The sequence below is a fragment of the Streptomyces sp. NPDC031340 genome (assembly GCF_055569945.1).
This window is the reverse complement of sequence record NZ_JBVIIE010000010.1, coordinates 57,672-114,430: the sequence shown is the minus strand read 5'-3', so window position 1 is coordinate 114,430 and position 56,759 is coordinate 57,672. Positions and strand designations below refer to the sequence as shown.

Sequence of the window (56,759 nt, the reverse complement as noted above, 5' to 3'; positions counted from 1 at the left end):
AGTTCACGGTCGAGAACTACACGACGGTGCTGCCGGCCACCGTTCAGGGCATCCGCCGCTACCTGGGCTCCGGCCTGGTCAAGGGCATCGGGCCGGTCTTCGCCGACCGCATCACCCAGCACTTCGGCACCGACACCCTGAGGATCATCGAGGAGGAGCCGAAGCGCCTGATCGAGGTGCCCGGACTCGGTCCCAAGCGCACCAAGAAGATCGCCGACGCCTGGGAGGAGCAGAAGGCCATCAAGGAGGTCATGCTGTTCCTCCAGACGGTCGAGGTCTCGACGTCCATCGCGGTGCGCATCTACAAGAAGTACGGCGACGCCTCCATCTCCGTCGTGAAGAACCAGCCCTACCGGCTGGCGGCCGACGTCTGGGGCATCGGCTTCCTGACCGCCGACAGGATCGCCCAGTCCGTCGGCATCCCGCACGACAGCCCGGAGCGCGTCAAGGCCGGTCTGCAGTACGCGCTGTCGCAGGCCACCGACCAGGGCAACTGCTACCTGCCCGAGGAGCGGCTGATCGCGGACGCGGTGAAGCTGCTGCAGGTCGACACCGGCCTGGTCATCGAGTGCCTCGCCGAGCTGGCGGCGCCCCCGGAGGAGGGGGAGGACCCCGGTGTCGTACGGGAGAAGGTGCCCGGACCGGACGGCGGGGAGCCCGTCACCGCGATCTATCTCGTCCCGTTCCACCGTGCCGAACTCTCCCTCTCCGCACAGCTGTTGCGTCTGCTGCGCACCGACGAGGACCGGATGCCGGGCTTCCGCGAGGTGGCCTGGGACAAGGCGCTGGACTGGCTGCGGGGCCGCACCGGGGCCGACCTCGCCCCCGAGCAGGAGGCCGCCGTCAGGCTGGCGCTGACCGAGAAGGTCGCCGTGCTCACCGGCGGTCCCGGCTGCGGCAAGTCCTTCACGGTCCGCTCGATCGTGGAGCTGGCCCGCGCCAAGAAGGCCCGGGTCGTGCTCGCCGCGCCCACCGGCCGGGCCGCCAAGCGCCTGGCCGAGCTCACCGGCGCCGAGGCCTCCACCGTCCACCGCCTGCTGGAGCTGAAGCCCGGCGGCGACGCGGCCTACGACCGGGACCGTCCGCTCCAGGCCGACCTGGTGGTGGTCGACGAGGCCTCCATGCTGGACCTGCTGCTGGCGAACAAGCTGGTCAAGGCGGTCCCGCCCGGCGCCCACCTGCTGTTCGTCGGGGACGTCGACCAGCTGCCCAGCGTCGGCGCCGGCGAGGTACTGCGCGATCTGCTCGCCGAGGGCAGTCCGGTCCCGGCCGTCCGGCTCACGCGCGTGTTCCGCCAGGCCCAGCAGTCCGGCGTGGTCACCAACGCGCACCGGATCAACGCCGGGCAGCACCCGGTCACCGACGGCATGAAGGACTTCTTCCTCTTCGTCGAGGACGACACCGAGGCGGCCGGACGGCTCACGGTGGACGTGGCGGCCCGGCGGATCCCGGCCAGATTCGGCCTCGACCCGCGCCGGGACGTGCAGGTGCTCGCGCCGATGCACCGCGGGCCGGCGGGCGCCGGCACGCTCAACGGGCTGCTCCAGCAGGCCGTCACCCCCGGCCGTCCCGATCTGCCCGAGAAGCGCTTCGGCGGCCGGGTCTTCCGGGTCGGAGACAAGGTGACCCAGATTCGCAACAATTACGAGAAGGGTGAGAACGGTGTCTTCAACGGCACCGTGGGCGTGGTCACCTCGCTGGACCCGGTCGACCAGCGCCTGACGGTGCTGACGGACGAGGACGAGGAGGTCCCGTACGAATTCGACGAGCTGGACGAACTGGCCCACGCGTACGCGGTGACCATCCACCGCTCCCAGGGCAGCGAGTATCCGGCCGTGGTGATCCCGGTGACCACCGGCGCCTGGATGATGCTCCAGCGGAACCTGTTGTATACGGCGGTCACCCGGGCGAAGAAGCTGGTCGTCCTCGTCGGTTCACGCAAGGCGATCGGCCAGGCGGTGCGCACGGTGTCCGCGGGACGCCGCTGCACGGCGCTCGACTTCCGGCTCGCCCCCGGGCCCCTGTAGGCCCCCGCGGGCGGCTCCCGGGGCAGGCATCGTAAAAAATGATCGATCAAATGAGTCGCCTAGGTCACACAGCACTTCCGGATGAGCAACAGAGGGGGCAGGATGAGCAAGTTGACGGCACTGAGTGCCGTCCATAGGCCCGATGGTCGACCCCGAGTGCACTCTCCTGAGCCAATTGGGGGATGGTAGAGACAGTCAGGGCAACCTCGAAGATGAGGCACTACGTCGGTGAGGGAAGACGTGAGCGACAACTCTGTAGTACTGCGGTACGGCGACGGCGAGTACACCTACCCGGTGATCGACAGCACCGTCGGCGACAAGGGCTTCGACATCGGGAAGCTCCGCGCCCAGACCGGTCTGGTGACCCTGGACAGCGGCTACGGCAACACGGCCGCCTATAAATCCGCGATCACCTACCTCGACGGCGAGGGGGGCATTCTCCGGTACCGCGGCTACCCGATCGAGCAGCTGGCCGAGCGCTCCACCTTCCTGGAGGTCGCCTACCTGCTGATCAACGGCGAGCTCCCGACCGTCGACGAGCTGTCGTCCTTCAAGAACGAGATCACGCAGCACACCCTGCTGCACGAGGACGTCAAGAACTTCTACCGGGGCTTCCCGCGTGACGCCCACCCGATGGCCATGCTGTCGTCGGTGGTCTCCGCGCTGTCCACGTTCTACCAGGACAGCCACAACCCGTTCGACGAGAAGCAGCGCAACCTCTCCACGATCCGTCTGCTCGCCAAGCTTCCGACGATCGCGGCGTACGCGTACAAGAAGTCGATCGGCCACCCGTTCGTCTACCCGCGCAACGACCTCGGCTACGTCGAGAACTTCCTGCGCATGACCTTCTCCGTGCCCGCGCAGGAGTACGACCTCGACCCGACCGTGGTCTCCGCGCTCGACAAGCTGCTGATCCTGCACGCGGACCACGAGCAGAACTGTTCGACCTCCACGGTCCGCCTGGTGGGCTCGTCGCAGGCCAACATGTTCGCGTCCATCTCGGCCGGCATCAACGCGCTGTGGGGCCCGCTGCACGGCGGCGCCAACCAGTCCGTCCTGGAGATGCTGGAAGGCATCCGGAACGCCGGCGGCGACGTCGACTCCTTCATCCGCAAGGTGAAGAACAAGGAGGACGGCGTCCGGCTGATGGGCTTCGGCCACCGGGTCTACAAGAACTTCGACCCGCGCGCCAAGATCATCAAGGCCGCCGCGCACGACGTGCTGTCCGCCCTCGGCAAGTCCGACGAGCTGCTGGACATCGCGCTGAAGCTGGAGGAGCACGCGCTCTCCGACGACTACTTCGTCTCGCGCAGCCTCTACCCGAACGTGGACTTCTACACCGGCCTGATCTACCGCGCGATGGGCTTCCCGACCGAGATGTTCACGGTCCTGTTCGCGCTGGGCCGGCTGCCGGGCTGGATCGCCCAGTGGCACGAGATGATCAAGGAGCCGGGCTCCCGCATCGGCCGCCCCCGCCAGATCTACACGGGCGTCGTCGAGCGCGACTTCGTGCCGGTCGAGGAGCGCTGACCCGGAGCCGAGGGTTCGGGCGCGCGGAGGCGTGAATCGCTGAGCGCGGTCGGGTCCTCGGCGTCGGCCCGGCGCCCCGGAGGCGGACCGGGCCACGAGAAGCAAAGCAGAAGGCGCCCTGGCGCCGGTCCCCCCACGGGCCGACGACCAGGGCGCCTTCCCATGTCCCGGTGCGGATTCCCCCCACGGGATCCGGCCGGGCGTCTGTGAGGACAGCGCCTGAATCGCTGTGTACAACAAGCGGTCGAACAGTTGAAGCGGTTGAGCACTTGAAGCGGTCGAACAGTCGAAGCGGTTGAGCAGAACGAGCAGAAGTCGCCGTACCGCTCGGTGTGCGATCTGCCGGGACAGCGCACGCACGGGAGGGCCGCTCAAAGCTTCCCGCTGTACGTGTCCCGGCAACGCATCTCCGGGGAAAGTCCCCCAAGACATTCCCCAGATGTCAGCCGACGCCCCCCAAGACGCCTTCTGACATCGCCAACTTAGACCTTCGAGCCCCCTCGATGGTTACGTTCACATCACTGTGATCTGCGTCTCTTGCATCTGTCCGTTAGATGCGCAAGAGCCCCGATACGGCGACCGGGACTCAAGCGTAAGGATGATGCGCGAGCCTTGTGAAGAGCTTATGTGGTGCCGAGGCAGGACTCTAGAGGGACTTTTACTTCCGCCCGCACCAACCCGCCGGTAATAAAATCGCCGGCCGTCGGCGGAACGTTCCCTCGGCGGAACATCAGCGGAACGTCCGCAGCCGCAGACTGTTCGTCACCACGAACACCGACGAGAAGGCCATCGCGGCCCCCGCGATCATCGGGTTGAGCAGCCCCGCGGCGGCCAGCGGCAGCGCGGCCACGTTGTATCCGAAGGCCCACACCAGGTTGCCCTTGATGGTCGACAGCGTGCGGCGGGAGAGCCGGATCGCGTCCGCGGCCACCCGCAGGTCCCCGCGCACCAGCGTCAGGTCGCCCGCCTCGATCGCCGCGTCCGTCCCGGTCCCCATCGCCAGGCCCAGGTCGGCGGTGGCCAGCGCGGCCGCGTCGTTGACGCCGTCGCCCACCATGGCCACGCTGCGCCCCTCGGCCTGGAGGCGCCTGACGGCGTCGACCTTGTCCTCCGGAAGCACCTCGGCGATCACGTCGTCGGGGTCGATCCCGACGGCCCGCGCCACCGCCTGGGCCACCGCCCGGTTGTCCCCGGTCAGCAGCATCGGCGTGAGCCCCAGCGCCCGCAGCTCGCGCACGGCCTCGGCGCTGGTCTCCTTGACCGCGTCCGCGACGGCCACGACACCGCGTGCCACTCCGTCCCAGCCGACCACGACGGCCGTACGGCCGTCCCGCTCGGCCTCGTCCTTGGCGCGGGCCAGGTCCGCGGGCAGGTCCCCGAAGAGTCGTCCCACGGCCACCTCCAGGCCCTCCACGCGCCCGCGTACGCCCCGTCCGGGCACGTTCTCGAACGCCTCGACCTCCGGGAGCCGCCCGACGCGCTCCTCGGCGCCCGCGGCCACCGCCCGGGCGACCGGGTGCTCGGAGGCGTGCTCCACGGCGCCCGCGAGCCGCAGCACCTGCTTCTCGTCGGCGCCGTCGGCGGCGTACACCTCCTGGAGGGTCATGCGGCCGGTGGTGACGGTGCCGGTCTTGTCGAGGACGACCGTGTCGACGCGCCGGGTGGACTCCAGCACCTCGGGGCCCTTGATGAGGATGCCGAGCTGCGCGCCGCGCCCGGTGCCGACCATCAGCGCGGTCGGCGTGGCCAGCCCCAGCGCGCACGGGCAGGCGATGATCAGCACCGCGACGGCCGCGGTGAACGCGGCGACGGTGTCACCGGTGGCGCCGAGCCATCCCCCGAAGGTGGCGAGCGCGATCCCGATCACGACGGGCACGAACACCGCGGAGATGCGGTCGGCGAGCCGCTGCACCTCGGCCTTGCCGTTCTGAGCGTCCTCCACCAGCCTCGCCATCCGGGCGAGCTGGGTGTCGGCGCCGACCCGGGTGGCCTCGACGACCAGCCGGCCCCCGGCGTTCACCGTCGCGCCGGTGACGGCGTCGCCGACGGTCACGTCGACCGGCACCGACTCGCCGGTCAGCATGGCGGCGTCCACCGCGGACGTGCCCTCGACCACGGTGCCGTCGGTGGCGATCTTCTCCCCGGGCCGTACGACGAAACGGTCGCCGACGGCCAGCTGGGACACCGGCACCCGGACCTCGCGGCCGGCCCGCAGTACGGCCACGTCCTTGGCGCCGAGTTCCATCAGCGCCCGCAGGGCCGCTCCGGCGCGGCGCTTGGAGCGGGCCTCCAGGAAGCGGCCGAGCAGGATGAAGGCGACGACGCCGGAGGCGACCTCCAGATAGATCGTGGACGTGCCCTGGGCGCGGGAGACGGTGAAGCTGAACTCGTCCCGCATGCCGGTCATGCCCGCGTCACCGAAGAACAGCGCCCACAGCGACCAGGTGAACGCGGCCAGCGTGCCGACCGAGACGAGGGTGTCCATGGTGGCGGCGCCGTGCCGGGCATTGGTCCAGGCGGCCCGGTGGAAGGGCAGGGCGCCCCAGACGACCACGGGGGAGGCGAGGGTGAGCGCCAGCCACTGCCAGTTGTCGAACTGCAGGGCCGGGATCATGGACATCAGCACGACCGGGGCGGCCAGCAGGGCGGAGACGGTGAAGCGCTGCCGGTAGGCGGCGAGTTCGGGGTCCTCCGGCGTCGTCTCCCCGGTGGACTCCGGCTCCGGCTGCGGCGGCGCGGGTTCCTCGGCGGTGTAGCCGGTCTTCACCACGGTGGCGATCAGGTCGGCGACCTGCACCCCGGCCGGGTAGCTGACCTTGGCCTTCTCCGTCGCGAAGTTCACGGTCGCCGTGACGCCGTCCATGCGGTTGAGCTTCTTCTCGACGCGGGCCGCGCAGGAGGCGCAGGTCATTCCGCCGATCAGCAGCTCGACCTCGGAGTGGCCGTCCTGGTCCGCCGGTGTGCGGGCGGTGGTGCTGGTCATGTCCGGACTCCAGACATCGGACCGGACCGCGCGGACGCAGTATCAGCTGGTCGGCACGGCCGGTCGGAGAACAGGTGCTGTCGGTCAGACAGTACCGACGAGCTCGTAGCCGGCCTCGTCCACCGCGGCGCGCACCGCGGCCTCGTCGAGGGGGGCCGCGGAGACCACGGTGACCTCGCCGGTCGAGGCGACGGCCTTCACCGAGCTGACGCCGGGGATCTCGGAGATCTCGCCGGACACGGAGCCCTCGCAGTGTCCGCAGCTCATGCCGCTCACCTTGTAGACGGTGGTGACGGAACCCGGGGTGTCGGACTGGGCGGTCATGTCTCTCTCCTCGTCGAGGCGGGTGGGACTGTGGGGGCCCGCGGGGACCTCCACCATGTCCACTGTACCCCTAGGGGGTATTTCTCCAAGGATGCCCGCCGCCGCGGGCCCGCCGGGCCCTCCCTCTAGAGTTCCGCGAGAACGCGGTGATCTCCAGGAGCCGAGGCCAGGGCGTATCCGGACAGGCCCCTGCGCGGACGAACCGGACAGGCCCCTGGGGCGGACGAAGGCGAGGCGGCGGATGCGCGCAGTGGTGTTCGAGCGGTACGGGGAGCCGGCCGAGGTGCGGGACGTGCCGGATCCGCGGCCCGCCCGGCACGGCGTGGTCGTGCGGGTCGAGGCCACCGGCCTGTGCCGCAGCGACTGGCACGGCTGGCAGGGCCACGACCCGGACATCACGCTGCCGCACGTGCCCGGCCACGAGCTCGCCGGTGTCGTCGAGGCGGTGGGCGACCGGGTCACCGGCTGGCGCCCCGGCGACCGGGTCACCGTGCCGTTCGTGTGCGCCTGCGGCACCTGCGGCGCGTGCGCGGCGGGGGAGCAGCAGGTGTGCGAGCGGCAGACCCAGCCCGGCTTCACCCACTGGGGTTCCTTCGCGCAGTACGTGGCGCTGGACCACGCCGACGTGAACCTGGTCGCCGTACCGCCGGAGCTGTCGTCCGCGACGGCGGCCTCGCTCGGCTGCCGGTTCGCGACGGCGTTCCGTGCGGTGGTGCAGCGGGGCCGGGTGGCCGCGGGGGAGTGGGTCGCCGTGCACGGCTGCGGGGGAGTGGGCCTGTCCGCGGTGATGATCGCGGCGGCGTCGGGCGCGCGGGTCGTCGCCGTCGACGTGTCGCCCGGGGCGCTGGAGCTGGCGCGGCGGTTCGGCGCGGCGCACTGCGTGGACGCGTCGCGCACGCCGGACACGGCGGACGCCGTGCGCGAGCTGACCGGTGGCGGCGCCCACCTCTCCCTCGACGCCCTCGGCTCGCCCGCCACCTGCGCCGCGTCCGTGAACGGCCTGCGCCGTCGCGGCCGGCACGTGCAGGTGGGCCTGCTGCCGTCCCCGGACGGCACGACGGCCGTCCCGATGGCCCGCGCGATCGCCCTGGAGCTCGACGTCCTGGGCAGCCACGGGATGGCCGCCCACACCTACCCCCCGATGCTGGAGCTGGTGCGGGCGGGCGTGCTGCGCCCCGATCTGCTGGTGACGTCGACGATCCCGCTGGACGCGGTGCCGGAGGCGCTCGCGGCGCTCGGCACGGCACCCGGAGCGGGGGTGACCGTCATCGCGCCGTGGGACTGATGGCGGCCGGGGGACGGCGCCGGGGAGGTCAGTCCTCCCGGCGCCCGCGGTTACGGGGCCGGGAGGCGACCCAGGCGCGGACGGTGTCGGCGTACCAGTAGGGCTTGCCGCCCTCGACGTGGTCGGGCGGCGGCAGCAGCCCGTGCTTGCGGTAGGACCGCACGGTGTCCGGCTGCACCCGGATGTGCGCCGCGATCTCCTTGTACGACCAGAGCCTTCGGTCGGTCATGAACTGCACCTCCCCGCGCGCACCGCGGTGGCGGCCGGGGGCGGCCGTCGGGGGGACCGGGCGCTGCGCTGGCGATCAGGAACCCTGTGCCCAACGAGACACCGTGACCGGGGGCAGTGGCTGTGCGCCGGGTGTGACGACCCGCCCGCGAATATGCGACATGTGTGACACACGGGTGGCGTTTGTGACACGAGTGCAGCAAAGGCGTACGCGGGCTCACCGGCGCGGCGCGTTGACGCGGGCGTACGTGGGCGATCAGCGATGTGGGCGATCAGCGATGCGGTCCCGGGCCGTGTCCGGGCTGCGGGCCTGTGCGGTGGGTCCGAGCGGCGGGCCGGTCGGCCGGTGAGCCGGCGCGGCGGACGGGCCAGGGATTCCCCGAACATGGCAAGCGCTGTCAAAGGACTCGTCCGAATGTCTGGACAAACCATTGACACGACTGACCGTGCGGAGCTACAAACGCCGGAGAGCCGATGCGAAGGGAAGCCGATGGCGTACGACCTGATCACCATGGGGCGGATCGGGGTGGACCTGTACCCCCTGCAGACCGGTGTCCCGCTGCCGCAGGTGACGAGCTTCGGCAAGTTCCTCGGCGGCTCGGCGGCCAACGTGGCGGTCGCCGCGGCCCGCCTGGGCCGCCGCAGCGCGGTGATCACCCGGACCGGCGACGACCCCTTCGGCGTCTACCTCCACGAGGCCCTGAAGGGCTTCGGCGTGGACGACCGCTGGGTCACCCCGGTCCCCGGTCTGCCCACGCCCGTCACGTTCTGCGAGATCTTCCCGCCGGACGACTTCCCGCTCTACTTCTACCGGCAGCCGAAGGCCCCCGACCTGGAGATCGACGCCCACGAACTCGACCTCGACGCCGTCCGCGAGGCCCGCGTCTTCTGGGTCACCGGCACCGGTCTGAGCGAGGAGCCGAGCCGCACGGCGACGCTGGCCGCCCTCGCCCACCGGGCCAAGGCCGGCACCACCGTCTTCGACCTCGACTGGCGCCCCATGTTCTGGCGCGATCCCGACGCGGCCCGCCCCTTCTACCGGGAGGCCCTCCGTCACACCACCGTCGCCGTCGGCAACCTGGACGAGGTGGAGGTCGCCACCGGCGTGCGCGAGCCGCACGCCGCCGCCCGCGCCCTGCTGGACGCCGGCGTCGAACTCGCGGTCGTCAAGCAGGGGCCCAAGGGCGTCCTCGCCGTCGACAGCAGGGGCGGGACCGCCGAGGTGCCCCCGCTGCCGGTCGACGTGCTCAACGGCCTCGGCGCCGGCGACGCCTTCGGCGGCTCCCTGTGCCACGGCCTGCTGGAGGGCTGGGACCTGGAGACGGTCATGCGGCACGCCAACGCGGCCGGCGCGATCGTCGCCTCCCGTCTGGAGTGCTCCTCCGCCATGCCGACCACGGACGAGATCGAGGCCGCCCTGAAGGCCGGAGCGGTCCGGTGAGGGCCGGCCGCGTCACGGGCACCCACCCCGAGGACACGCGCACCGCAGGCCCCGCGCCCGCCCGGGTGGACGTGGCCGAACTGGTACGCATCCGCGCCCGCCACCCCGAGGCGATCGCGGAGGCCGCCGCCCGCCGCACCCGGCGCCCGCTGCTCGGCGACACCGGCCGGCTGATGATCGTCGCCGCCGACCACCCGGCCCGCGGCGCCCTCGGCGTCGGCGACCGCCGGTTCGCCATGGCCGACCGCGCCGACCTGCTCCGGCGCCTGTGCCTGGCCCTGTCCCGCCCCGGCGTGGACGGCGTCCTCGCCACCGCCGACATCCTGGACGACCTGCTGCTGCTCGGCGCCCTCGACGGCAAGGTCGTGATGGGCTCCATGAACCGCGGCGGCCTGCAGGGCGCCCGCTTCGAACTCGACGACCGCTTCACCGGCCACCGCCCGGAGGACATCGACCGCCTCGGATTCGACGCCGGCAAGCTGCTGCTGCGCATCGACTACGACGACCCGGGCTCCCTCGCCACCCTGGAGTCCGCCGCCCGCGCCGTGGACGCCATGGCCGCGCGCCGGCTCCCCGTCTTCGTCGAGCCGTTCATCAGCCGCCGCACCGACGGCGGCGGACTGCGCAACGACCTGTCCGCCGAGGCGGTGACCAGGTCCATCGCCATCGCCTCCGGCCTGGGCGGCACCTCGGCCTACACCTGGCTGAAGGTGCCGGTCACCGACGACCCCGACGAGATGGCGGAGGTCATGGCGGCCTCCACGCTGCCCGCGGTCCTGCTCGGCGGCGACATCGGCGACGGAGCCGAGGACCGGGCGGCGGCGTACGAGAAGTGGCGCCGGGCCCTGCGGCTGCCGACCGTGCGGGGCATGGTGGCCGGCCGTTCGCTGCTGTACCCGGCGGACGGCGACGTGGCCGCCGCGGTGGACGCCGCCGTGGACCTGCTGTGAGGCCGCCGTATGAGCGACATGGGCGACATGAACGACATGAGCGACGAGCCGCGGGTGCTCCCGCGACACGTCGGATGTACCGTGCAAACAGGTTCTGAGGAACCACAACTCCCGGACGGGGCAAGCGTGTTCGCGTCGGACACCGGCGCGGCGCACGCCCCCCGAGACCTCCGGGTCCAGATCGCCTCCGGCGCGGGAGACCGCTTCGCCCTGGCAGGAGCGAAGTGCGAGCGACGACTCCCCGCCCGCTACGGCCCCGCGCCGGAGGTCCCGAACGGCTTCGGCCGCACACGCGTGTCTCCCCGGCGTGAAAGCGCACCCGACGGCTTTCACCCGGACCGTACGGAGGGATGACGATGACGGTGCAGACCTCGACGACGAGGCTCACGGTCGCCCAGGCGCTCGTGCGCTTCCTGTCCGCCCAGTACACCGAGCGGGACGGCGTACGGCGCCGGCTCATCGGCGCGACCTGGGGCATCTTCGGCCACGGCAACGTGGCGGGGATCGGCCAGGCACTGGTGGAGTACGCCGCCGACATGCCGTACCACCAGGGCCGCAACGAACAGGCCATGGTGCACGCGGCGGTCGGCTACGCCCGCCAGTCCGACCGGCTGTCCACGCACGCGGTGACGACCTCCATCGGTCCGGGCGCGACCAACCTCGTCACCGGCGCCGCGCTCGCCACGATCAACCACCTCCCGGTCCTGCTGCTGCCCGGCGACGTCTTCGCCGGCCGCCCCGCCGACCCGGTGCTGCAGCAGCTCGAGGTCCCCCACGCCGGCGACGTGTCGGTCAACGACTGCCTGCGCCCGGTGTCGAAGTACTTCGACCGGATCACCCGCCCGCAGGCGCTGATCCCCGCGGCTCTGAACGCGATGCGCGTGCTCACCGACCCGGTGGACACCGGCGCGGTCACGCTCGCGCTGCCGCAGGACGTGCAGGCCGAGGCGTACGACTGGCCCGCGGAGTTCTTCGCGGAGCGCACCTGGGCCGTCCGCCGGCCCGGCCCCGACCCGGCCGAGCTGGCCGACGCGGTCCGGGCGATCCGGGCGGCCCGCCGGCCCCTGGTCGTCGCGGGCGGCGGGGTGCACCACAGCCGTGCCGAGGAGGCCCTCGCGGAGTTCGCGGAGGCCACCCGCATCCCGGTCGCCTCCACCCAGGCAGGCAAGGGCTCGCTGCGCCACGACCACCCGCAGGACGTCGGCGGCGTCGGTCACACCGGCACCGCGACCGCGGACGAACTCGCCCGCACCGCCGACCTGGTGATCGGCGTCGGCACCCGCTACACCGACTTCACCACCGCCTCCGGCACCCTGTTCACCGGCGACGGCGTCCGCTTCCTCAACGTCAACATCGCGCCCTTCGACGGCCACAAGCTGGCCGGCCTGCCGCTGATCGCGGACGCCCGCAGCGGGCTGCAGGAGCTGACCGAGGCGCTGGAGATGCACGACCACCGGGCCGCCGACTCCTACGTCGCGGAGTACACCGAGGACAAGGAGCGCTGGGAGCAGCGCGTCGACGCCTGCTTCGAGGCCGAAGAGCCGGACGTGCGGCCGACCCAGCCGCAGCTCCTCGGCGCCCTGGACGCCGTGGTGGACGAGACGGACGTGATCGTCAACGCGGCCGGTTCGCTCCCCGGCGACCTGCACAAGCTCTGGCGGACCCGCTCCCGCGACCAGTACCACGTCGAATACGGCTACTCCTGCATGGGCTACGAGATCCCGGCCGCGATCGGCGTGAAACTGGCCGCCCCCGACCGCCCCGTCTGGGCGCTGGTCGGCGACGGCACGTACCTGATGATGCCGACGGAGATCGTGACGGCCGTGCAGGAGGGCGTCGCGATCAAGGTCGTCATCGTGCAGAACCACGGATACGCCTCCATCGGCGGCCTGTCGGAGTCGGTGGGCGGCGAACGGTTCGGCACCGCCTACCGCTACCCGGCCGGCGACGGCACCTACACCGGCGCCCCGCTGCCGGTGGACCTCGCCGCCAACGCGGCCAGCCTCGGCATGCGCGTGCTGCGCGCGAAGACCGTCGGGGAGCTGCGCGAAGCGCTCGCCGAGGCCCGGGCCGCCGACACACCCACATGTGTCTACGTCGAGACCGAAACGGCAGACACAGTGTCGGGCGCGCCTCCCGCGCAGGCCTGGTGGGATGTACCCGTGGCCGAGACCGCGACCCGCTCGTCGGCGGTCGAGGCACGAGAGCTGTACGAACGGCACGTCTCTACCCGACGCCGCCATCTGTGAAGGAGATACCTGGCATGACGAAGATCGTCAACCACTGGATCGGCGGCAAGACCGTCGAAGGCGCCTCGGGTACGTTCGGGCCGGTCACCGACCCGGCGACCGGCGCCGTCACCACGAAGGTCGCCTTCGCGACGGTCGACGAGGTCGACGCGGCGGTCGCCGCCGCCAAGGACGCCTACGCGACCTGGGGCCAGTCCTCGCTGGCCAAGCGCACGGAGATCCTCTTCCGCTTCCGCGCCCTGCTGGACGCCAACCGGGACGCGATCGCGGAGCTGATCACCGCCGAGCACGGCAAGGTGCACTCCGACGCCCTCGGCGAGGTGGCGCGCGGCCTGGAGATCGTCGACCTGGCGTGCGGGATCACCGTGCAGCTCAAGGGCGAGCTGTCCACGCAGGTCGCCAGCCGCGTCGACGTGTCCTCGATCCGGCAGCCGCTCGGCGTCGTCGCGGGCATCACGCCGTTCAACTTCCCGGCGATGGTCCCGATGTGGATGTTCCCGATCGCCATCGCCTGCGGCAACACCTTCGTGCTGAAGCCGAGCGAGAAGGACCCGTCGGCGTCGCTGAAGATCGCCGAACTGCTCGCCGAGGCGGGCCTGCCCGACGGCGTCTTCAACGTCGTGCACGGTGACAAGGTGGCCGTCGACCGTCTCCTGGAGCACCCGGACGTCAAGGCCGTCTCCTTCGTCGGCTCGACCCCGATCGCCCGCTACATCCACACCACCGCCTCCGCCAACGGCAAGCGCGTACAGGCCCTGGGCGGCGCGAAGAACCACATGCTGGTGCTGCCGGACGCCGACCTGGACGCGGCCGCGGACGCCGCCGTCTCGGCCGCCTACGGCTCCGCCGGAGAGCGCTGCATGGCCATCTCCGCGGTCGTCGCGGTCGGCTCGGTCGGCGACGAACTGGTGGAGAAGATCCGCGAGCGCGCCGAGAAGATCAAGATCGGCCCCGGCAACGACCCCGCCTCCGAGATGGGCCCGCTGATCACCGCCGTCCACCGGGACAAGGTGGCGTCCTACGTCACGAACGCGGCCGCCGAGGGCGCCGAGGTCGTACTGGACGGCACCGGCTACACGGTCGAGGGCTTCGAGGACGGCCACTGGATCGGCATCTCGCTGCTCGACAAGGTGCCGACCACGGCGAAGGCCTACCAGGACGAGATCTTCGGCCCGGTGCTGTGCGTGCTGCGCGTCGACACCTACGAGGAGGGCCTGGCCCTCATCAACGCCTCGCCCTTCGGCAACGGCACCGCGATCTTCACCCGGGACGGCGGCGCGGCCCGCCGCTTCCAGCTGGAGGTCGAGGCCGGCATGGTCGGCGTGAACGTCCCGATCCCGGTCCCCGTCGGCTACCACAGCTTCGGCGGCTGGAAGGACTCCCTCTTCGGCGACCACCACATCTACGGCAACGACGGCACGCACTTCTACACCCGCGGCAAGGTCGTCACCACCCGCTGGCCCGACCCGGCGGACGCCCCGACGGGCGTCGACCTGGGCTTCCCGCGCAACCACTGAGAGTCACCCGCAGCCCTTGGTGGGGCCGTCCGATACCCGGACGGCCCCACTTTTTTTCCGGCCGCGCTACGGTTACCGTACGGCTGAAAGTGGCCCGTTTTGCGGTCTTGACGCAACGTTAACGCTCGATGAACCGCTCGGCGGCAACGGAATCCGTAGGTAAACGGCCATTGACGTGATGGTTTTCGTCGGGGTTCCATGCTGGCACCGGGAGCGGACGTAGAGACCAGGACGCGATCCGCCGGAGGCGATAGCGCGCTCCCGACCCACACCCTCAGTCGTACAAGTCGATCGGACCTGTTGCATGACCGACACGCTCCGCCCCGCCGAGACCGCCGCCGCAGCGGCGGCGGACAGCCCCCAGAAGCTCAAGCGCTCCATCGGTGTGGTCGGCGGGACCCTGCTGACGCTCTCGTGCGTGACACCGGCCTCCACGCTGTTCGTGGTCGTCCCCGACCTGTTCGGCTCGCTCGGCACCGCCACCGCCCTGACGGTCGCCATCGGCTCCCTGCTCTGTATCGCCGTGGCGTTCTGCTACTCCGAGCTGGGCACCCTCATCCCCAGCGCGGGCGGCGAGTACGCCATGGTGTCGACGATGGCCGGGCGGCTCGCCGGCTGGCTGGTCTTCGTCCTGTCCCTGCTGGTGGTCATGATCGTCCCGCCGGTGATCGCGATGGGCACGGCCGACTACCTCGCCCCGATCGTGCACCTCGACCCGGCGATGACCGGCGCCGGCGTGATGCTGCTGGCCACCCTCGCCGGTCTGCTCGACCTGCGCGCCAACGCCTGGATCACCGGCATCTTCCTGGTCCTCGAGGTCATCGCGGCGGCCGTGGTGGCCTTCCTCGGCTTCGCCCACGGCGAGCGCGGCGCCGGCAGCCTGGTGTCGATGCAGGTGGCCGGCACCGACGGCCACGCGGACACCGTGACGGCCATGATGGTGGTCTCCGGCCTCGCCATCGCCCTCTTCATCACCCAGGGCTTCTCGACCGCCGTCTACCTCTCCGAGGAGCTGGAGCACCCGCGCCGCAACGTCGCCCGCACGGTGCTGGCCACCCTCGCCATCTCCACCGTGATCATCCTGGTCCCGGTCGCCGCGATCACCATGGGCGCCCCCGACATCGCCGCGCTGACCGGCGGCGACATCAGCTCCATGGTCACCGCCTGGTCCAACTCGGCCGTCGGCACCTTCGTCAGCCTCTGCGTGGCCCTCGCGATCATCAACGCCGGCATCGTCATGGTCATCCAGAACTCCCGCGTTCTGTTCGCCTCCGCCCGCGACAAGGCCTGGCCCGAGCCGGTCAACAACGTCTTCTCGCGGCTCGGCCGCTTCGGCTCCCCCTGGGTCGCCACGCTCGCGGTCGGCGTCCCCGGCGCGCTGCTCTGCTTCGTCAACCTCGACACCCTGTACGGCGTGACGGGCGTCTCCGTCACCGGCATGTACCTGCTCGTCGCGGTCGCCGCGCTGCTGTCCCGCCGCGGCCACCACAAGCACACGCCCGCCTGGCGCATGCCGCTGTGGCCCGCGGTGCCGGCGCTGCTGATCGTGGTCCTGGCCTACGTCCTCAGCCAGCAGGAGACCGGCTACCTGCTGTGGACCGGCGGCATCACCGCCGTCGCCACCCTGTACTGGGTCCTGTACCTGCGTCCGCGCAAGGACACCCGCTGGCTGGTGTCCCTCCCCGAGGACGCGCAGGCCTGAGCCCGGCAGCCCGGCAGCCCGGCAGTCCGGCGTACCGCGACCGTGGTACGCCGGCCCCGGCCCGTACTCCCGGGGGAGGGCCGGCGGCTCACCCCGGGGTCTGCCCCGGTCGCCGGCGCCGGCCCGTACCGTTGACGCATGGATCTTCGACTGCCCCGCGTGCGAGGGCTGCTGCGGAGGCCCCGGAGGCTGCTGGCCGCCGGGGCCGCCGTCGTCGTGCTCGCCGGTGCCGGCACCTGGACGGCCGTCGCCTCCGACGACGCCCCCCGGGTGCGTCGCAGCGACCGGGTGATGGCCGTGGACGGGGTGCGCCTGGACACCTCGTACTTCACCGCGGGCCCGGCCGGCCGCCGCCCGGCCGTCCTGCTGGCGCACGGCTTCGGCGGCAGCAAGGCCGACGTCCGGCAGCAGGCCGAGGACCTGGCCAGGGACGGCTACGCGGTGCTGACCTGGTCGGCGCGCGGCTTCGGCGCTTCCACCGGGAAGATCGGGCTGAACGCCCCCGACGCCGAGGTCGCCGACGTCTCCCGGCTCATCGACTGGCTGGCCACCCGGCCCGAGGTGCGGCTCGACAAGGCGGGCGACCCGCGCGTCGGCGTCGCCGGCGCCTCCTACGGCGGCGCGGTCTCCCTGCTGGCCGCGGGCTACGACGACCGGGTGGACGCCATCGCCCCCGCGATCACCTACTGGAACCTGGCGGACGCCCTCTTCCCGAACGGCGTCTTCAAGAAGCTGTGGGCGGGCGTCTTCGTCAACACCGGCGGCGGCTGCGCCAGGTTCGAGACCCGGCTGTGCCGGATGTACGAGCGGGTCGCGCAGTCCGGCACCCCGGACGCAGCCGCGCGCTCCCTGCTCCAGGCCCGCTCGCCGTCCGCCGTCGCCGACCGCATCAAGGTGCCCACGCTGCTGGTGCAGGGCCAGACCGACTCCCTCTTCCCGCTCGGCCAGGCCGACGCGGCCGCCAAGGCGATCCGGGCGAACGGCGCCCCCGTCGACGTCGACTGGATCGCGGGCGGGCACGACGGCGGCGACCTGGAGACCGGCCGCGTGCAGGCGCGCGTGCGCGCCTGGTTCGACCGCTACCTGAAGGACGACCGGCGCGCCGACACCGGCCCGGCCTTCCGCGTCACCCGCACCGGAGGCGTCGACTCCACCGACGGCGCGGCCCGGCTGCGGGGCGCGAGCGGCGACGCGTACCCCGGGCTGGCGAGCGGGCGCCGGACGGTCGCCCTGACCGGACCTGGGCAGAGCTTCGCCAACCCGGCCGGCGCCGGCCCGCCCGCCGTCTCCGCCCTGCCCGGCCTCGGCGGCCTGGGCGGCCTGGCCCAGCTGTCGTCGCTCGGCATCGGGGTGTCGGCCGACTTCCCCGGCCAGTACGCCCGGTTCGAGTCGGCGCCGGTCCGCACCGACCTACGGATCACCGGCTCGCCGACGGTCACCGTCCACGTGCGCTCCACGAGCGACACCGCCGTGCTGTTCGCCAAGGTGTACGACGTCGGTCCCGGCTCGGGGCAGCCGGTGCTGCCCGCCCAGTTGGTCACGCCCGTCCGCGTCGAGGGCGCCAAGGCCGGCAAGGACGTCACGATCACCCTCCCGGCGATCGACCATGAGGTCCAGCGCGGGCACCGGCTGCGCCTGGTCCTGGCCTCCACCGACCTCGGCTACGCCTCCCCTGCGGCCCCGGCGACGTACACCGTCTCCGTGCGCGGCGGACTGCGGGTCCCGACGGCGCCCGGCGTGCGGACGGCCGCCGCGCCGCTGCCCGCGTGGGTGTGGTGGCTGCCGCTCGCCGGCGCGGCGGTCGCCCTGGCCCTGCTGCTGACCGGCCGCCGCCGCACCGCCGCCGCGGCCCCGGACCCGGCGCTCGACGGCGTCCCGCTGCAGATCACCGGCCTGAGCAAGCGGTACGCCGGCGCGGCGGACCGGTACGCGGTCCGCGACCTGTCCTTCCGCGTCGAGAAGGGCCAGGTGCTCGGCCTGCTGGGCCCGAACGGCGCGGGCAAGACCACCACCCTGCGCATGCTGATGGGCCTGATCAGGCCCGACGCCGGCGAGATCCGCGTCTTCGGGCAGGCCGTCCGCCCCGGCTCCCCGGTGCTCTCCCGGGTCGGCGCGTTCGTCGAGGGCGCGGGCTTCCTGCCGCACCTGTCCGGCCGGGAGAACCTGGAGCTGTACTGGCGGGCGACGGGCCGCCCGCCCGAGGACGCGCACCTGGACGAGGCGCTGGAGATCGCCGGCCTCGGCGACGCGCTGGCCCGCGCGGTGCGCACCTACTCGCAGGGCATGCGCCAGCGCCTCGCCATCGCCCAGGCCATGCTGGGCCTGCCCGACCTGCTGATCCTCGACGAGCCGACCAACGGCCTCGACCCGCCGCAGATCCGCGAGATGCGCGAGGTGATGATCCGGTACGCCGCCGCCGGCCGCACCGTGATCGTCTCCAGCCATCTGCTGGCCGAGGTGGAGCAGTCCTGCACCCACCTGGTCGTCATGGACCGCGGCAGGCTCGTCCAGGCCGGCCCGGTGCACGAGATCGTCGGCTCCGGCGACACCCTGCTGGCCGGCCTCGCGGCCCCCGTTTCCGACCCGCTGATCGAGAAGGTGGCGGCACTCCCGGGCGTGCGCTCGGCGGTCCGCACCCCGGAGGGCCTCCTGATCCGCCTGACCCCGGATCCCGCTCCCGCGCCCGCGCCCGCCCCTGCCGGGGCGCCGGTCGGGGCGCCGGACGTGGCACCCGAGTCCGTCGGGGCGACGGAGGCCGGGAGGCCGGTCGCGTCCGTGCCCGTCGGGACGGCGGACGCGCCCGCGTCCGGCCGGACGCCCGAGGCGCCCGGTGCTGTGGCTGCCGCGCGGCTGCTGGCCGAGCTGGTGCGGCTCGACGTTCCGGTCGCCTCGCTCGGCCCCCACCGGCGTCTGGAAGACGCCTTCCTCACCCTGATCGGAGGCTCCGCATGAGCACGCTCGCCGGGCACGGCCCGTCCGCGCAGTCCGCCTCCGGTTACCGGGCCGGCCGCACCCTGCCCGTCCGCGTCGAGCTGGTCCGGCAGTTCAAGCGGCGCCGTACCCTGATCATGGGCGGCATCCTCGCCGCGCTGCCGTTCGTGCTGCTGGTCGCCTTCGCGATCGGCGGCGACCCGGGCGGCCGCAACGCCCAGGTGACGCTGATGGACACGGCCACCGCGTCCGGCGCCAACTTCGCCGCCGTCAACCTGTTCGTGTCGGCGGGCTTCCTGCTGGTGATCCCGGTGGCCCTGTTCTGCGGGGACACGGTCGCCTCCGAGGCGAGCTGGTCCTCCCTGCGCTACCTGCTGGCCGCGCCCGTGCCCCGGGCCCGCCTGCTGTGGTCGAAGCTGGTCGTCGGGCTCGGACTCAGCCTGGCGGCCATGGTGCTGCTGCCCGTGGTGGCGCTCGCCGTCGGCACGGCCGCCTACGGCTGGGGCCCGCTGGAGATCCCGACCGGCGGCGCGCTGGAGCCGGGAACCGCCGCCCAGCGGCTGGCCGTGGTCGTGGCGTACCTCTTCGTGTCCCAACTGGTCACCGCCGGGCTGGCGTTCTGGCTGTCCACGAAGACCGACGCCCCGCTCGGCGCGGTCGGCGGAGCGGTCGGCCTGACCATCGTCGGCAACGTCCTGGACGCCGTGACGGCCCTCGGCGACTGGCGCGACTTCCTGCCCGCGCACTGGCAGTTCGCCTGGGCGGATGCCGTCCAGCCGAACCCCGAGTGGTCCGGCATGATCCAGGGGACGGCGGTCTCGATCACGTACGCGCTGGTGCTGTTCGCCCTGGCCTTCCGCGGTTTCGCCCGCAAGGACGTGGTCTCCTAAGGGCGATGCCGTTCGGTCAGCCGGCTGGTGGGCTTGGCGAGGGGATGTGCTCGACCCGGATGGTGGTCTTGTGGGTTCGGTGGTCGAGTCGCGGTCGACGGCGCGGTACCCATCGAACCGAACATCCGGTCCTGACGTTGCACGGACTGTACGGATGCAGCACCCACTGCACAATGAATCGGAGAGTCAATGCTCAAGGCGCGTATTGCCGCCGGGCTCGGAGCAGCGTCGATGCTGCTGCTGGCCAGTGCACCTGCGCAGGCTGCCAGCTGGGACCCGGCGCATCACTCTGTCCGCAACTGGGCCACAGGGAAGTGTCTGAGCGGCAGTGGCCGCGCGGTCGCCCAGGCCGACTGTGGCACCCCGGTCTCAGGAGGCACTCGATCCACGGACTGGACGTATATGGATCTGGGCACTACGTCGAGTTCCCTCATGCATCGCTACCTGCTCAAGAATGAAGCCACAGGCCTCTGTCTTGACACCAACGGGAGCGATGTCTACCTTTCCGGATGCGTCTCCGCCGATCCGGGCCAGCGCTGGCGGTTCAGCGTCCCCGACGCGGGCTACCAGGGGTTCAGCTCCGACATCACCGACGGCAGCACCCTCCGCTTCCTGACAGGCTGGAACACGGGCGGTGTCTCATTGTCCGAGTCCGCGGACCAAGCTTATAAGCAGTATTGGGCCATCAGCTGATGGGCCTTGATGCCGGATCCTGAATACGGTGTACGCAGCTCGGGTCAGCGTGGTCGACGACTCCTCGAGCGCAGCCTCGAAGGTGATCGGGCTGCGCAGCACCTTCCTCGCCCCCACAGTGATTCGGGTCCCTCCTCGAAGGTCCCGAACAGGTCGCCGCGTCGGGAAGGTCACCGCCGCAGGTGGCGGTAGCCGTAGCTCTCGCTCGCTCCAGCCGCCGTCGCGACGGGTGCGCTCGCTGTTCTGACGCTGACGCCCCTGCTGCAAGGGCAGCGCTGCTGCCGCGGGTTCTGCGGCAGCAGTGCCATTCACATGCATGCGCTGCTTCAGGCGAAGATCTTCGCGGACATGCACCCGTCGGCGAACGGACGGCCGACCATGCCACCACGGACTCCGGACGCACGCTCAGGCAACTCCAGCGGGTACTTCCTCGGGGCAGGCATCGTCAGAGCTCCTCTCGTAGGCCCTGTCTGACCTGCTGTCACCTCTCCCCGCATCTCGGGACACACTCCCGGCCGGAATCAACTCCCGGCAGGTCTCCCACACATCCGGCCCGGCCGTATTTCCGGCCCGTTCCCCATCACCACGGAACGAGTCTGGCCCCGCCGCTCACGCGGCGGGGCCAGAACCCCAAGATCTTCATGAGCCTTCTGGCCAGGCGGGTCGTGGCCCGGCCCCAGGTCGACGGAAGGTCACCCACCGGTCTCGGCGGGCCATGATCGTGGCCGTGTCGAGACCCATCCGCAACTCCCCGTCCCGCACGCTTCCGCCCCCTGCGGCGTCACAGTCAACGACAAGGGACACAGACGTCAACTCACCCAGGGGGCAAGGAAGATGGAGCAGCACCGCACAGCACCGCCGGGCGTCCCGCGTCCGCGCACCCGGCGGCTGCGCCGCACCCTGCTCGCGCTCACGGCCGCGGGCGGCCTGCTGCTGACGGCGGCCTGCAGCGCGGGTGAATCCGGTGGCAGCGCCACGGACGGCCGTGAGCACGGCGCCCTCCCGCCCGCGCCCGCCCCCGGCGAGAGCGGCGGCGAGCAACGGCAGGACGGCACGGCCCGCGAGGACGGCCCTTCCCGGGACCTCGTCTCCACCTTCGCCCTCGACGTCGACACCGCCTCCTACGGCTATGCGCGCCGCACCCTCGCCGAGGGACGCCGGCCCGACCCGTCGACCGTCCGCCCCGAGGAGTTCGTCAACAGCTTCCGCCAGGACTACCGGCGGCCCGACGGCAACGGCTTCACGGTCACCGTCGACGGCGCCCGCACCGACCAGCGCGACTGGTCGCTCGTCCGCGTCGGCCTCGCCACCCGCCCCGCCGGAACGGGCGGCGAACGCCCGCCGGCCGCCCTCACCTTCGTCATCGACGTCTCCGGCTCCATGAGCGAACCGGGCCGCCTCGACCTCGCGCGGAAGTCCCTCGGCACGATGACGGACCGGCTGCGCGACGACGACTCGGTCGCGATCGTCACCTTCAGCGACAAGGCCGAGACCGTCCTGCCGATGACCCGCCTCGGCGGCCACCGCGGCAGGGTCCACGACGCGATCGACGGCCTGGAGCCGAGCTACTCCACCAACCTGGGCGCCGGCGTCAAGACCGGATACGCCACCGCCGTCGAGGGGCGCCGCGCGGGCGCCGTCAACCGGGTCGTCCTCATCTCCGACGCCCTCGCCAACGACGGCGACACCGACCCCGACTCGATCCTCGACCGCATCGCCGCCGCCCGCCGCGAGTACGGCATCACCCTCTTCGGCGTCGGCGTCGGCAGCGACTACGGCGACGCCCTGATGGAGCGCCTCGCCGACAAGGGCGACGGCCACACGGTGTACGTGTCCGACGAGGCCGGGGCCCGCACGGTCTTCAGCGAGCAGCTCCCGCGCAACATCGACCTCACCGCCCGCGACGCCAAGGCCCAGGTCTCCTTCGACCCGGCCACGGTCGCCGAGTTCCGCCTCGTCGGCTACGACGACCGCCGGGTCGCCGACGACGACTTCCGCGACGACCGCGTCGACGGCGGTGAGGTCGGCCCCGGCCACACGGTCACCGCCCTCTACGCCGTACGCACCAGGCCCGGCGCCGACGGCCACCTCGCCACCGCGACCGTCCGCTGGCTCGACCCCGCCACCCGCGCCCCGCACGAGCGCTCCGGCGACCTGGAGACCGGCGCGCTCCACGACACGCTGAGCTCGGCGAGCCCCCGCTTCCAGGTCACGGCCGTCGCCGCCTACTTCGCCGACGCCCTGCGCGCCGGAGCCGACCGCGGCCGCACCCTGCCCGGCGCCCCCGGCCTCGCCGAACTCCAGGACACCGCGTCGGCGCTGGCAGACCGGACCGAGGACGAGGACGTCCGCCACCTGGCCGAAGCGATCCAACAGGCCCACCACACCGACGGCTGACGCCGCCCCCAGGCCCAACCGCCGACGCCCGTCCCGGCCCTCGGACCTCCGACCCCCGGCCTCCGGCTGCCGGCCCCCGGCCCCGACCCCGGTCCGGGCTTCCGGCCCCCAGGCCCTGACCGCGGGCCATGGCCCCCAAGCCTCGGACCGCCGACCCCGCCCCCGACTCCGACCCCGACCGCAATCCCGGCCCCGGCGTCGGGCTCCGGGGCCCCAGCCTCGGGCCTCCGGCCCCAGCCTCTGGGCGATCGGCCGGGCTTCCGGCCCCAGCCGCAGCTCCAGCCCCGGCCTCCGGGCTTCCGGGCCCGGGCCTCGGACCTCCGGGCCCAGCCCGGCCTCCGGGCGTCCGGCAGGGTCTCAGGCTTGCCCCAGGCCACCGGTCTCGGGTCGCTGGCCTCCGGTCCCAGGCCCCGGCTTCGGTCTTCAGGACTCCCGGTCTCCCGACCACCGGCCAGCGGCCCCAGCCCCCGCTTCGGGCCTCCGGCCCCACCGAGCCCTTGGGCTCCCGGGCCACAGGCCCCGGCCACCGGCCCCGGACCCTGCGCTCGGGCCCCCTCCCATGGGCCCCTGGGCGTCCGGCCCCACCGAGCCCTTGGGCTCCGGGCCACCGGCCCGGGCACCCTGCCTCCGGGCCCCCGGTCTCAGCCCCGCCTGCAGGCGTCGGGCCCGACCCCGGTCTTGGGCCACCGGGCGTCCGGCCCCGACTCCGTGCTCCGGCCGGCGGGTCTCCGACCCCGGCCTCGGCGCACCGGCCAGCGGCCCCCGCACCGGCCGGCCCCCCAGCCCCCGCCGCGGATGCGGCCCGACCCATTGACCTTTGTTTACGCGTGGGTAAGTTGACTCCGGAGTAAGTAAGTTCGAGCTGTCCGTCGACGCCGCGACCTGGAGCCGTCATGGGTGTACGCAAGGATCTGAAACGGGCGAAACGGCGCACGGACCTGGCCGCGCGCGCCGAGGTCGAGCTTGTGCGGGACGGCACCGGCACGGTGCGCGAGGTCCGCACCGCCCCCATGGCCGCGCCGGTCACCACCGGCAGCACCGCCGACCTGCCCTTCACCAACGCCGCCGAGGCCCCCGACGCGGTCGTCCTGCGCCGCAGGCGCGAGGCCGGCTGGCAGCCGGTGACCGCCGCCGCGTTCGCCCGCGAGGTCACCGCCGTGGCCAAGGGACTGATCGCCGCGGGCCTCGAACCGGGCGGCCGGGTGGCCGTGATGTCCCGCACCCGCTACGAGTGGACCGTCCTGGACTTCGCGATCTGGGCGGCGGCCGGCCAGACCGTGCCCGTCTACGCCACCTCCTCCGCCGAGCAGGTGGAGTGGATCGTCCGCGACTCCGGCGCCCGGTTCGTCGTCGCCGAGACCGCGGCCAACGCCGACACGGTGACCGTCGCCACGGCCGCCCACCCGACGCCGCCCCGGGTGTGGCAGCTGGACGCGGACGCGCTCGCCGACCTCACCGCCCTCGGCCACGACGTGCCGGACGCCGAGGTCACCAAGCGCCGTACGTCCCTCACCCCCGGCACGATCGCCACCGTCTGCTACACCTCCGGCACCACCGGACGGCCGAAGGGCTGCGTGCTCACCCACGCCAACCTGCACGCCGAGGCCGCCAACACGGTCGAGCTGCTGCACCCCATCTTCAAGGAGGTCACCCACCAGACCGCCTCCACGCTGCTCTTCCTCCCGCTCGCCCACATCCTCGGCCGCACCCTGCAGATCGCCTGCCTGATGGCCCGCATCGAGGTCGGCCACTGCCCCAGCATCAAGCCCGACGAACTGCGCCCCGCACTCAAGGAGTTCCGCCCGACCTTCCTCGTCGGCGTCCCCTACCTCTTCGAGAAGATCCACGACACCGGCCGCGCGACCGCCGAGAAGCTCGGCCGCGGCGCCTCCTTCGACCGCGCGCACCGCATCGGCGTCCGCTTCGGCGAGGCCCACATGAACAGGTTCCTGGGCCGGGGCAAGGGGCCGGGCCCCGGTCTCTACGCCGCCTGGGCCCTGTACGACCTGCTGGTCTACCGCCGCATCCGCAAGGAGATCGGCGGCCGCACCCGCTACGCCATCAGCGGCGGCTCCCCCCTCGACCACGACCTCAACCTGTTCTTCTACGCGGCCGGGATCATCGTCTACGAGGGCTACGGCCTGACCGAGACCAGCGCCGCCGCCACCGTCGTCCCGCCCCTCGCGCCCCGCCCGGGCACCGTCGGCCTGCCCGTGCCCGGCACCGCCGTACGCATCGCCGACGACGGAGAGGTGCTCATCAAGGGAGGCGTCGTCTTCGGCGCGTACTGGAACAACCCCGCCGCCACCGACGCCGTCCTGGACGACGGCTGGTTCGCCACCGGCGACCTCGGCTCCCTCGACGAGGACGGCTACCTCACCATCACCGGCCGCAAGAAGGACATCCTCGTCACCTCCGGCGGCAAGAACGTCTCCCCGGCCGTCCTGGAGGACCGGCTGCGCAGCCGCCCGCCCGTCGGCCAGTGCATCGTCGTCGGCGACAACCGCCCCTTCGTCGCCGCCCTGATCACCCTCGACCCCGAGGCCCTCGCCCACTGGCTGGCGGTCCGCAAGCTGCCCGCGGACACCCCGATGTCCGAGCTGGTGCGCGACCCGCGGATGCGCGCCGACGTGCAGCGGGCCGTGGACTTCGCCAACCAGGCGGTCTCCCGCGCGGAGTCCATCCGCGCCTTCGCCCTCGTCGAGGGCGAATTCACCGAGGAGAACGGGATGCTGACGCCTTCTCTGAAGGTCAAGCGACACGCCGTGCTCGACGTCTACGCCGACGACATCGAGGCGCTGTACGGGGGCGGCGGCCGCTGACCGCCGCCGGGACACACCGAGGGCGGGGCCGCCGGCCGGCGACCCCGCCCTTCGTGGACCGCGTCAGCGCTCGCTGGCGGCGGAGAACAGCGACACGTCCTCCAGCAGGTGCGACAGCGCGCCGTCGCGCTTGGCCTGCGTGGAGTTCTCGGTGCACTGCTGGTTCAGGTCGTCCGACAGGAGCGGCACGTCCTGCAGGACCGTGGCAGGGCCCGGGCCGGCGGCCGCCACGGGGATGTCGTTCACGGCGATGCAAGGCTTGTTGAAGGAGCCCTGGATGAGGGCCATCTGGGGGCTCATGTTGCCGTACGTGGCGGAGTTGCCGTAGTTCTGCATCGCGCCGTTGCCGTTGGCCACGGTCGGGCCGCTGTCGTCGCCCAGGGCCATGGCCTGGGGGGCGGCCGCGGCACAGGCTCCCATGACGGAAGCGGCGACAGCCGCCGACGCGAAGACCTTCTTGATCATTGCTCAGTCCTTTCCGAAGAAACCCCGTTCACCGGAGCCCTCTGGACAACTCCGTGCGGACGGTGCGGTTTCTCCGGTTCACCCGGTCGGCGGACACGGCGAAGCGCGGCGGAACCATTGCGCCACGGCTGTCGCCGGATATTCGAGGCGGTGCGGCCAACCGGGTGAACGCCCGCAACCAATTCCGCCGGGCCCGGTTGTTGTGGCCGTAGGACAGTGCGTCGCTACGAGGAAAGGAATGCGAAGTGCTCAAGAAGGCAATGGCCGCTGCGGCGACCGCCGCTTCTGTCATCGGCATGTCGGTCGCGGCCGCTCCCATGGCTCTTGCCGCGGGTGACGACTCGGGGCCGACCGTGGCCAACGGCAACGGCGCGTCGTCGGCGTTCGGCAACTCGGCGACCAAGGGCGACATGAGCCCGCAGCTGTCGTTCATCGAGGGTTCGTTCAACAAGCCGTGCGCGGCGCTGAACGACATCGACGTCGCGGCCGCCGGCCCGGGCCCTGCCTCGGTCCTGCAGGACGTGCCGCTCCTCTCGGACAAGCTGAACCAGCAGTGCGCCGACAACTCCACGCAGGCCAAGCGCGACGGCGCGCTGTCGCACGTCCTGGAGGACATCGCCGTCCAGTCGCTGATCCGCGACTGAGGCAGTCCGTCCCGTGAACGGTGCGGCGGCCCGCGGACTTCCCCGCGCGGGCCGCTCTCCGTAACGCACTGCTCCTTACGAAGGAGCGACGTCCCACGGCGCGATGCGTTCGGATGAACCGATCGTGTTCCGCGATTCCCTTCCACCTCTGCCGTCAATTCCTGGTGTGCAGATGCGGGTCATGGTGCGAGCCGTTCCTGTTGTGCTCGCTCGGTCTAGGCCGTCATCGAGGCATGACCCCAGAGAAGGGATAGCAATGAAGAAGACCGCTGCCGTTGTCGCGGGTGTTGTTCTGGCACTCGGTATGGCCGCCCCCGCCTTCGCCGACGACGACACGATCGGCGCGGCCATCGGTTCGTCGGGTTTCCTCTCCGGCAACGTGCTCCAGCACCCGGTCCACAACCAGCTGAACGTGTGCGGTAACCAGCACAGCTTCCTCAGCCTGCTGAACGCACCGACGGTCTGTGTCAACCGCTGACGACGTGTGATCCCGGCCGTCCCGGCCGGGTGAGGCCGGTCCCGGGCACCTTGCTGTGCGCCCGGGGTCGGCCTTTCCCATCTCTCCAAGGAAGACCACGACAATGCGACAGACCTTGAGCAAGGGAATGCTGGCGGCCGCCGCTGCGACGACCCTTCTGTCCCTGTACGGCGGCCACGCCTTCGCCGATGCGGACAGCGACGCAGTGGCCGCGGGTTCGCCGGGCGTGCTGGCCGGCGACAACGTCCAGAACCCGGCCGACACGCAGGCCGACGTCTGCGGCACCACCGTCGACGGGCTAGCCGCACTCGACCCGTCCTTCGGCAACGCCTGTGCGAACACGTCGGGTGCGGACGACCACGGTCCGCAGGACACACCGCCCGGCGACGACGCCGGGTACGGGGACGACGCCGGGTACGGGGACGACGCCGGGTACGGGGACGACTCCGGCTACGGCGACGACTCCGGTCACGGCCACGAGACGCCCCCCGGCCAGGTCACGCCGGCGCCTCCCGGCGGTCAGCCCACCCCGGGGCCCACCGGGCCCACCGGGCCCACGTCGCCTCCCGGCGGTCAGCCCACCCCGGGCCCCACCGGGCCCACGCCGCTGCCCTACGGTGGCGAGGAGACGCATCCCGGCGGTGGGTCCACTCCCGCCCCGCCCTACGGCGAGGACCGCGCCCTGCCCGGCAGCCAGGGCACCAAGGCGTCCTCCGCGGACTCGTCCCAACTGGCCCACACCGGCGGCGGCGTCGGACTGGCCGCCCCGGCTGCCGGGGCCGCCGTGCTGCTGGCGGCCGGAGCCGTGCTGTACCGGCGAGGCCGCCCCGCGTCCCGCCGGTAGCGCGCCGGGTGCCGGACGCGGGACCGTCCGGCACCCGACCTCCGCGGCGCTACGCGGTGCCGCCCGGCAGCGGGACGGACGACGACCCGGTGGCTCCGCTGCCCGTGGTCTGCCGGACGATCGTGCCCGGTCCGCCACCCGCGCGCAGCCGTCGCCGCACCCCTCGCACCAGCGCGCCCGCCGTGTAGGTGGCCCCGTGCACGAACCGCATCGCCGGGCCGAAGCCCGAGGCCGTGACCAGCCCCGCCATGAACAGGCCGGCGTACGACGACTCGAAGTCCCGTCCCACCTCCGGCGATCCGTCGGCCACCGTGGTCAGCGCCCCGCGCAGGTCGTCCGAGAGCAGGCCCAGCCGGTCGCACCTGGCCGTGAAGCCGGTGGCCGCGATGACGTGCTCGGTCTCCAGGGACCGCTGCGACCCCGCCGCGCCTCCCCGGCCCACCAGGTCCAGCCGGACCCCGCCGGACACCGGCCGGGCCGCCGCGACCTCATGGCCGAGCAGCACGTCCACCGCCGGCTCGACCCGGTCCCGTACCCACCAGGCTCCGGCCGGACCGAGCGCCGTCGCCGCGATCCGGGCGCGCGTCGATTCCGGCAGGCGCCGGAAGAGACCGGGCCGCTCGGAGTAGAACCAGTTCCGCCAGCCGCAGCCCAGGCCGCTCTGCGGTGACCGGACCGTCTGCCACCAGGGGCGTTCCCAGGGCGGCGGCACGTCGTTCCAGCACAGCCGGCCGGCGCGGGCCAGCACCCGTACCCGCGCGCCCTCCTCGGCGAGGATGGCCGCCGTCTCCAGGGCCGCCTGGCCGCCGCCGATCACCGTGACGTCCCGGCCCTGGAACCGGGCCAGGTCGCTGTGGTGGCTGCTGTGCGAGACGAGGGAGGCGTCGAGTCCGCGCAGGGCGGCCGGGATCTCGACGAAGGGCATGACGCCCACCGCGAGGGCCACGGTACGGGCGTGGAGCACCTGCCCGTCGTCCGTGACCGCCTCGAATCCGCCCGGACAGGGCGCCACCCGGGTCACCGTGCGCTCGTCCACCTCCGGTACGGCATGGCGGGCGAACCACAGGCCGTACTCGGCGAACATGTCCAGCGGGATCGGGTGCCCGTGCCGGGCGGTCACGCCCTCGCCCGCGCAGTACACGTCCAGCCGCCACCGCCCTTCGGGGTCCGAGAGGTTGGAGGCCCACGGCTCCGACTTGAGGAACATGCCGCGGGGCATGTTGTCGCGCCAGGACGCCATGGGCCGGCCGAAGACGCGCAGGTTCAGCCCGGCGGCCGCGGCGTGGGACGCGATGGACAGGCCGTAGGGGCCCGCACCCACCACCAGCAGGTCGTACATCAGCAACTGCTCGCTTTCTCGTCGTCGGTCAGGCCGGCGACATCGTTCGGTTCGTTCGGGTCGGTCGGGTGGGTCGGCTGTTCGGTCGGCTGTTCGGTCGGGTGGGTCGGTTCAGGGGGTGAAGGGGTCGGCTGGGTCACCTGGTTCCGGGTCTGGTTCTGGTTCTGTCGGGTCCCGGCCCGGTGGGCCGGCTGGGGGGTGCCGGTCCGGACGGCCGGGCCGGCCAGGCGGTCCCGCAGGCGCCGGGAGACGTGGCGGCCCCACAGCGGCCACAGCGCGCGGCCGGGGGAGGGGTCGTCGGCGGCGTGCCAGGCCAGTTCGCGCCCGGCCGGGGCGGGCCGCAGCGCGGTCAGCGGCGCGTAGTTCTCCACCACGAACTCCCGCCCCGGCACGGGCACCCCCGGGGGCAGCGGCCGGTGTGTCAGGTCCAGGTGCAGGGCGCGGACCACGTCCAGACCGGCCGCGTCGGCGAAGAGGCGGAACTGGGCGCCGGGCCGGGGGTTGAAGTCGAGCAGGTGGTAGCGGCCGGTGGTGCCGCAGCGGCGGAAGTCGAGGTCGAGGATGCCCCGGTAGCCGAGTGCGGCGCTGAGGCGCTCGGACAGCGCCTGCACCTGCGGGTTGGGCGTCCAGCGGCCCACCGCCGTCAGGCCCGCGCCGCGCGGCCAGGACCGCAGCTTGAGGCCGGGTCCGCCGCCGCGCATGCCGCCGGCCCGGTCGGCGTACCCGTGGAAGAACCAGTCGCGGTGCGGCCCGGGCGGCAGGAAGGCCTGCAGCAGCAGCCGGCTGCCCGCCTCCGCCGAGCGCAGGAACAGATCCCGCGCCTCCCGTGCCGAGCCGACCACGACCGTGCTGCGCAGACCGCTGCCGGGGGGCACCAGCCAGGGGCGGCTCCACTTGGCCACCACCGGCAGGCCGAGCCGCCCGGCGTCGGTGGCCGCCTGCCGGGGGCTGTCGGGGACGTGCGTCTGGGGGTGCGGGACGTCCAGGTCCGCGCACACGCCGGCCAGCGCGGCCTTGTCGGCGACGCGTTCGGACAGCGTGGCGGGCAGCGCGGGCAGCAGATAGGAGGGGGCGAGTTCGTCGCGCAGCCGGCCCACCGCGAGGGCGCTCGCGTCGTCCATCGGGATGAGGACGGCCGGGCGCGGGATGTGGGCGGCCACCCGGTGCAGGGTGACGGCGATGTCGTGGGCGGACGCGCCGGGCGGCGGCGGGGGATGGATCTGGCGCACGTAGCGCGACCGGGACAGGGGACTTTCCGTGGTGTCGGCGACCACGTGCACATCGATCCCCGCTCTGCCGAGCGAACGCACGGCGCCGAGCGTGCCGTGGTGAAAGGGATTGCGGTCGATGCGCAGCAGAACGGCCGGCACGCGGGTGTCGAAAAGCGACGCGGACATGGTGTCTTCTCACTCGATAGCCGTAGCGGCGGTGGCGTACTTCCGATTCGTGTGACTGAGTGTCAGTAACAGAAGTTCGGTGATGGACGGCCGGCGCCGGAAATCGAGCGCCGGGGATTCAGTGGCAGGAGATTCAGTGGCGGAGATTCAGTGACGGAAATCCAGCGCAGCACGAGGACGGAGAAGGGAGCAGGAATGGCCACACAGCAGCGGCGCCCTTGGTCCGGGCGGCCGGCCGTCGTCGTGGCGGCGGTCGCCGCGACGGCCGTTCTGGCGTCCGGTCCTGGTTTCGCCGCCGGCTCGGGAACGGATCGGGTCGCCGGTCCTCTCGCTCCCGCGCCGACGTCCCAGGCTCCGCCGCCCGCCGCTGCGGCCTCCGCCACGCCGCCCCCCGCCACCCGGCCGCCCGCCGTGGCGCCGCGGGACGAGGACGTCCCTGCCTTCGGCGCCTACCTCGACTACGGACCCCTCGGCGTGGCGCGCATGGCCGCCCTCAGCCACTGGCTGGGCGGCGCCGAACTGCGCGTCGGCCACACCTATCTGCCCGGCGACCACTGGCGGAACATCGAGGGAGCCCCGGGCTTCCTCGACATGTGGGCGGACTGGCGCACCGAGAAGGCCGACCGGATGCTCGTCCTGAACGTGCCCATGCTGGAGCGCAACGAGGGCGGCGTGCCCGACGACGAGGTGCGCACACTGCTGCGCGAGGGCGCGGCCGGCGCGTTCGATCACCACTTCAGGGTCCTCGCCGAGCGACTGGTGCGGCTGCGGGTGCCGGACACGGTGATCGTGCTCGGCTGGGAGATGAACGGCATCACGTACACCCATCGCTGCGGGCCGGACCCGGAGGCCTGGAAGAAGTACTGGAACAGAATCGTCACCACCATGCGTTCGGTGCCGGGCCAGAAATTCCGGTTCGATTTCGCGCCTACCCGCGGCCGGGACGCCGTTCCCTGGACGCTGTGCTATCCGGGGGACGACACGGTCGACATCATCGGCATGGACGCGTACGACCAGCCGTCCGGACTGTCGTTCGATCAGCAGGTGAAAGAGCCCTACGGACTTCAGGACCACGTGGATTTCGCCAAAGCCCACGGCAAGCCCATTTCCTATCCCGAATGGGGACTCTTCCGCAACGGCGACAACGCCGAGTACATGAAAGGGATGCTCGCCTGGATGGACGAGCACAAACCGCTCTACAACACGCTGAGCGACTACTGCCCGCACGGCGTGTGGCAGTGCGCCGCCAACCCGAGGGCCTCCGCGGTCTACCGCTCCGTGCTCTCCGGACGCACCGGCGACCCGCTCCTTCCGCCCCCGGTGCCCGGCCTGCCCGCCTACCCCGTTCCGGTGATTCCGGTACCGGGCCTGCCCACCCACCCGGCCGACGCACCCGCGCCCCCCGCACCGCCGCGGTCGCCCGACTGCTCGCCGATGGACCTCGGCGAGTGGGTCGAGTACTGGATCGGCGGGAAGGTGTGCCTGCTCCTCGACCGGTGGTCCCGTGACCGGTGACCCCGCGGCGGCGGGACGGTCACGCCCCGCCGCCACCGCGTTCCCTCCACTTCCGCAGGAGCTGCCCGCCGCGGTGCCGGGCGGCGACCGCGCTCACGGCCGCCGCGAGCAGCGGGGCGGTGTGCGGGCGGGCCAGCAGCAGCCGCCGGTTGGCCACCGGTACCGGACGCCAGTGGTGCTTGTACGGCTCGTCGCCGCGCAGCAGGCTCAGCGTGCCGGAGCGGACGTGCTCGGTGCACGCGTCGAGCAGCATCACCGCCACGTCGGCCTTGCGCTGCCGCAGGCACGGATGGGCGCCGTACAGGTAGCCGCCGGTCAGCCGCCGCGACAGCAGCGTCAGGTCGACGGCGACCACGTCGTCGTCGAGCCGGAACTCGGTGACGACCGCGTCCCCGGAGCGCACCATCGGCCCGACCGCCCGCACGAGGTGCTCGCCGAAGCGTGGCCGCAGGTGCTCGGGGGTCACCCTCCGGCCCTCCCACTGCAGCCGGTGCAGCTCCAGCAGCCGCCGCACCGCCTTGTCCACCTCGTCCGGGCCGACGGCATGACGCTCGACGCCGAGCGCGGACAGCTTGCGCAGCTTGGCGCGCACCCGCTGGGCCTTCGCCGACGGCAGCCGGGCGACCAGCTCGTCCATCGGCACGCCGGGCAGCTCCAGGCACAGCGAGTCGTTCATCCGGTGCCGGGGCCCGCGCCAGCGCTCGTAGACCCGCTCGGCCGCGGCGCCGGGCCGCACCTCGCGCAGGTCGATCAGCGCCGTGCCGGCACAGACCGCCAGGGCCCCGCTCAGCGCGGCGACGGCCGCCTCGCCGCGCCCGTCGTCCAGCAGCACGTCGCCGTAGTCGGAGATCGCCCCGCCGAGCGGCACCAGCGCGGGCACCGGACGCCGTACGCGCATCAGCGGCGCCGCCGCCACCAGGTCCGCGCCGTCCCGCACCACGAGCAGCCGCAGCCGGCCGGGCCTGCCGTAGCAGCGCCACCAGGAGTGCAGCCAGGCGTGACTCTGGAACGGGGTCGCCGACGCACACCGCCGGTACAGCCGGTCCCAGTCCGGGGCGAGCCGCGCGAAGGCGGCCTCGTCGGTGACGAGCTGCGTCGTGTACCTCACAGCTGCCCGTGGGAGTCGGCGGCGACGGCCGGACCGGGCACCGCCGCGGACCGTTCCCGCTCCCCCCGCTCCCGCGGCCGGACCAGCAGCACCAGCCCGCCCAGCAGCCCGCCCGCGCTCGCGCCGACCAGACCCGTCACCGTCGCCGAGGGCGAGGACGGCTCGGCCGGTTCGGTGGCGCGGGCGAACGACTCCAGCGTGACGTTGGTGTCGGACTTGGTGTCCTGCGCGTGCCGGGTCACCGCCCGGGAGACCGCGTTGGCCATGTCGGCGGCCAGGTCGGGGCGGGTGGAGGTGGCCGTGATCGCGACCATCGGGGCGTCCGGCGAGGTCGCCGTCCGCACGCTCTCCTTCAGCGTCCGCACCGGCACGCCCGCCCACACCTGAGCGTCCCCGAGCACCGCCAGCTGGGTGGCGACCCGGCCGTAGGCCTGGGCGAAACCGAGCGCGGAGGCCGGGTCGGCGGTCTTCGTCGGCACGGCGACGACATAGCTGGTGGCCGTGTAGGCGGGCGGCTCGGCGAGGCCGTACGCGCCGCCGATCAGGCCGCCGGCGAGGACGCCGGCCGCGAGCACGGACCAGGGCGGCGGCGTCAGGCCGCGGAGGAACGCGACCGCGCGGCGCGTTCCGGCGGGGTGGTCGGTCATGAGGAACTCGCTCCCAGGAGTGAGGGGGTCAACGACGGGGACACCGTGGCCGTGTACACGTCCATCAGCCGTGCGGCGCTGCGGGTGATGCAGTAGTGGCGGGCCGCGTCGGGCGCGGCGCGCGGCCCCGGGTCCCGCGCACGGGCCGCGGCCACGGCGGCGGCGAACTCCGCGGCGCCGCCCCGCACCCGGCGCGCGCCGGACGCCGCGTGCGGCGGCAGGTCCTCGAGCGCCGGGCAGGAGGCGTACAGCACCGGCAGCCCGGCCGCCAGCGCCTCGACGATCGCCAGGCCGAAGGCCTCCTCCGGGGACGGCGAGGCGAGCACGTCCATGGCGGACAGCAGCGAGGGCAGGTCCGGGCCGGGGCTGCCGTCGGGCACGCAGGGGCGCTCGCCGGTGAACAGCACCCGGTCGGCGACGCCGGCCTCGTGGGCGGTGCGCCGCAGGACGTTCTCCTCCGGGCCGCCGCCGACCAGCACCAGCCAGTGGTCGGGCGGCAGCTGCGCCAGCGCCCGGACCAGCACGCCGAAGCGCTTGCCCGCGGTGAGCCGGCCGATGCCGCCGACGACGCAGGCGTCCTCCGGCAGCCCGAGACGCCGGCGGGTGCGGTGGCGCCGGGCCGGGTCGAAGCGGAAGCGGGCCAGGTCGACGCCGTTGGGCACGACCTCGATACGCGGCCCCGGCACACCCCAGCGCCTGAGCCGCTCGGCGACCGTGGGGGAGACGGCGACGGTCCGGCTGCCGAGGCGCTCGCTGGCCAGGTACAGCCCGCGCACCCCGGCACTGAGCCGGCGCCCCTCCATCTGCGAGTCGCCCAGCGAGTGCTCGGTGGCGACGATCGCCCGGACGCCCGCGAGCCGCGCCGCCAGCCGGCCGTAGACGCAGGCGCGGTAGAGGTGGGTGTGCACCAGGTCGTAGCCGCCCTGGCGGATGAACCGCACCAGGCGCGGCAGCGCGGCCAGGTCGCGGTTGCCGGCCATGCCGAGGTGCACCACCCGCACCCCGTCGGCGGCCAGCCCGACGGCGACCGCGCCCGGGTTGGTCAGCGTCACGACGTCGCAGTCGACCGGCAGGTGCCGCAGCAGCAGCCGCAGCTGCTGTTCGGCGCCGCCGACGCCGAGCCCGGTGATGACGTGGAGCGCCCGCATGTCACAGGCCCCCTACGGGGCGGCGGCGCAGCCGGTGCAGCCGGTGCTTGAGGAAGAGGCGCACGGCGGTGTCGTTCTGGCCGATGTGGACACGGGGCAGCGCGTGCGGCCCGGTGAGCGGGCCGGGGTCGATGGCGCAGGCGTACGCGTATCCGGCGTCCCGTACGGCGTCCACCGCGCGCCGGTCGACGGTGCCGTACGGATAGCAGAAACCGGCGACCGGAGCGCCCGTCAGCTCCGCCAGCAGCGAGCGGCTGTCGCGGACCTCGGCGGTGAGGGTGGCGTCGTCCGCCCGGGTGAGGTCGACGTGGGTGAGGCCGTGCGAGCCGATCTCCACGCCCGCGGCGGCCGCCTGCCGGATGCCGTCGGCGGTCAGCAGGGGCTTGCGCGGGCCCAGTGGGTCCCAGGCGTTGTCCCCGCCGAGCCGGCCGGGCAGGACGAACAGGGTGGCGCCGCAGTCGAAGCGCCTGAGCAGCGGCAGGGCCGTGTCGACGAAGTCGGCGTACCCGTCGTCGAAGGTGAGCCCGACCAGGCCGCGGCCCTGGCCGCGGGCGCGGGCGGCCAGCAGGTCGGTCATGCCGACGCCGCGCAGGCCGCGCCGGCGCAGCCAGCGCAGCTGCTCACGGAGCCGCTCGGGCGTCACCGTGATGCGGTACGGGTCGTCCGAGCAGTCGCCCACGGAGTGGTACATCGCCACCCACGGGACGGGGCCCGCGGCGAGGCGTCTGCCGGTGTCGGGGGAGTCAACGGGAACGGCCATCGGTGAGCCTCCGGGTGGCGGAACGGACGAGACGGAGCGCGGGTTCGATGCCCTGGACGTCCAGGGCCCGGCCGAGCAGGACGAAGACGGCGGCCACGACGGCCCCGCCGGTGACGAGTGCGGGCAGGGGGGAGCCGATGCCGTGCGCGGTCAGGGCGCCGGCCGCCGCGGCGGCCAGCGCGGCGCACACCGGCCCGCCGAGCCCGGCGAGCACCTCACGGCCGCGGATCGGCACGCCCCGGGGGCCGCCGGCCGGACCGGCCAGCAGCAGGGCGGCGGTGAGGGTGATGCCGGCCGCGTTGGCGACGGCGATGCCGCACACCCCCCAGACCTCCACGGTCGCGGCGCCGAGGCCCGAGGTCAGGAGGATGCCGGCGCCCATGGCGCCGGCCGGGTACCAGGTGGGACGGCCCGCCGAGAAGTAGGAGCGGACCAGCACGCCGACCAGGGTCTGGCCGAGCAGGCCGAGCGCGTACACGCGCATCACGCCGGCCGTGGCCGCCGTGTCCGCCGTCGTGAACGCGCCACGCTGGAAGAGGAGTTCGACGATCTGGGGCGCGCAGGCGAGCACCGTGGCGGTGCCGAGCAGCACCAGGCAGGCGGCCAGCGCGACGTCCCGCTCCACCCGGTCGCGGGCCCGCTCGGTGTCGCCCTCGGCCAGGGCCCGGGCGACGACCGGGAAGGTCACCGTGCACAGCATCAGCGACAGCACCATCGGCATCTGGGCGACCTTCTGGGCGTAGTTCAGGTGCGAGATGGCGCCGGCCGGGAGGCGCGAGGCGAAGAAGCGCTCCACGAGGGTCTGGGACTGGCGGCACAGCGCGAAGAACAGGACGGAGCCGACGAGGCCGAGGTCCATCGGACGCGGTTCGTCCGCCCCGGCGCCGCCGGCCAGCGCCTTCCCGCGCAACTGCCGCCACAATGCCGGGAGTTGGACGGCCACCATCAGGCAGCCGCCCGCCGCGACCCCGGCCGCCGCCGAACGCACGCCCCACCGCCCGCCGAGCACGAGCATCCCGGTGATGATGCCGGTGTTGTAGGCCACGTAGATCGCCGCCGGGGCCAGGAAGCGGCGGTGTGCCCGCAGGGCCGCGCTGCAGTACCCGGCCAGGCCGAAGCTCAGCACACAGGTCGCCGTCAGCCGGGTGCAGTCCACCGCGAGGGCGGGATCGGGCAGGCCCGGGGCGAGGGCCTCGACCAGGTAGGGAGCGGTGCCGACGAGCAGCGCGGACACCGCGACCAGGGCCAGCGACAGGCGGGGCAGCGTGGCGGCGACCAGGGCGCGCACCGGGTCGCCGGGAGCGCCCTGCGCGCGGCGGGCCAGGGCCAGGCTGAACGCCGGGATCAGCGCGAACGCCAGCCCGTCCTCGATGAGCAGCGTGGAGGCGAACTCCGGCACCGTCCAGGCCACCAGGAACGCGTCGGTCTCGCTGCCGGCCCCGAACAGCCGCGCCAGCGCCTGGTCCCGCACCAGCCCGAGCAGCGCCCCGGCGACCGACAGCGCGGCGGTGACCAGCGCGGCCTTGGCCAGGAAACGGCGGGAGACGGAGGAGCCGGGGGAGGAATCCGAGGAGGCGGGGGAGGCCGGAGCGGTGGGCGAGGCCACAGGTGCCGGGGCGGTCTCCGGGGCCGTGTGGCCGGGGGCGTGGGGGTCGGCGGGGGCCGGGGCGGGGTCGTGCAGGGCGGTGGGGGTGCGCGGTGCGGGAGGCGGCGGCTTCGGCGTCATCGGGCGGCCGCCTCCTCGGCCGGTGCCGGGGCCGGCGCGTCCGGCGCGGTGCCGTCCGCGCCGCCGTCGGCCAGCGCCCACCAGGCCACCAGCCCGAAGCACACCGCCGTCAGCACCGTCGACGGCCCGCCGATGTCGGCGTAGGCGAAGTCGACCAACTGCCAGACCAGCAGCCCGCAGGCGACGAGCCCGCAGTCCAGCCCGCGGCCGCTGCCGTGCGCCCGCCGCAGTCCCCGCAGCGCGCACACCAGCAGCGCCACCCAGCTGCCGACCAGGGCGAGGACCCCGAGCAGGCCCTGTTCGGCCAGCACCAGCAGGTACATGTTGTGCGGGGACAGCAGCGGCTGCCTGCGGAACGCGGCGCCCGCGCCCTCCGTGTCGCTGGCCGACGACAGCGCCAGCGAGGCGTGCGCGTCCCGGTAGTCGGGGAAGCCCTTCAGCCCCACGCCGGTCAGCGGGCGCTCGCGCCACATGTCCACGGCCGCCGCCCACATGGTGTACCGGTCGACGACCGACTGGTCGGGCGTGTCGGTGACCTGCGCGATGCTGCCGATGCGCTCCTGCAGCGGCGTCGTACCCGCCCCGAACCCGCCCACCAGGACCACGCCCGCGGCGACCAGGGCCGCTCCCACCCGCAGCGCCCGCCGCAGCCCGGACAGCACGAGCAGCACGCAGCAGGTGACCGCCGACGCGATCCACGCCCCCCGGCTGAAGGACAGCGCGAGCGGCAGGACCAGCGCCGCCGCGCACCCGGCCGCCACCGCCCGCTGCCGTACCGGGCTCCGGCCCAGCGCCAGACCCAGCGCGCTCACCAGCCCGAAGGAGACGACCGTCGCCATGCCCATCACGTCCGTCGCCCCGAAGGTGCCCACGGCCCGGATGTCCTCGCCCTGGTAGGAGGCGCCGGTCCCGGTGAGGTACTGGTGCACGCCGATCGCCCCCTGCCACCCGGCGAACCCCACCAGCGTCCAGGCCAGCAGCCGGAAGTCGCGCCGGCCGCGGATCAGCAGCAGGACGGCGGCCGGGACGAGCACGAAGACCTGGAGGTAGCGGCCGAGGCCGGTGATCCCGGCGTCCGCCGACGCGGCCCCCGCCGCGGCGACCGCCAGGCCGAGCACCGGCAGGCCCAGCACCACGCCGGCGGTACGCGTGAGGGGTCGCCGGCGCTGCCGTACCAGACCGATCGCGCAGAGGGCGACCACCAGCCCGGAGAGCGCGTCGGCGGGACGGGCCCCGCCCGCGCCGCCCGGCCCGGCCGGCAGCGCGAGCACGGCGATCACCGCCGGCACCGACAGCAGGGGAGCCAGCGAGCGGACCCGGGGCAGGGAGACGGGCAGGACCAGGCTCATCGGCTTAGCTCCCGGTGGGACGCACGATGGCGACAGCGGTGCGCAGCAGGATGCAGACGTCCTGCCACAGCGACCAGTTGTCGATGTAGGCGTTGTCGAAGCGGGCCCGGTCCTCGATCGAGGTGTCACCGCGCAGACCGTGGATCTGGGCGAGCCCGGTGATGCCGGCCCGCATCCGGTGGCGGGCCGCGTAGCCGGGGTAGGTCTCGCTGAACTGCGCGACGAAATAGGGGCGTTCGGGGCGCGGACCGACCAGGCTCATGTCGCCCAGGAAGACGTTCCACAGCTGGAGCAGCTCGTCCAGCGAGGTGCGCCGCAGGAACCGGCAGAACCACGACATGCGCTCCTCGCCCGCCACGCTCCACCGGGTCGCGGACTCGTGCTCGTCGGCCGGGCGGTGGGTGCGGAACTTCAGCAGGGTGAAGGGGCGGCCGTCCTTGCCGATGCGCTCCTGCCGGAAGACCACGCCGGGTCCCTCGCCGAGCCGCAGCGCCACCGCGCACACCAGCAGCAGCGGGCTGACCAGCAGCAGCAGGGTCCCCGACACCGTCACGTCCAGCATCCGCTTGCCCACGTCGCCGCGCCGCCGCCGCGCGCCCAGGTCGAGCCGTCGGCAGGCGAACCCGGCGAGCTGCTCGCGGCTCGCGTACGCCGGGGAGTCCGCGTCGACCTCCCACACCGCGCATCCGCACTCGGCGAGCGCCACCAGCAGCGGCCCGTGCTGGGTCCGCACCGACGGGTGCACGGTGAGCACGTCCCGCACGCCGTTCTGGATGAGGGCCCGCTGCACCTCCTCGCCCGTCGTGAGCACCGGCAGCCCGTCGGCGCCGTCGGACTCCTCGGACACGATGCCCACCGGCCGCACCCCGCAGCCCGGGTTGCGCAGCACGGCGGTCGCCACCCGGCGCGCGGTCGGCGCGGGGCCGACGACCAGGGCGGCGTGCGGCCGGCGCAGCAGCGCGACGCGCCGCCGCCAGTGCACCAGGCCGCGGCCCGCGCAGGCCGCCGCCGACTGGAGCAGGAAGCCCAGCAGCAGGATGCGCGCGGACAGCGCGTGCCATGGGGCGTACGCCGCGACGAGCGCCGCCGGCGTCGTCCAGGCCACGGCGATCCGGCCGCAGACGCCGGGCAGTTCGTCCAGGACGCCGGTCACCGGCCGGGTGGGGCGCGGGCGCAGCAACAGCGTCCCGGCCACCAGCAGGGCGGTGAGCAGCAGGCGGTGCCGGGTGCCGACGAGCACGACCGCGCCGAGCGCCGCCGCCGTGAGGTCCACGGCGAGCAACAGCACGGGCGAGGCGGGCCGCGCCGACGCGCGGGGGGTGGGGAGACGGAGGCCGGCGGCGGCGCCGGGCGGCGGTGGCAGGAGCGAGAGCGGGGAGGATCCCGGGTCCCGTGGCTGGCCACCGGGGGAGGGGACGGTGCTTTCCGCGGTCACGAGTGAATGGACTCCCTGCACTCGGTGGGCTCGACGCTTTGGGTCGTTCGGTTCGCATGCGGGCCGTCCCGGCCCGCACCGGCCCCCGCTTCTTCGACGGCGGCCCCCGCTTCTTCGACGGCGGCCCCCGCTTCTTCGACGGCGGCCCCCGCTTCTTCGACGGCGGCCCCCGCTTCTTCGACGGCGGCCCCCACTTGTTCGAGGGCGGCCCCCGCCTGCTCGCAGACAGGTCCCGCCTGCACGGCGGCAGGTGCTGCCTGTGCGGCGGCAGTTGCCGTCTGTGCGGCGGCAGACGTCGCCTGTGTGGCGGTAGCCCCCGCCTGTACGGCGCTGGGCCGCGCCCCCTTGTCGCCGGGCTCCGCCTGCTCGACGCCGGGCTTCGCCCGCTTGGCTGTCTGCCCTGCTCCGTCGGGAATGGGCTCTGCCTGCTGGGTGCTGGGCGTCGCCGTCTTGGCTGTGTGCGCTGCCCCCTCGGCGATGGACTGGGCTTGCTCGGTGCTCGGGCCCGCACCCTTGGTGCCGGACCCTGCCCCCATGGCACCTGCCCCCACGGCGCTGGCCCCCACGGCGCCTGCCCCCACGGCGCTGGGCCCCGCCCCTTCGGCGGCAGGTACCGCCGACACGGCGGATGGCGCCGCCTGCACCGTGGCGGGTACCGCTTCCACGGCGGTGGGCGCCGCCTGCACCGCGGCGGGTACCGCTTCCACGGCGGTGGGCGTCGCCCGCACCGCGGCAGGCACCGCTTCCACGGCGATGGGCGCCGCCCGCACCGCGGCAGGCACTGCCTGTACGGCGGCAGGATCCACCTGCACGGCGATGGGCGCGACCCCGAGCAGGTCGCGGTACACGTCCGTCACCGCTGCGGCCGCGTGCCGCACGTCGTGCGTGGACAGGACGTGCCGACGCCCCCGGTCCCCGAGCGACTCGCGCAGCGGCGGGTCGAGCAGCAGCCCGGCGATGGCCGCGGCGAGTGCCACCGGGTCCTCGGGAGGCACCAGGCAGCCGGACACGAGCTCCGGCGGCAGGCTCTCCCGGGCGCCGTCCACGTCCGTCATGACCACCGCCCGCCCGCACGCCATCGCCTCCAGCGGAGCGAGCGCCATGCCCTCCCAGCGCGAGGGCAGCACGACCAGGTCGGCGGCCTGGTACCAGGGGACGGTGTCGGCGACGGCCCCGGCGAACAGCACGGAGGCGGGCGCGCGGGAGGCGAGCGGCGCCCGGTCGGGGCCGTCGCCGACGAGCGCCAGACGGGCGTCGGGCACCCGCTCCCGCACGGCGTGCCACGCGTCGAGCAGGACGTCCTGGCCCTTCTGCCGGCACAGCCGCCCGACGCACACGACGAGCGGGGCCGCCGGATCGACGCCCGGCAGCAGCCCGGCGCGCACGGCGCCCACGGCGGCCGGACGCCACCGCCCCGGATCGATCCCGTTCGGCACGACGCTCCACCGGGCGGCGACCCCGGCGCGTACCCCGGTCGCACGCTCCGCGTCGCTCACACACACCACCCGGGAGGCCCAACGCGCCCCCCAGCGCTCCCACTTCAGCGCGAACGCCGCGGTGATCCCGCCGACCGCCTCGAACGACCAGGCGTGCGGCTGGAACACCGTCGGGATCCGCCCGCGCACGGCGAGCCGTCCGGCCAGGCCCGCCTTCGCGCTGTGCGCGTGCAGCAGATGCGGCCGCACGTCCTCGATCAGGCGGGCCAGCCGGCGTACCTCGCGGCCGAGGGCCGGTCCCGGCGAGCGGGTGGCCTGCCAGCGCCGTACGTCGGCGCCCAGCGAGGCCAGCCCGGCGGCGAGCGGGCTGTCGGGGCAGGCGACCGTGACGTGCAGGCCGGCCGCGAGCTGGGCCCGCGCCAGGTCGGTCACGACTCGGGCCACCCCGCCGTCCACCGGCTGGGTGACGTGCAGGACCCGGGTCCGCGGGGCCGTTGCTGACAGGTGCATTGCGCGAATACCTCGCTCACGGGTGGCGCCGGTGGCTGCGGGCGGTAACGCGCCTCACCGCGGTGCGTCGACGGCGGCGAAGAGCACGCCCGCCCACACCACGTCCCGCGGGGAGAGAAGCCGGAAGGCGAGCCCGTCACCGCCGGGCCGCAGCGCCTTCCCGAGATCGAACACATCGGAGTCGTAGCCGAGGGTGTTGGCGTACGACGGCACGCGCGTCGACCGGATCGCGGCCGGCTCGGAGATCGTGGAGTTCAGCACGTCGTCGCGCGGGTTGGCGGCGTCCGTCAGCGGCGTGGCGGTTGAGCCGCCGGCCGTCACGGTCAGCGTGTCGCCGGTGATGCCGCGGTCGCCGTCGTAGGTGACGAGCCCGGCCCGGCCGGCGGCGTTCTGCGGGAACCGCACGTCGCGCAGCCGGATCTGCCGGCCGGACTTGGGGTCCAGCGGCTCGAAGCCGTCCCACACGGCGAGGTTGCGCAGCGGTTCCGCCTGGTTCTCGTACGCCACCACCAGCGTCCAGCCGCCCCACGCCCCGGCCGACGACTTCCCCATGGCCGTGTTGACCTGGGCCACGGTCCACAGGCCCGAGCCGCTGTCCCGGACCAGCCGGGTGACGTCCGCCGAGGCCTGGAAGGCGTCCGCGCCCCGGGCCACCCGGTGACCGACGACCGAGTCGGCGAGCACCTCCTTGTACTCGCCGCCGGGCTCGGCGACCAGCACCCGCCCGTTGTCCGCGGGCGGCTTCTGCTCGCCCACCCGGAGGTTGCCGCCCCAGTACAGGCGTGCGTACGACACCCGGGAGCCTTCCGGCAGGCGGACCTCGGCGCTGGAGGAGTTGTAGGTGTTCGGGTCGTCGTCGACGTCGACGTAGAACATGTCGAAAGCGCCGTTCACCGCGGTGGCGCCCTGGCGCACCGCCGGACAGTCGGGCTCGGTGCCCAGGGGCGTCTCGACGCGGCAGCTGATGGTCGCGTTGGCCGCGCGGACGATGCCGCCGTGCTGCACCGCGCGGTACCGCTCGGTGAACGCCAGCCGCTCGGCCTCGGGAGCGGGGGGTGCGGTCGGCGCGGCGGCGCAGACGGGAGCGCACAGCGCTCCGAGGGCGAGGACGCCTACCGTCGCACGGCGCAGCAGCGGAACCGGGGAATTGCGCATGACCGGCATGGCCCTTTCGAGGACTCGGGGACTCGGGGACTCGGGGAGGGATTTGGGGAGTTCGGGGATTTGAGGAGCTCGGGGAGCTCGGGGAAAGCGAGTGCGAAGTGCTGGCCGCACGGATGTGTAAGTAGGCCAGCAGCTCTACTCATTATGCGTATAAACCGGATCGAAACCGACAAGTGTGTCGTAGGGGTCGAGCCCGGGCCCCCGTCAGATCACTCGTTCGGCGGCTCAACCCGCCTGCCGGGATGCGCGTTGACATCGCGTCGGGCATGTCCGCCCGGATGTCAGCGTCAACACCGAGGAGCACCTCTCCATGTCCCGTATCGCGAAGGGTCTGGTCCTTACCTCCGCCGCCGTCGCGGCCGTCGCCGGCACCGCCGGTCTCGCCTCCGCCGACTCCGAGGCGGAGGGCGCCGCGCTGCACTCCCCGGGCCTTCTGTCGGGCAACCTCGTGCAGCACCCGCACCACACGCAGATCAACTTCTGCGGCAACACCGGTCATTTCTTCGGTCTGCTGAACCCCGCGTTCGGCAACAAGTGCCTCAACGGCTGACGCCGACGCCTGCTGCCGCGCGCGCCGCACGGCGCGTCACGCCACGCCTGGCCGGCCGCCCGCCCGGGAAACCCCGGGAGGGCGGCCGACGTGCGTCGCGCACGGGCGGAGCGTGGCGCGCCGATACCGGACGGGGCGTCACTCCGACGCCATGCGCCGCTCGTTCGGGTGGACTGCGGAAAGTCTCCGTGCACGGGGTTTCCGGCGCGGCAGGGAGTCGTTGAACACGGCGCCACCGTTCTCGCCGGCGACGTCTGTCGCCGAAGAAAGGATCCCGATCCCGATGAAGTCCCTGAAGGCCGCCGCCGTCGTCGCCGGTACCGTCGCCCTCGCCGGCGCCGCCGCGCCCGCGTACGCCCTCGACTCCGCCGCGCCCGCGTACGCCCACGACGCCGCCGGCATGACGCCCACCAGCCTCAACGGCGCGGTGAACACGCTCACCAAGGGCCGCATCGACCCCGTCGACGCGACGCCGCTGCACCACCGGTCGGACGCTGTGGACACCGAGAACAAGGACTCCCTGCTCCACACCGTGCAGGGCACCACGAACAAGCTGAACGGCAAGGGACTCCTCGGTGGTCTCCCGCTGGGGCGCTGACGTGCCGCCCCGTCGCTCCCTCGTCCGTGGGGACGCGGGGCGGGCCGTCACTCGGTCGGTCGCCAGGCACCCGGCCGCGTCCGGGGCCGGGTCCGTCGGCAGCGGCGCGCGGTGACCTCGGCCCCACGTGAGAACCACGTCCCCCGGGCGGCCGACCCGGGCACGCTCGTGGTGATGGCCTGGAGCGCCGAGGCCCCCGACGGCGACATGCCCTACCTGCTCGCCTACTCCCTCGGGGACGCCCCGGGCGGCCCCGAGGCCGCGACGGCCGCCGTCGAGCGGCTGCTGGAGGACAACGGCCTGCCCGCCGACGGGGACGTCGTCGACGGCGCCGCCAGACCGGACCTGCCGGTCGGCCTGGTCGTCGAGGGCGACCACGCCGTCGTCACCATGGTCGGCTTCAGCGCCCGGTGCCTGCCGCCGCGGGAGTGGCTCGCCGCGGTCGCCGAACGCGGCTACGCCTACTTCCTGTTCACCACGCGCCCCTGGCCACGGGCCGAGCCCGGCAAGGCCGTCGCGCCCGAGGCGCTGGCAGCCTTCGCCGGCGCCGAGGAGACCCTGAACGCGGCGGCCCACGTCGTCCTGCCGGCCCACGACCCGCGCGACTGAGGCGACTGACGCCGGGACTGTCCCCGGACGCCCCGCCGCCCCCGCCCGCAGTCGACGCCGGCCGCCGAACCGGGCCCCGGCCCGGGCCTGTAGCCAACCGAGCCACGTTCGGACCTGTCCTGTAGCCAACCGGGCCACTCCCTGGCCGTTCGACGGTGACCGCGCGGGGCCATGGACGGTTACCGCTGTGGACACCCGAAACGGACGAGGAGCGAGCCATGGTCGTCGGCGTCGGCGCAGTACCGGTGGGCAGCCGCCCCGGAGCGGAGGAACGGGCGAGAGGCGGGCCCGACGGCGGCACCCGGCGGGAGGTGCTGCGCGGGCTGCTCGCCCCGGCCGTCGTCCTCGCGCTGGCCCCCGTCGCCGCCTCCCGGCCCCCGCACACCCGGCCGGGCCCCGCGGAGCCCGCGGAGGCCGGATTCGACGAGACGTACCGGGGCCGCCGTATCCGCGGCGTCAGGATCCCGCTCGCCGCGCCCGCCGACGGTCGCCGCGGCGACGACGCCGAGTGGCAGGTGACCGTGGACGGCCGCCCGCTGCACCTGATGCGCCGCGCCGACGGGACCTGGCTGACCATGGTCGACCACTACCGCTCGTACCCCACCCCCCTCGACGCGGTCCGCGGGGCCGTCGACGAACTCGGGCCCCGGGAACGGCTGCGCTACTTGGCGCCGGGGCCGATGAGCGAGGGCCACCCGCACACGGGGGGCGGCCATGGCGTACGTGCGTAAGAACGTCAGCACCCTCACGCCCGCCGAGCGCCGACGGTTCGTACAGGCCCTCCTGGAGGTCAAACGGCGGGGTGAGTACGACGAATTCGTGCGGACGCACCTCGAGTACTACACCGCCGACGGCGACGACGGCCTGCGCACCGCCCACATGGCGCCCTCCTTCCTGCCCTGGCACCGCATGTTCCTGCTCGAACTGGAGCGGGCGCTGCGCCGGGTGGACCCGTCGGTCACGGTGCCGTACTGGGACTGGACCCGCGACCGTGTGAAGACGTCGGTGCCCTGGACCGCGGACCTCCTCGGCGGCGACGGACGCCGTTCGGACCGTCAGGTGACGACCGGGCCGTTCGCCTACGCGGAGGGCAACTGGACCCTCACAGAAGGCGTGACCGACGGCGCGTTCCTCACCAGGGACCTCGGACGCGCCCGCGACCCGATGGAACTGCCGACCAGCGGTGAGCTGGAACAGGCGCTCGACGACCCGGTCTACGACACCGCGCCCTGGAACTCCACGGTCACCAGCGGGTTCCGCAACAAGCTGGAGGGGTGGGGGACCGGCCGGGGCAGCGCCTCCTGGCACAACCACAACCGCGTGCACCGGTGGGTGGGCGGGGTCATGCTGGGCGGCGCCTCCGTCAACGACCCCGTCTTCTGGCTGCACCACGCCTTCGTCGACCTGCAGTGGACCCGCTGGCAGCGCCGCCACCCCGGCGCCCGCTACCTGCCGGCCACGCCGCCCGGGCCCGGCGACGCACAGCACGAGCGGATCGTCGCCCGGCACCAGAGGATGCCGCCGTGGGACGTCACACCGGACGAACTGGAGGACGTCAGCGGGGTCTACCAGTACGCGTGAGGCGCGGCGGGGTGCGGTGCGATGGCCCCTGCCGTGCGGCGCGGTGCGCCTGCCGTGCGGCGCTGTCCGGCGCGCCTGCGGACGGGCGGAGCCCCGGCGCTCGAGGTGCCGGGGCTCCGGGTGCGCGTGGACGGAGCCGTGCGCGGGGTGAGGGTGTTACGGACGTCAGCCGCCGTAACCGTTCTGCTGGTCCTTGTGCTGGTCCTTGTGCTCGTCCTTGTGCTCGTCCTTGTGGTGCTCCCTGTGGTGGCCGCCGTCGTTGACGCAGACCTGGCCGAAGGCCGGGTTGAGCAGGCCGGCGCCGAGGGTGTTCCCGCAGAAGTTGATCTGCGTGTCGATGGGGGCCTGGATGACGTTCCCCGACAGCACGCCGCCGGAGCCGACGGCCGCGCCTTCGGCACCGGCGTCAGCCATGGCGAGGCCGGTCCCGCTGAGGACCACGGCACCCGTGCCGAGGATGACAGCGGCTGCCTTCGCGATGCGAGACATCACGTTCTCCTTATGACTCGGTGAGTGCGCCGGCACCGCTCGCCGCCGCACTTCCCGTTCAACGCCGCCGCTCACGGGTGGTCACGGCATTTCCCCTTGTGTCACCCCTTTCGGCCGTGGGGCGCGGCCATGGGGCCGGTCCGAGGGCGTGCGGCGGGTCCGAGGGACGGAGAACAGGAGAGGAAGACGAGCCCGGCGGTCAGCCGAGCCGCCGTACCGGCGCCCCGTCCAGGAAGGCCCGGATGTCCTCCACGGCGTGGCCGTAGTACGTCTCGTAGTTCGCGCGCGACACATAGCCCAGGTGAGGAGTGGCGAGCAGACGCGGCGCGGTGCGCATCGGATGGCCGGTGGGCAGGGGCTCGGTGTCGAAGACGTCGACGCCGGCCCCGGCGATGCGGCCCTCGTGCAGGGCGGCCAGCAGCGCGTCCTGGTCGACGATCGCGGCCCGCGAGGTGTTGACCAGATAGGCGGTGGGCTTCATGAGAGCCAGCTCGGCGGGACCGAGCAGACCGCGGGTGCGGTCGCCGAGGGCGAGATGGACGGAGACGAAGTCACTCGCGGTCAGCAACTCCTGCATGGATGAAGCGAGTTCGACTCCCACCTCATCGGCACGCTCCTGGGTGAGATGCCGGCTCCAGGCGCTGACGCGCATGCCGAAGGCGAGGCCGACCTGGGCGACCCGGCTGCCGATCTTCCCCAGACCGAGCAGCCCCAGCCGGCGGCCGTGCAGGTCGGCGCCCACCGTGCTCTGCCAGGGGCCGCCCGAGCGCAGGGCCGCGTTCTCCGTGACGATCCCTCGGGCCAGGCCCAGCAGCAGCGCCCGGGTCAGCTCCACGGGCGGCGTCGGGGAACTCCCGGTGCCGCAGACGGTGACGCCGTGCGCCTCGGCGGCGGCGTAGTCGATGACGCTGTTGCGCAGGCCGGAGGCGACGAGCAGCTTCAGCCGGGGAAGCCGCGCGAACAGCTCCGCCGGGAAGGGGACGCGTTCGCGCAGCGTGACCACGATGTCGAAGTCGGCGATGGCGGCGGCGAGTTGCTCCTGACCGTCGAAGTGCTCCGGGAAGCTGACGACGTCCACTCGGTCGGCCACCGCGGACCAGTCGGCGAGTTGCGTCGCCACGTTCTGGAAGTCGTCGAGCACAGCGCAGCGCAGCCGCACGGGATCCCCTTTCCGATGCACGTCAACCTGTCGGCAGGTCAGTAATAGTCGCGCATCAACTCGGTGGCCCAGCCGGGCTGGCTGGTGGGGCCCTGGGGGCCGAACTCGGCCATGTACGGCTTGACGTCGAGCACGGGCGAGCCGTCCACGGCGTCCAGGCCCTGGACGTGCAGGTCGAGTCCGGTCACGCGCAGCAGACGGCAGCGGGAGACGCCGAGGCGGTTGGGGCGGTTCTTGCCGCGCTGGGCGAAGATGCCGACGGCGGGCCAGTCGGCGTTGCCGCGCGGACGGCGGGCGCCCGACTCGATCCGGTCCGGCGGCACGCGGTCGAAGTGGTAGACGACCTCGAGGTGCGAGAACGCGTCCAGACCGGCGACCGCGTCCGGACCGAAGCGGTCGGCGTCCAGCCGGACGACCGACGTCACCTCGCCCCACTCGTCGTCCCTGACCTCCGTCCGCCCCCCGATCACCCACCCGACGGGACGCACGACCAGCTCGGCGGGAGTGCTGCTCACGGGCATACGGCATGCCTTTCGTCGCGGGGACCCGGGGCGGGACCGTCCGCCCACGGTACCGAGCCGGCGACGGAGGCGTGGGCCGTCCGGCCGAGGGGGACCCAGTGATCGTCACGCCCACGGCCCGGCGCCCGGCTGGATGCGCGGGGCAGGCCCTGGCCGACCGCACCCAGCCAAAACGAGGACAACTCCCCGTTTAAATGCTATGGTCGCCCCCCATCCTAAATGGGGAGCACTCCCCACTTCATTCTCGGGAGTCGCCGATGCACACCCAGCACCCCACCGTCCGGCTCGCCGACCTCACCGACGACTTCACCGTCGACCCCTACTCCGCCTTCACCGCGCTGCGCTCCCGCGGACCTGTCCACCACGTGCGTTTCCCCACCGGGGACGAGTCGTGGCTGGTGATCGGGCATGAGGAAGTGCGCGCCGCGTTCGCCGACCCGAGACTGCGCAATGACGTGCGGCACTCCGCCGACTTCGAGGACGACGGGCTGTACGCCGTGGGGCGCAACATGCTCCAGGTCGATCCGCCCGATCACACCCGCCTGCGGACGCTGGTGGCCCGTGAGTTCACCGCCCGCCGCGTCCAGGCGCTGCGGCCCCGCATCCAGGAGGCGGCCGGGGCGCTCCTGGACGCCATGGTCGCCGACGACCGTGCCGACCTTGTGGCCGCGTACGCCTATCCGCTGCCGCTCACCATCATCTGCGAACTGCTGGGCGTGCCGGACGTGGACCGGGCTGCCTTCCGGGCGTGGTCCACCAAGGTCGTCGCGATCGACGACGCGGAGCAGTCCGCCCGCGCCGCGCAGGAGATGGCCGCATACCTCGCGGGGCTGGCGGAGGAGAAACGGCGGCTGCGGGACGCGGCGGAGAGCGATCTGCTGCACGCCCTGGTCCGCACCCACGACGGGGACGGCACCGACCAGCTCACCCCGGAGGAACTGCTCGGCATGGCCTTCCTGCTGCTCGTCGCAGGGCACGAGACCACCGTCAACCTCATCGCCAACTCCGTCCACCTGTTGCTCTCTCATCCCACGCAGCTCGGCGCCCTCCGCGCCGACCCCGAGTTGCTGGCAGGCGCCGTGGAGGAGACGCTCCGCTTCGAGTCGCCCGTGCCGGCGGGCGCCTACCGCTACACCGCCGAACCGGTCACCCTCGGCGGCGCCCGGATACCGGCGGGTGCGCGTGTCGTGCTCTCCATCGCCGCCGCGAACCGCGACCCCGCGCGCTTCCCCGACCCCGAACGTTTCGACCTCCGCCGCGATCCGGCCGCGACCCGCGCCCACCTCGCCTTCGGCCACGGCCTGCACCACTGCCTGGGCGCCCCGCTGGCCCGCCTGGAGGCGACCCTGGCCCTGCGCGCCCTGCTGGACCGCTTCCCCCGCCTGGCCTTCGACGGCGACGGCACACCCCAGTGGCGCACCAGCCTCATGCGGAGCCTGCGAGAACTGCCGGTGCGCTGGCCGGCATGAGCCCCCATGAGGCACCTGCCCGATCCACCCGGGGAGCTCCCGCGCATACGGTTCCGCAGACAGCACGCCCGACCGCAGAGGCACCCTGAACACGCCCCCGAGAGCGCCCCCGGCAGTCGCCGAGCCCCACATGCAGGGCGGTAGCATCCGTACCGGGGAGCGCTCTCCGGCACTCCCCACACTCTCCGGCACTCTCCCGGACGGGGGCTGGACGGAGATGGAGGAGGCACGATGGGCGGCCGAGCGCCGACCGGGCGCCGCGACGCCGTGCGCAACCGGAAGCTGCTGACACAGACGGCCCGCGAGGTCTTCGCCGAACAGGGGCTGGACGCTCCGCTCGACGTCATCGCTCGACGCGCTGGCGTGGGCAACGCCACCCTCTACCGCCACTTTCCGACCCGCGCCGCGCTGGTGGACGAGGTCTTTCGTGATGCCCTCACCGAGACGATGGCCGCCGGCGCCCGAGCCCGCACCGCCGAGGACGCGTGGACCGGTCTGACGCAGTACCTGCACACCGTGTTCTCGACACTGGCCGCGGACCGCGGCACCAACGACCTCATGACCACGAGCCTGGAAGGCGTGACCTCCCTGGAGGCCGTCCACGCCCACAACCGCGACACCGTCGCGGACCTGCTCCGCCGCGGCCAGGCGCAGGGCACCCTTCGCCCGGACCTCACCACCGAGGACGTCCTCTTCGCCCTCGCGGCACTGGGCCGGGTCGTACCTGCCCTGAGCGCCGTCGCGCCGGACGGCTGGACCCGCCCGCTCGCCCTGCTTCTCGACGGCTTCCGCGCCCACCCGGCCGCGCCCGCCCTGCCCGAACCACCCCTGACCCCGGCCCAGTTCGGCACCGTACTCATCGAACTCGGCCCGCACCGGAGGCATTGAGAGGGCGATCCCTCCGGGGCGAAGGCGCCCTTGTCCGTCAAGGAGACTTCCGAGGCTGACTCTGACGCCCGCGTTCCCAGCCCACGTCTCCGTCAGCCGCAAATCGCTGCTGCGCCGCACAGGTGTCGGCGCCGGGGCCCCTACCTGTTCTGCCTTTCCGTCTTCCTGATCCGCAGAAGGTGTACGGCTCCAGTAATCCAGCTCAGGAAGAGCAGGCCGATAGCGGACTCAAGCATCTGGACCCAGCGGTCGCCGTCGGTGATCAACTCGGAGAGGTAGATACCTGCGTCAAGGCTCCCCATCGCGAAGAAGAACACCGAGGCCGTACCAAGGGACCGTCGTCTCTTGCCGATTCTTGCTCCCACCTGGACATTCCGCATGCCGCTCATGATGAGTGCCATCGGGCCGCAGAGCTACACGCCAGCAGACTGTCGTGATCATGGTAAGCGTTCGACGTGAAGCGACGGCCGGTCGAGCCCCCAAGGCGTGCTGGCCAGCCTCCGTGAAGTACGTGATCCGACGGGGCGTCCTGCGGACCACCCCTCCGTGCGGCAGCCCAACGGACGAACAACTCCAGCCGGGTGATCTGCTGTTCGCTGTCATTCCCGGGGGACCTTTGGTTGATCACCGTGCCTCGTGCCGCCCTGGCTCGTGCAGATGGAGGTCCCGCGTGGCGTGAGTCGGTGACGGGCGGTGGGTGTCCGCGACGGAGCGGAACCACCTTGGCCTCCGGCGCGGGGCAGAGCAGGGCGGACGGGGCACTACCGGTCGTGCAGGATCTCGGGCCGGGTGACGGGCACGATGGTGATCAAGTCGTCCAGGCCCTTGAAGTCGTCGGGGTTGGTGGTGAAGAGGGGGAGTCCCTCGGCGGCCGCGACGGCGGCGATCATCAGGTCGGCCACACGGCGACGGGGCTTGCGGCCTGCGGAGACGACGGCGGCGCAGATTCTGCCGTAGATGCGGGCCGCCTCCACGGCGAAGGGGATGGGATCGAACTCGTTCTCGGCGCGCTGCAGGATGTCCGTACGGCGGGCCCGCTCGGCGTGTTCGTCGTAGTCGCTCTGCTCGCTGCCGGCGCGTACCTGGTGGGGGCCTGCAGAGAGTTCCGCGAGGGTGATGGCGCTGATGGCCATCTCGGCAGGCAGCTCGTCGGCGTCGATCCACTTGCGCAGGATCATGATGTTGGTGTCGAGCAGGCCTTGCTCGTACTCAACGGGCATACGGGTCGTTCAACTCCTGCTCGGCGGCGGCGTCCTGGTCGTCGCGGAAGGCGTCCAGAGACATGTCAGGGGCGGTACGTGACATGGCCGCGAACTCGGCACGGGGAACGAAGCGGCGACGGCGGCGGAGCGGGATCAGCTCGCCGACACGATGCCCGTCGCGGGTGACGGTGAACGCCTGTCCTCCCTGGACGGCGTCCATGATCTCTTTGGAGCGGGTGCGCAGATCGCGCTGAGTGATCTCCGGCTGCGCTGTCATGCTGTCCACGATAACGAAGGTGTGCTACCCGGTGCCACACCGTTACCCGCACCGTGTCGTCGGACGGAGCCAGGGTTCCTTCGGCAGCGGTGCCGGAAACAACCCCACGGTGAGGTATTTGGGCACCGTGGAGGGGGAGGTGTCGACGATGACGGCGGCGGCGAATTCGGTACGCCAGTCCCCGCTGAAGGTGGACCCGGCGACGGACAAATTGATCAGCCAGGGCGCCCATTTCCTGGGGCTGACGAAGAAGGACCTCGTGGCCGAGGCGGTCCGGGTGTATCTGGGGCAGCGCCGTGAGGATCTGCGGTCCGGCATGGTCGAGGCGCTCAGTGTGCTGGATGGGTCGCTGAAATCGGATGTGGTGCTGCTGACCGGACTGACCGCGGAGGAGATCGACGCGGTCGGGGGAATCGGGGAGTGAGCGGACCCGGCCCGGTGCGCCCGGCCCGCCCTGCGCTGCTTACGCGAGGATTTGTGCCTCGCGGTGCCGCCGGTCACGGCGCCGCTGGACGAGATCGACCACCCGGTGCCGGCCAAGGCTTCAGGCTGTCGGAGTGTTCCGTGTTGTAGCGAGCCCGGGCACCTACCTCGCCGTCCGGATCACCGGCTCCGTCCCGCCGAGCCTGACCGTGCTGATCCTGCGCAACGTCCCCGGCTGCGAGGCTGAGGGCTGGTATCCGGAATACGCCCTGCCCGAGCGGGACCTGCTCCCGGCTGAACAGGCGTGGTCCAACCTCATGGGCCCACGCGCGGCCGCCCAGGTGCTGGCCGAGGAGGGGTAGCCAGGCCCTGTCAGCGCCAACTGCGACCTGGATATCGGGCATGCACCCACGGTGTGGACAGTCAGGGCGCTTGCTCTCGCGGCGATGTGCATCCAGACATCAAAGAATCCTCACGCGTTTCGGCAGAGGAGAGGGTGATTGCGCCCCCGGCAGGACTCGAACCTGCGGCCAAGCGCTTAGAAGATGCGGGCACAGCCCTGCGGTGCGCGCTGCCTGGCTGGCGCCGCTGCCGCGGGTGACCGCCGACGGCTACTGCCGTCCGCCGTCGTTGCCGTCACCGCTGCCGTCAGTGTCGCCGACGCCTACGAGTCGGAGACGTCCCGTGGCGCGACCTGTACTCGGCTGACTACGGGTGCCTTCGACGTGGCCCGAACCTCGAACATCGCCAACAGCTCCTCAGGTGGCGAGACACCGTCGGAGGCACCGAGGGCGGGCGACCTTCGGTGCGGGAGGTTGCCCCTCTGTGCCCCAAGAGCCGGCAGGGACCGGTTACCCTTCCCCGACATGAAGATCGTGATCCGGTCCTTCCTTACCCTGTTCTTCGTCGTCTGTGCCATCGGCGGCTTGCTCAGCGTCGTAAATGGACACGACGCCACAAACATCATCCGTGGCCTGGTCGTCACTGCCCTGTTCTCGTGGTGGGCCTGGGGCAGTTGGAAGAGAGCGTCTCGCCCCCGGGCCCCGGGGAAGGGCCCGTATCGAAGAACCGCACCGTAGGCCTTGGCGGCGACGATGACCCTGCTGCCCGACACCTCCGAGAGCCGCGTGACGTATGCCGCTGCATGAGAACCACTGGAAGCACGAAGGCTATGTCTTCTTGCCCTGGGTCTTGTCGGGGATCTTGGTGAGCTGGGTTTTTGCTGGTCGGGGGGGCTCGTGCGCCTGGTGGTCGTCGTTGGTCGTCATTGGCCACTGTTGAGCGGCCTCGGACGGCCCAGGGAATGGCCCAACTTTGGTGCACTTTGCTGACGGTCGGCACCTTCGATGGCCCCGTCTGAACCTCAGCCAACGGCAGCCAGCCACGACGGCGGGTCCGCCGACCACCCAGGCACGCGTGTGCATCGCTGCACCCCCACCGGCCTCAGCCACGCTGTCTGTACTGTCGAACAGAGCAAGCCAGGACGGCCGGTCGGCGGCGACGGTGCCTGAGCCCTCAGCTTGGGATGCTGCGGGCATCGCGGGCCTGCTGTAGGCGCTGACCTGCTCGAGCGGCCGGTTCTCGGCCTCTGCGGGACCGGCCGCCTTGACCCTGATTTCCCGCTGTTCCCCGCTCGATCTGGTGCGCTTGTGGGTGCAGGCACGGCCGGCGCGGGCTTCTACAGACCGGCGCGTCGCAAGTGCCTCCAGAGGTGGCTTCCTCGCTTCGGTCTGTTGGACTGGCCCGCCCGGCTCTGCCGGGCGTTGGGATCGGTGCAGTTGCTGCGCTTGGTAGCTGCACTGCCAAGATATGACCATGGATGCGGGACTAGCAGGGCTTCTAGGCGGCGTGATCGGCGCGACAGTCGGAGGGGTCTTCTCTGCACTGTCAGCCCATCTCACAGGGAGAAAAGCGGAACAACAGGCACGAATACAGGCAGATGCCCAACTTGCGCAAGTAAGGATTCAATCCCAAGTTCAACTCGCTCAGGCTGAAGCTCAAATAGCACAAGCGAATCAGCAGATCCGATCGGAGCATCTCCTTCAGCGAAGGGACGCGCGAACCCAAGTCTTCCTCGAATATGCAGATGGGTTCCAAGAAGCCACTAAACGCCTTCATGAGCTTCGCCAAGCCGTACAGAAAAATGCTTCTACAGGGGAGATCAGTCACCACGATCAGCAGTTCCGCGAATCCATAGATCAGATGGGCCCGTTGATTGTCCGAGTCGGGCTCGAAGGATCAACCACATTGCGGCAGCTTTGTTCTGACATGCAACGCTGGCTCATGGCACATGCCTCAACTACCCCGGCGGATCCCGCACAGGCACGCACAGATGAGTATCAGCTAGGTCAATTTTCTCGCGAAATGTTTGACAGTTTTATCGCTCTTGCCGGGGCAGAGTTGGAGAATGACGGAGTAACCCCTCCTACCATCAACATGCCAGAAGGATGGGGGGCGAATTCTAGGCTTAGACAGCCCCCTAGACCTTCTAGTTCGAATGTGCCCAGTGCGCCACCGACTCCTCCAGTTGATACCTCCCTTTTCCCGCCCCCTCCGTCAGTATTCGTGCCCGGACCGCCCAACAGATCTGCTTAGCGGTTTATGCGGCACGAGTCTGGCACGGCAGTCTTCGTTCTGAACCCTTGGCGGGCTGGTCAGTCGGTCATGGAGGGCTGTTGTCGGTTGCCTCCGGTCGTGGTGGTTGCTGCACTTCGCTGCTGTGCTGCAACGGCTCCCGAGGACCTTTCGGCAGGAGGAGCTACCACTCCCCCTACTGGTGAAGCTTGAAGTGCTCAATGCAGCACCAAGATCGTAAATTAGTGTCGCTTCCTCTTTCTCGATCCCTTCTTACGCCTTGGCTGAACTCGAGTAGAACGAAACCCCTTCGAGAAACGAGACCAGTAGGCGGCATCTTGCCCGCGCCCTTGCTTCGCAAGCGTATCTGCGAGCACCTCTGCGGCGTGATTATGTCCACCCAGAGCTGCGACCTTAAATGCCTCTTCAGCTTCGGGGAGCTTATCCTGCACCAGTAGGATAAGGCCTAGGGGACAACCGCTGTG

48 protein-coding genes and 1 pseudogene (2 of these 49 cut by a window edge) are annotated in these 56,759 nt (G+C 72.6%); 27 read left to right on the top strand and 22 right to left on the bottom strand.

Features of this window, described 5'->3' with window-relative positions:
* Together recD2 and ACZ5GT_RS09950 are read left to right on the top strand one after the other, a co-directional pair.
* A protein-coding gene (recD2, locus tag ACZ5GT_RS09955) for an SF1B family DNA helicase RecD2 (protein ID WP_469018099.1) crosses the window boundary here: on the top strand, positions 1-2,027 show its 3' portion. Its footprint begins 238 nt before the window's first position; the window shows 2,027 of its 2,265 coding nt (coding positions 239-2,265); its start codon lies off the left edge, out of view; its stop codon occupies positions 2,025-2,027.
* A gap of 240 nt (positions 2,028-2,267) precedes the next feature.
* Positions 2,268-3,557 carry a citrate synthase gene (locus ACZ5GT_RS09950; RefSeq protein WP_469018096.1) on the top strand — a complete coding sequence of 430 codons (1,290 nt, stop codon included), beginning with the start codon at positions 2,268-2,270 and terminating at the stop codon, positions 3,555-3,557.
* Positions 3,558-4,287: 730 nt separating this feature from the next.
* On the opposite strand, the gene ACZ5GT_RS09945 is transcribed toward ACZ5GT_RS09950, so the two are convergent.
* Together ACZ5GT_RS09945 and ACZ5GT_RS09940 are read right to left on the bottom strand one after the other, a co-directional pair.
* The gene (locus ACZ5GT_RS09945) at positions 4,288-6,540 is read right to left on the bottom strand and encodes a heavy metal translocating P-type ATPase (RefSeq protein ID WP_469018093.1); all 2,253 of its coding nucleotides are present in this window, start codon (positions 6,538-6,540) and stop codon (positions 4,288-4,290) included.
* A gap of 84 nt (positions 6,541-6,624) precedes the next feature.
* Entirely contained in the window at positions 6,625-6,864 is a 240-nt protein-coding gene (locus tag ACZ5GT_RS09940) for a heavy-metal-associated domain-containing protein (protein WP_324783968.1), read from the bottom strand.
* 241 nt (positions 6,865-7,105) lie between these two features.
* On the opposite strand from ACZ5GT_RS09940, the gene ACZ5GT_RS09935 reads away from it, so the two are divergent.
* Positions 7,106-8,149, top strand: coding sequence for a zinc-dependent alcohol dehydrogenase family protein (locus tag ACZ5GT_RS09935; protein WP_469018089.1), 1,044 nt, complete (start codon positions 7,106-7,108; stop codon positions 8,147-8,149).
* Between the two features lie 28 nt (positions 8,150-8,177).
* On the opposite strand, the gene ACZ5GT_RS09930 is transcribed toward ACZ5GT_RS09935, so the two are convergent.
* Positions 8,178-8,378: a helix-turn-helix transcriptional regulator gene (locus ACZ5GT_RS09930; RefSeq protein ID WP_399408627.1), complete on the bottom strand. Its 201-nt coding sequence runs from the start codon at positions 8,376-8,378 to the stop codon at positions 8,178-8,180.
* Between the two features lie 489 nt (positions 8,379-8,867).
* Between ACZ5GT_RS09930 and iolC the strand changes: the two genes are divergently transcribed.
* From iolC to ACZ5GT_RS09875, 11 genes are all read left to right on the top strand, one after another.
* Complete coding sequence (iolC, locus tag ACZ5GT_RS09925; protein WP_469018080.1) at positions 8,868-9,818, top strand: 5-dehydro-2-deoxygluconokinase; 951 nt, start codon at positions 8,868-8,870, stop codon at positions 9,816-9,818.
* Positions 9,819-9,883: 65 nt separating this feature from the next.
* The gene (locus ACZ5GT_RS09920) at positions 9,884-10,768 is read left to right on the top strand and encodes a Cgl0159 family (beta/alpha)8-fold protein (RefSeq protein WP_469018366.1); all 885 of its coding nucleotides are present in this window, start codon (positions 9,884-9,886) and stop codon (positions 10,766-10,768) included.
* Between the two features lie 9 nt (positions 10,769-10,777).
* Entirely contained in the window at positions 10,778-11,122 is a 345-nt protein-coding gene (locus ACZ5GT_RS09915) for a 5-deoxy-glucuronate isomerase (RefSeq protein ID WP_469018077.1), read from the top strand.
* 2 nt (positions 11,123-11,124) lie between these two features.
* A complete protein-coding gene (gene iolD, locus ACZ5GT_RS09910; RefSeq protein WP_469018074.1) occupies positions 11,125-13,017 on the top strand; it encodes a 3D-(3,5/4)-trihydroxycyclohexane-1,2-dione acylhydrolase (decyclizing) in 1,893 nt (630 codons plus the stop codon).
* A gap of 14 nt (positions 13,018-13,031) precedes the next feature.
* The gene (mmsA, locus tag ACZ5GT_RS09905; protein WP_469018071.1) at positions 13,032-14,534 is read left to right on the top strand and encodes a CoA-acylating methylmalonate-semialdehyde dehydrogenase; all 1,503 of its coding nucleotides are present in this window, start codon (positions 13,032-13,034) and stop codon (positions 14,532-14,534) included.
* A gap of 304 nt (positions 14,535-14,838) precedes the next feature.
* Positions 14,839-16,236, top strand: a complete 1,398-nt coding sequence (locus tag ACZ5GT_RS09900; RefSeq protein WP_469018069.1) for an APC family permease — start codon at positions 14,839-14,841, stop codon at positions 16,234-16,236.
* Between the two features lie 138 nt (positions 16,237-16,374).
* The gene (locus tag ACZ5GT_RS09895) at positions 16,375-19,188 is read left to right on the top strand and encodes an alpha/beta fold hydrolase (RefSeq protein ID WP_469018066.1); all 2,814 of its coding nucleotides are present in this window, start codon (positions 16,375-16,377) and stop codon (positions 19,186-19,188) included.
* On the top strand, positions 19,185-20,057 hold the full coding sequence (locus ACZ5GT_RS09890; RefSeq protein WP_469018063.1) for an ABC transporter permease: 873 nt from the start codon (positions 19,185-19,187) through the stop codon (positions 20,055-20,057). Before ACZ5GT_RS09895 ends, ACZ5GT_RS09890 begins: the two co-directional genes overlap by 4 nt.
* A gap of 189 nt (positions 20,058-20,246) precedes the next feature.
* Positions 20,247-20,750, top strand: a complete 504-nt coding sequence (locus ACZ5GT_RS09885) for a hypothetical protein (protein WP_469018058.1) — start codon at positions 20,247-20,249, stop codon at positions 20,748-20,750.
* Positions 20,751-21,584: 834 nt separating this feature from the next.
* Positions 21,585-23,147 carry a vWA domain-containing protein gene (locus ACZ5GT_RS09880; RefSeq protein ID WP_469018053.1) on the top strand — a complete coding sequence of 521 codons (1,563 nt, stop codon included), beginning with the start codon at positions 21,585-21,587 and terminating at the stop codon, positions 23,145-23,147.
* 893 nt (positions 23,148-24,040) lie between these two features.
* Positions 24,041-25,969, top strand: a complete 1,929-nt coding sequence (locus ACZ5GT_RS09875; protein WP_469018050.1) for an AMP-dependent synthetase/ligase — start codon at positions 24,041-24,043, stop codon at positions 25,967-25,969.
* Between the two features lie 63 nt (positions 25,970-26,032).
* On the opposite strand, the gene ACZ5GT_RS09870 is transcribed toward ACZ5GT_RS09875, so the two are convergent.
* On the bottom strand, positions 26,033-26,434 hold the full coding sequence (locus tag ACZ5GT_RS09870; RefSeq protein WP_469018047.1) for a rodlin: 402 nt from the start codon (positions 26,432-26,434) through the stop codon (positions 26,033-26,035).
* 245 nt (positions 26,435-26,679) lie between these two features.
* Here ACZ5GT_RS09870 and ACZ5GT_RS09865 point away from each other — a divergent pair, with 245 nt between their 5' ends.
* The 3 genes from ACZ5GT_RS09865 (at position 26,680) to ACZ5GT_RS09855 (ending at position 28,400) form a co-directional block, all read left to right on the top strand.
* On the top strand, positions 26,680-27,078 hold the full coding sequence (locus tag ACZ5GT_RS09865) for a rodlin (RefSeq protein ID WP_469018044.1): 399 nt from the start codon (positions 26,680-26,682) through the stop codon (positions 27,076-27,078).
* A gap of 256 nt (positions 27,079-27,334) precedes the next feature.
* Positions 27,335-27,556 (top strand): chaplin, encoded by a 222-nt coding sequence (locus tag ACZ5GT_RS09860; RefSeq protein WP_360750464.1) that lies wholly within the window; start codon positions 27,335-27,337, stop codon positions 27,554-27,556.
* 103 nt (positions 27,557-27,659) lie between these two features.
* Positions 27,660-28,400, top strand: a complete 741-nt coding sequence (locus tag ACZ5GT_RS09855; protein WP_469018039.1) for a chaplin — start codon at positions 27,660-27,662, stop codon at positions 28,398-28,400.
* A 49-nt stretch (positions 28,401-28,449) separates the two neighbouring features.
* On the opposite strand, the gene ACZ5GT_RS09850 is transcribed toward ACZ5GT_RS09855, so the two are convergent.
* Positions 28,450-29,739 (bottom strand): NAD(P)-binding domain-containing protein, encoded by a 1,290-nt coding sequence (locus tag ACZ5GT_RS09850; protein WP_469018361.1) that lies wholly within the window; start codon positions 29,737-29,739, stop codon positions 28,450-28,452.
* Positions 29,739-31,136 (bottom strand): carboxylate--amine ligase, encoded by a 1,398-nt coding sequence (locus tag ACZ5GT_RS09845; protein ID WP_469018034.1) that lies wholly within the window; start codon positions 31,134-31,136, stop codon positions 29,739-29,741. Before ACZ5GT_RS09845 ends, ACZ5GT_RS09850 begins: the two co-directional genes overlap by 1 nt.
* 195 nt (positions 31,137-31,331) lie before the next feature.
* Between ACZ5GT_RS09845 and ACZ5GT_RS09840 the strand changes: the two genes are divergently transcribed.
* Positions 31,332-32,651, top strand: coding sequence for a glycoside hydrolase family 26 protein (locus ACZ5GT_RS09840; protein ID WP_469018031.1), 1,320 nt, complete (start codon positions 31,332-31,334; stop codon positions 32,649-32,651).
* Between the two features lie 19 nt (positions 32,652-32,670).
* Here the strand turns inward: ACZ5GT_RS09840 and ACZ5GT_RS09835 are convergent, their stop codons facing one another.
* From ACZ5GT_RS09835 to ACZ5GT_RS09795, 9 genes and pseudogenes are all read right to left on the bottom strand, one after another.
* On the bottom strand, positions 32,671-33,759 hold the full coding sequence (locus ACZ5GT_RS09835; protein WP_469018028.1) for a GNAT family N-acetyltransferase: 1,089 nt from the start codon (positions 33,757-33,759) through the stop codon (positions 32,671-32,673).
* A complete protein-coding gene (locus ACZ5GT_RS09830) occupies positions 33,756-34,406 on the bottom strand; it encodes a YveK family protein (RefSeq protein WP_469018025.1) in 651 nt (216 codons plus the stop codon). The genes ACZ5GT_RS09835 and ACZ5GT_RS09830 overlap by 4 nt, the downstream gene beginning before the upstream one ends.
* Complete coding sequence (locus ACZ5GT_RS09825; RefSeq protein WP_469018018.1) at positions 34,403-35,554, bottom strand: glycosyltransferase; 1,152 nt, start codon at positions 35,552-35,554, stop codon at positions 34,403-34,405. The genes ACZ5GT_RS09830 and ACZ5GT_RS09825 overlap by 4 nt, the downstream gene beginning before the upstream one ends.
* A gap of 1 nt (position 35,555) precedes the next feature.
* Positions 35,556-36,314, bottom strand: a complete 759-nt coding sequence (locus ACZ5GT_RS09820) for a polysaccharide deacetylase family protein (RefSeq protein ID WP_469018012.1) — start codon at positions 36,312-36,314, stop codon at positions 35,556-35,558.
* The gene (gene murJ, locus ACZ5GT_RS09815; RefSeq protein ID WP_469018008.1) at positions 36,298-38,040 is read right to left on the bottom strand and encodes a murein biosynthesis integral membrane protein MurJ; all 1,743 of its coding nucleotides are present in this window, start codon (positions 38,038-38,040) and stop codon (positions 36,298-36,300) included. The genes ACZ5GT_RS09820 and murJ overlap by 17 nt, the downstream gene beginning before the upstream one ends.
* Positions 38,037-39,389 (bottom strand): O-antigen ligase family protein, encoded by a 1,353-nt coding sequence (locus tag ACZ5GT_RS09810; protein ID WP_469018005.1) that lies wholly within the window; start codon positions 39,387-39,389, stop codon positions 38,037-38,039. The genes murJ and ACZ5GT_RS09810 overlap by 4 nt, the downstream gene beginning before the upstream one ends.
* Before the next feature lie 4 nt (positions 39,390-39,393).
* The gene (locus ACZ5GT_RS09805) at positions 39,394-40,824 is read right to left on the bottom strand and encodes an exopolysaccharide biosynthesis polyprenyl glycosylphosphotransferase (protein ID WP_469018001.1); all 1,431 of its coding nucleotides are present in this window, start codon (positions 40,822-40,824) and stop codon (positions 39,394-39,396) included.
* An 827-nt stretch (positions 40,825-41,651) separates the two neighbouring features.
* A pseudogene (locus ACZ5GT_RS09800) lies at positions 41,652-42,770 on the bottom strand (glycosyltransferase); the annotation flags it as partial.
* Positions 42,771-42,824: 54 nt separating this feature from the next.
* The gene (locus ACZ5GT_RS09795) at positions 42,825-43,925 is read right to left on the bottom strand and encodes a DUF3344 domain-containing protein (protein WP_469017998.1); all 1,101 of its coding nucleotides are present in this window, start codon (positions 43,923-43,925) and stop codon (positions 42,825-42,827) included.
* Between the two features lie 319 nt (positions 43,926-44,244).
* Here ACZ5GT_RS09795 and ACZ5GT_RS09790 point away from each other — a divergent pair, with 319 nt between their 5' ends.
* The 5 genes from ACZ5GT_RS09790 (at position 44,245) to ACZ5GT_RS09770 (ending at position 47,272) form a co-directional block, all read left to right on the top strand.
* Positions 44,245-44,484 (top strand): chaplin, encoded by a 240-nt coding sequence (locus ACZ5GT_RS09790; RefSeq protein ID WP_469017993.1) that lies wholly within the window; start codon positions 44,245-44,247, stop codon positions 44,482-44,484.
* Between the two features lie 283 nt (positions 44,485-44,767).
* Positions 44,768-45,082, top strand: coding sequence for a hypothetical protein (locus tag ACZ5GT_RS09785; RefSeq protein ID WP_469017990.1), 315 nt, complete (start codon positions 44,768-44,770; stop codon positions 45,080-45,082).
* A gap of 111 nt (positions 45,083-45,193) precedes the next feature.
* On the top strand, positions 45,194-45,691 hold the full coding sequence (locus ACZ5GT_RS09780) for a DUF5949 family protein (RefSeq protein WP_469017987.1): 498 nt from the start codon (positions 45,194-45,196) through the stop codon (positions 45,689-45,691).
* A gap of 218 nt (positions 45,692-45,909) precedes the next feature.
* The gene (locus tag ACZ5GT_RS09775) at positions 45,910-46,422 is read left to right on the top strand and encodes a tyrosinase family oxidase copper chaperone (protein ID WP_469017984.1); all 513 of its coding nucleotides are present in this window, start codon (positions 45,910-45,912) and stop codon (positions 46,420-46,422) included.
* On the top strand, positions 46,406-47,272 hold the full coding sequence (locus ACZ5GT_RS09770; RefSeq protein WP_469017981.1) for a tyrosinase family protein: 867 nt from the start codon (positions 46,406-46,408) through the stop codon (positions 47,270-47,272). The genes ACZ5GT_RS09775 and ACZ5GT_RS09770 overlap by 17 nt, the downstream gene beginning before the upstream one ends.
* A 165-nt stretch (positions 47,273-47,437) precedes the next feature.
* Here the strand turns inward: ACZ5GT_RS09770 and ACZ5GT_RS09765 are convergent, their stop codons facing one another.
* The 3 genes from ACZ5GT_RS09765 to ACZ5GT_RS09755 form a co-directional block, all read right to left on the bottom strand.
* A complete protein-coding gene (locus ACZ5GT_RS09765) occupies positions 47,438-47,761 on the bottom strand; it encodes a chaplin (RefSeq protein ID WP_469017978.1) in 324 nt (107 codons plus the stop codon).
* Between the two features lie 199 nt (positions 47,762-47,960).
* Positions 47,961-48,920, bottom strand: coding sequence for a D-2-hydroxyacid dehydrogenase family protein (locus tag ACZ5GT_RS09760; RefSeq protein ID WP_469017973.1), 960 nt, complete (start codon positions 48,918-48,920; stop codon positions 47,961-47,963).
* A 38-nt stretch (positions 48,921-48,958) separates the two neighbouring features.
* Positions 48,959-49,441 carry an SAM-dependent methyltransferase gene (locus tag ACZ5GT_RS09755; protein WP_469017970.1) on the bottom strand — a complete coding sequence of 161 codons (483 nt, stop codon included), beginning with the start codon at positions 49,439-49,441 and terminating at the stop codon, positions 48,959-48,961.
* Between the two features lie 257 nt (positions 49,442-49,698).
* Here ACZ5GT_RS09755 and ACZ5GT_RS09750 point away from each other — a divergent pair, with 257 nt between their 5' ends.
* Together ACZ5GT_RS09750 and ACZ5GT_RS09745 are read left to right on the top strand one after the other, a co-directional pair.
* Positions 49,699-50,910 carry a cytochrome P450 family protein gene (locus tag ACZ5GT_RS09750; RefSeq protein WP_469017966.1) on the top strand — a complete coding sequence of 404 codons (1,212 nt, stop codon included), beginning with the start codon at positions 49,699-49,701 and terminating at the stop codon, positions 50,908-50,910.
* A gap of 231 nt (positions 50,911-51,141) precedes the next feature.
* A complete protein-coding gene (locus tag ACZ5GT_RS09745; protein WP_469017963.1) occupies positions 51,142-51,798 on the top strand; it encodes a TetR/AcrR family transcriptional regulator in 657 nt (218 codons plus the stop codon).
* 140 nt (positions 51,799-51,938) lie between these two features.
* Here ACZ5GT_RS09745 and ACZ5GT_RS09740 read toward each other — a convergent pair whose 3' ends face one another.
* The 3 genes from ACZ5GT_RS09740 to ACZ5GT_RS09730 form a co-directional block, all read right to left on the bottom strand.
* Positions 51,939-52,178 carry a hypothetical protein gene (locus ACZ5GT_RS09740; RefSeq protein WP_469017960.1) on the bottom strand — a complete coding sequence of 80 codons (240 nt, stop codon included), beginning with the start codon at positions 52,176-52,178 and terminating at the stop codon, positions 51,939-51,941.
* 381 nt (positions 52,179-52,559) lie between these two features.
* Positions 52,560-53,018, bottom strand: coding sequence for a PIN domain-containing protein (locus ACZ5GT_RS09735; RefSeq protein WP_469017957.1), 459 nt, complete (start codon positions 53,016-53,018; stop codon positions 52,560-52,562).
* Complete coding sequence (locus ACZ5GT_RS09730) at positions 53,008-53,277, bottom strand: type II toxin-antitoxin system Phd/YefM family antitoxin (RefSeq protein WP_469017954.1); 270 nt, start codon at positions 53,275-53,277, stop codon at positions 53,008-53,010. Before ACZ5GT_RS09730 ends, ACZ5GT_RS09735 begins: the two co-directional genes overlap by 11 nt.
* Before the next feature lie 148 nt (positions 53,278-53,425).
* On the opposite strand from ACZ5GT_RS09730, the gene ACZ5GT_RS09725 reads away from it, so the two are divergent.
* Both ACZ5GT_RS09725 and ACZ5GT_RS09720 read left to right on the top strand, forming a co-directional pair.
* Entirely contained in the window at positions 53,426-53,701 is a 276-nt protein-coding gene (locus ACZ5GT_RS09725) for a hypothetical protein (RefSeq protein ID WP_469018358.1), read from the top strand.
* A 133-nt stretch (positions 53,702-53,834) separates the two neighbouring features.
* Positions 53,835-54,062 (top strand): hypothetical protein, encoded by a 228-nt coding sequence (locus ACZ5GT_RS09720; protein ID WP_469017951.1) that lies wholly within the window; start codon positions 53,835-53,837, stop codon positions 54,060-54,062.
* A 2,454-nt stretch (positions 54,063-56,516) separates the two neighbouring features.
* On the opposite strand, the gene ACZ5GT_RS09715 is transcribed toward ACZ5GT_RS09720, so the two are convergent.
* Positions 56,517-56,759, bottom strand: partial view of a tetratricopeptide repeat protein gene (locus tag ACZ5GT_RS09715; RefSeq protein ID WP_469017949.1) — the 3' portion only. 2,256 nt of this gene lie beyond the right edge of the window; the window shows 243 of its 2,499 coding nt (coding positions 2,257-2,499); the start codon falls outside the window, past its right edge; its stop codon occupies positions 56,517-56,519.

Coding starts and splice junctions, on each gene's coding strand:
- ACZ5GT_RS09945 (WP_469018093.1), bottom strand. CDS start 6,540: ATGACCAGCACCACCGCCCGCACACCGGCGGACCAGGACGGCCACTCC.
- ACZ5GT_RS09940 (WP_324783968.1), bottom strand. CDS start 6,864: ATGACCGCCCAGTCCGACACCCCGGGTTCCGTCACCACCGTCTACAAG.
- ACZ5GT_RS09935 (WP_469018089.1), top strand. CDS start 7,106: ATGCGCGCAGTGGTGTTCGAGCGGTACGGGGAGCCGGCCGAGGTGCGG.
- ACZ5GT_RS09930 (WP_399408627.1), bottom strand. CDS start 8,378: ATGACCGACCGAAGGCTCTGGTCGTACAAGGAGATCGCGGCGCACATC.
- iolC (WP_469018080.1), top strand. CDS start 8,868: ATGGCGTACGACCTGATCACCATGGGGCGGATCGGGGTGGACCTGTAC.
- ACZ5GT_RS09915 (WP_469018077.1), top strand. CDS start 10,778: ATGAGCGACATGGGCGACATGAACGACATGAGCGACGAGCCGCGGGTG.
- iolD (WP_469018074.1), top strand. CDS start 11,125: ATGACGGTGCAGACCTCGACGACGAGGCTCACGGTCGCCCAGGCGCTC.
- mmsA (WP_469018071.1), top strand. CDS start 13,032: ATGACGAAGATCGTCAACCACTGGATCGGCGGCAAGACCGTCGAAGGC.
- ACZ5GT_RS09900 (WP_469018069.1), top strand. CDS start 14,839: ATGACCGACACGCTCCGCCCCGCCGAGACCGCCGCCGCAGCGGCGGCG.
- ACZ5GT_RS09895 (WP_469018066.1), top strand. CDS start 16,375: ATGGATCTTCGACTGCCCCGCGTGCGAGGGCTGCTGCGGAGGCCCCGG.
- ACZ5GT_RS09890 (WP_469018063.1), top strand. CDS start 19,185: ATGAGCACGCTCGCCGGGCACGGCCCGTCCGCGCAGTCCGCCTCCGGT.
- ACZ5GT_RS09885 (WP_469018058.1), top strand. CDS start 20,247: ATGCTCAAGGCGCGTATTGCCGCCGGGCTCGGAGCAGCGTCGATGCTG.
- ACZ5GT_RS09880 (WP_469018053.1), top strand. CDS start 21,585: ATGGAGCAGCACCGCACAGCACCGCCGGGCGTCCCGCGTCCGCGCACC.
- ACZ5GT_RS09875 (WP_469018050.1), top strand. CDS start 24,041: ATGGGTGTACGCAAGGATCTGAAACGGGCGAAACGGCGCACGGACCTG.
- ACZ5GT_RS09870 (WP_469018047.1), bottom strand. CDS start 26,434: ATGATCAAGAAGGTCTTCGCGTCGGCGGCTGTCGCCGCTTCCGTCATG.
- ACZ5GT_RS09860 (WP_360750464.1), top strand. CDS start 27,335: ATGAAGAAGACCGCTGCCGTTGTCGCGGGTGTTGTTCTGGCACTCGGT.
- ACZ5GT_RS09855 (WP_469018039.1), top strand. CDS start 27,660: ATGCGACAGACCTTGAGCAAGGGAATGCTGGCGGCCGCCGCTGCGACG.
- ACZ5GT_RS09850 (WP_469018361.1), bottom strand. CDS start 29,739: ATGTACGACCTGCTGGTGGTGGGTGCGGGCCCCTACGGCCTGTCCATC.
- ACZ5GT_RS09845 (WP_469018034.1), bottom strand. CDS start 31,136: ATGTCCGCGTCGCTTTTCGACACCCGCGTGCCGGCCGTTCTGCTGCGC.
- ACZ5GT_RS09840 (WP_469018031.1), top strand. CDS start 31,332: ATGGCCACACAGCAGCGGCGCCCTTGGTCCGGGCGGCCGGCCGTCGTC.
- ACZ5GT_RS09830 (WP_469018025.1), bottom strand. CDS start 34,406: ATGACCGACCACCCCGCCGGAACGCGCCGCGCGGTCGCGTTCCTCCGC.
- ACZ5GT_RS09825 (WP_469018018.1), bottom strand. CDS start 35,554: ATGCGGGCGCTCCACGTCATCACCGGGCTCGGCGTCGGCGGCGCCGAA.
- ACZ5GT_RS09820 (WP_469018012.1), bottom strand. CDS start 36,314: ATGGCCGTTCCCGTTGACTCCCCCGACACCGGCAGACGCCTCGCCGCG.
- murJ (WP_469018008.1), bottom strand. CDS start 38,040: ATGACGCCGAAGCCGCCGCCTCCCGCACCGCGCACCCCCACCGCCCTG.
- ACZ5GT_RS09810 (WP_469018005.1), bottom strand. CDS start 39,389: ATGAGCCTGGTCCTGCCCGTCTCCCTGCCCCGGGTCCGCTCGCTGGCT.
- ACZ5GT_RS09795 (WP_469017998.1), bottom strand. CDS start 43,925: ATGCGCAATTCCCCGGTTCCGCTGCTGCGCCGTGCGACGGTAGGCGTC.
- ACZ5GT_RS09790 (WP_469017993.1), top strand. CDS start 44,245: ATGTCCCGTATCGCGAAGGGTCTGGTCCTTACCTCCGCCGCCGTCGCG.
- ACZ5GT_RS09785 (WP_469017990.1), top strand. CDS start 44,768: ATGAAGTCCCTGAAGGCCGCCGCCGTCGTCGCCGGTACCGTCGCCCTC.
- ACZ5GT_RS09775 (WP_469017984.1), top strand. CDS start 45,910: ATGGTCGTCGGCGTCGGCGCAGTACCGGTGGGCAGCCGCCCCGGAGCG.
- ACZ5GT_RS09770 (WP_469017981.1), top strand. CDS start 46,406: ATGGCGTACGTGCGTAAGAACGTCAGCACCCTCACGCCCGCCGAGCGC.
- ACZ5GT_RS09765 (WP_469017978.1), bottom strand. CDS start 47,761: ATGTCTCGCATCGCGAAGGCAGCCGCTGTCATCCTCGGCACGGGTGCC.
- ACZ5GT_RS09755 (WP_469017970.1), bottom strand. CDS start 49,441: ATGCCCGTGAGCAGCACTCCCGCCGAGCTGGTCGTGCGTCCCGTCGGG.
- ACZ5GT_RS09750 (WP_469017966.1), top strand. CDS start 49,699: ATGCACACCCAGCACCCCACCGTCCGGCTCGCCGACCTCACCGACGAC.
- ACZ5GT_RS09745 (WP_469017963.1), top strand. CDS start 51,142: ATGGGCGGCCGAGCGCCGACCGGGCGCCGCGACGCCGTGCGCAACCGG.
- ACZ5GT_RS09740 (WP_469017960.1), bottom strand. CDS start 52,178: ATGCGGAATGTCCAGGTGGGAGCAAGAATCGGCAAGAGACGACGGTCC.
- ACZ5GT_RS09735 (WP_469017957.1), bottom strand. CDS start 53,018: ATGCCCGTTGAGTACGAGCAAGGCCTGCTCGACACCAACATCATGATC.
- ACZ5GT_RS09730 (WP_469017954.1), bottom strand. CDS start 53,277: ATGACAGCGCAGCCGGAGATCACTCAGCGCGATCTGCGCACCCGCTCC.
- ACZ5GT_RS09725 (WP_469018358.1), top strand. CDS start 53,426: ATGACGGCGGCGGCGAATTCGGTACGCCAGTCCCCGCTGAAGGTGGAC.